At 69.7% G+C, this 47,580-nt stretch carries 42 protein-coding genes; 14 read left to right on the top strand and 28 right to left on the bottom strand.

From position 1 onward, the window contains the following. Positions 1-1,177, bottom strand: a 1,177-nt coding sequence (locus RS85_RS18850; protein WP_052703266.1) for a DUF222 domain-containing protein, incomplete at its 3' end; no start/stop codon positions are given. A 153-nt stretch (positions 1,178-1,330) separates the two neighbouring features. On the opposite strand from RS85_RS18850, the gene RS85_RS01170 reads away from it, so the two are divergent. Both RS85_RS01170 and RS85_RS01165 read left to right on the top strand, forming a co-directional pair. Continuing rightward, positions 1,331-1,858 carry a GNAT family N-acetyltransferase gene (locus RS85_RS01170; RefSeq protein WP_046011587.1) on the top strand — a complete coding sequence of 176 codons (528 nt, stop codon included), beginning with the start codon at positions 1,331-1,333 and terminating at the stop codon, positions 1,856-1,858. A 171-nt stretch (positions 1,859-2,029) separates the two neighbouring features. Further along, positions 2,030-2,617 (top strand): DUF7010 family protein, encoded by a 588-nt coding sequence (locus tag RS85_RS01165; RefSeq protein ID WP_052703264.1) that lies wholly within the window; start codon positions 2,030-2,032, stop codon positions 2,615-2,617. A gap of 96 nt (positions 2,618-2,713) precedes the next feature. Here the strand turns inward: RS85_RS01165 and RS85_RS01160 are convergent, their stop codons facing one another. Continuing rightward, positions 2,714-4,165: a gamma-aminobutyraldehyde dehydrogenase gene (locus RS85_RS01160; RefSeq protein ID WP_046011586.1), complete on the bottom strand. Its 1,452-nt coding sequence runs from the start codon at positions 4,163-4,165 to the stop codon at positions 2,714-2,716. 100 nt (positions 4,166-4,265) lie between these two features. Between RS85_RS01160 and RS85_RS01155 the strand changes: the two genes are divergently transcribed. From RS85_RS01155 to RS85_RS01145, 3 genes are all read left to right on the top strand, one after another. Further along, on the top strand, positions 4,266-4,733 hold the full coding sequence (locus tag RS85_RS01155) for an Lrp/AsnC family transcriptional regulator (RefSeq protein ID WP_046011585.1): 468 nt from the start codon (positions 4,266-4,268) through the stop codon (positions 4,731-4,733). A gap of 68 nt (positions 4,734-4,801) precedes the next feature. Next, positions 4,802-6,205, top strand: a complete 1,404-nt coding sequence (locus RS85_RS01150; protein ID WP_046011584.1) for an NAD(P)/FAD-dependent oxidoreductase — start codon at positions 4,802-4,804, stop codon at positions 6,203-6,205. Further along, positions 6,202-6,549 (top strand): cupin domain-containing protein, encoded by a 348-nt coding sequence (locus tag RS85_RS01145; protein ID WP_046011583.1) that lies wholly within the window; start codon positions 6,202-6,204, stop codon positions 6,547-6,549. The genes RS85_RS01150 and RS85_RS01145 overlap by 4 nt, the downstream gene beginning before the upstream one ends. A 122-nt stretch (positions 6,550-6,671) precedes the next feature. On the opposite strand, the gene RS85_RS01140 is transcribed toward RS85_RS01145, so the two are convergent. The 15 genes from RS85_RS01140 to RS85_RS01070 form a co-directional block, all read right to left on the bottom strand. Beyond that, on the bottom strand, positions 6,672-7,652 hold the full coding sequence (locus RS85_RS01140; RefSeq protein ID WP_046011582.1) for a DNA-methyltransferase: 981 nt from the start codon (positions 7,650-7,652) through the stop codon (positions 6,672-6,674). Next, positions 7,649-8,698, bottom strand: a complete 1,050-nt coding sequence (locus RS85_RS01135; RefSeq protein WP_046011581.1) for a lipoate--protein ligase family protein — start codon at positions 8,696-8,698, stop codon at positions 7,649-7,651. Before RS85_RS01135 ends, RS85_RS01140 begins: the two co-directional genes overlap by 4 nt. Before the next feature lie 56 nt (positions 8,699-8,754). Further along, positions 8,755-9,492 (bottom strand): DUF1684 domain-containing protein, encoded by a 738-nt coding sequence (locus RS85_RS01130; protein ID WP_046011580.1) that lies wholly within the window; start codon positions 9,490-9,492, stop codon positions 8,755-8,757. 196 nt (positions 9,493-9,688) lie between these two features. Beyond that, entirely contained in the window at positions 9,689-10,561 is an 873-nt protein-coding gene (locus tag RS85_RS01125; protein WP_046011579.1) for an alpha/beta fold hydrolase, read from the bottom strand. Beyond that, entirely contained in the window at positions 10,558-11,319 is a 762-nt protein-coding gene (locus RS85_RS01120) for a copper homeostasis protein CutC (protein WP_046011578.1), read from the bottom strand. Before RS85_RS01120 ends, RS85_RS01125 begins: the two co-directional genes overlap by 4 nt. Positions 11,320-11,406: 87 nt before the next feature. Continuing rightward, positions 11,407-13,065, bottom strand: a complete 1,659-nt coding sequence (locus tag RS85_RS01115; protein ID WP_046011577.1) for a PucR family transcriptional regulator — start codon at positions 13,063-13,065, stop codon at positions 11,407-11,409. Between the two features lie 61 nt (positions 13,066-13,126). Then, positions 13,127-14,233, bottom strand: coding sequence for an o-succinylbenzoate synthase (gene menC / locus RS85_RS01110; protein ID WP_046011576.1), 1,107 nt, complete (start codon positions 14,231-14,233; stop codon positions 13,127-13,129). Next, complete coding sequence (locus RS85_RS01105) at positions 14,230-15,051, bottom strand: hypothetical protein (protein WP_046011575.1); 822 nt, start codon at positions 15,049-15,051, stop codon at positions 14,230-14,232. The genes menC and RS85_RS01105 overlap by 4 nt, the downstream gene beginning before the upstream one ends. After that, positions 15,039-16,181 carry a M20 family metallopeptidase gene (locus RS85_RS01100; RefSeq protein WP_046011574.1) on the bottom strand — a complete coding sequence of 381 codons (1,143 nt, stop codon included), beginning with the start codon at positions 16,179-16,181 and terminating at the stop codon, positions 15,039-15,041. The genes RS85_RS01105 and RS85_RS01100 overlap by 13 nt, the downstream gene beginning before the upstream one ends. Then, on the bottom strand, positions 16,178-19,558 hold the full coding sequence (locus RS85_RS01095; RefSeq protein WP_046011573.1) for a serine hydrolase: 3,381 nt from the start codon (positions 19,556-19,558) through the stop codon (positions 16,178-16,180). The genes RS85_RS01100 and RS85_RS01095 overlap by 4 nt, the downstream gene beginning before the upstream one ends. An 84-nt stretch (positions 19,559-19,642) precedes the next feature. Continuing rightward, positions 19,643-20,392 (bottom strand): ABC transporter ATP-binding protein, encoded by a 750-nt coding sequence (locus RS85_RS01090; protein ID WP_046011572.1) that lies wholly within the window; start codon positions 20,390-20,392, stop codon positions 19,643-19,645. Beyond that, entirely contained in the window at positions 20,389-22,188 is a 1,800-nt protein-coding gene (locus RS85_RS01085) for a dipeptide/oligopeptide/nickel ABC transporter permease/ATP-binding protein (protein ID WP_052703262.1), read from the bottom strand. The genes RS85_RS01090 and RS85_RS01085 overlap by 4 nt, the downstream gene beginning before the upstream one ends. Next, on the bottom strand, positions 22,185-23,180 hold the full coding sequence (locus tag RS85_RS01080; protein WP_046011571.1) for an ABC transporter permease: 996 nt from the start codon (positions 23,178-23,180) through the stop codon (positions 22,185-22,187). Before RS85_RS01080 ends, RS85_RS01085 begins: the two co-directional genes overlap by 4 nt. 38 nt (positions 23,181-23,218) lie before the next feature. Then, positions 23,219-24,802, bottom strand: coding sequence for an ABC transporter substrate-binding protein (locus tag RS85_RS01075; RefSeq protein WP_046011570.1), 1,584 nt, complete (start codon positions 24,800-24,802; stop codon positions 23,219-23,221). Positions 24,803-24,867: 65 nt separating this feature from the next. Then, a complete protein-coding gene (locus tag RS85_RS01070; protein ID WP_046011569.1) occupies positions 24,868-26,310 on the bottom strand; it encodes a serine hydrolase domain-containing protein in 1,443 nt (480 codons plus the stop codon). Between the two features lie 120 nt (positions 26,311-26,430). Between RS85_RS01070 and RS85_RS01065 the strand changes: the two genes are divergently transcribed. From RS85_RS01065 to RS85_RS01055, 3 genes are all read left to right on the top strand, one after another. Next, positions 26,431-26,871: a MarR family transcriptional regulator gene (locus tag RS85_RS01065; protein ID WP_046011568.1), complete on the top strand. Its 441-nt coding sequence runs from the start codon at positions 26,431-26,433 to the stop codon at positions 26,869-26,871. Between the two features lie 5 nt (positions 26,872-26,876). Next, positions 26,877-28,217: an MFS transporter gene (locus tag RS85_RS01060; protein WP_046011590.1), complete on the top strand. Its 1,341-nt coding sequence runs from the start codon at positions 26,877-26,879 to the stop codon at positions 28,215-28,217. 83 nt (positions 28,218-28,300) lie between these two features. Beyond that, positions 28,301-28,687 carry a hypothetical protein gene (locus RS85_RS01055; RefSeq protein WP_046011567.1) on the top strand — a complete coding sequence of 129 codons (387 nt, stop codon included), beginning with the start codon at positions 28,301-28,303 and terminating at the stop codon, positions 28,685-28,687. A gap of 108 nt (positions 28,688-28,795) precedes the next feature. On the opposite strand, the gene rocD is transcribed toward RS85_RS01055, so the two are convergent. The 7 genes from rocD to RS85_RS01020 form a co-directional block, all read right to left on the bottom strand. Continuing rightward, positions 28,796-29,989: an ornithine--oxo-acid transaminase gene (rocD, locus tag RS85_RS01050; protein ID WP_442921920.1), complete on the bottom strand. Its 1,194-nt coding sequence runs from the start codon at positions 29,987-29,989 to the stop codon at positions 28,796-28,798. Further along, on the bottom strand, positions 29,986-30,864 hold the full coding sequence (gene ddaH / locus RS85_RS01045; protein ID WP_046011589.1) for a dimethylargininase: 879 nt from the start codon (positions 30,862-30,864) through the stop codon (positions 29,986-29,988). Before ddaH ends, rocD begins: the two co-directional genes overlap by 4 nt. A gap of 179 nt (positions 30,865-31,043) precedes the next feature. Further along, complete coding sequence (locus RS85_RS01040; RefSeq protein WP_052703258.1) at positions 31,044-32,054, bottom strand: NAD(P)-dependent alcohol dehydrogenase; 1,011 nt, start codon at positions 32,052-32,054, stop codon at positions 31,044-31,046. A 1-nt stretch (position 32,055) separates the two neighbouring features. Further along, complete coding sequence (locus RS85_RS01035; RefSeq protein ID WP_046011564.1) at positions 32,056-32,271, bottom strand: helix-turn-helix transcriptional regulator; 216 nt, start codon at positions 32,269-32,271, stop codon at positions 32,056-32,058. After that, positions 32,271-32,717 (bottom strand): hypothetical protein, encoded by a 447-nt coding sequence (locus RS85_RS01030; protein WP_235282295.1) that lies wholly within the window; start codon positions 32,715-32,717, stop codon positions 32,271-32,273. Before RS85_RS01030 ends, RS85_RS01035 begins: the two co-directional genes overlap by 1 nt. A 209-nt stretch (positions 32,718-32,926) precedes the next feature. Then, positions 32,927-33,235 carry a putative quinol monooxygenase gene (locus RS85_RS01025; protein ID WP_046011563.1) on the bottom strand — a complete coding sequence of 103 codons (309 nt, stop codon included), beginning with the start codon at positions 33,233-33,235 and terminating at the stop codon, positions 32,927-32,929. Then, positions 33,232-33,663, bottom strand: a complete 432-nt coding sequence (locus tag RS85_RS01020) for a heme-binding protein (protein WP_046011562.1) — start codon at positions 33,661-33,663, stop codon at positions 33,232-33,234. Before RS85_RS01020 ends, RS85_RS01025 begins: the two co-directional genes overlap by 4 nt. Before the next feature lie 118 nt (positions 33,664-33,781). Between RS85_RS01020 and RS85_RS01015 the strand changes: the two genes are divergently transcribed. Beyond that, positions 33,782-34,642 (top strand): LysR family transcriptional regulator, encoded by an 861-nt coding sequence (locus RS85_RS01015; protein ID WP_046011561.1) that lies wholly within the window; start codon positions 33,782-33,784, stop codon positions 34,640-34,642. A 26-nt stretch (positions 34,643-34,668) separates the two neighbouring features. Here the strand turns inward: RS85_RS01015 and RS85_RS01010 are convergent, their stop codons facing one another. Continuing rightward, positions 34,669-38,334 carry a proline dehydrogenase family protein gene (locus RS85_RS01010; protein ID WP_046011560.1) on the bottom strand — a complete coding sequence of 1,222 codons (3,666 nt, stop codon included), beginning with the start codon at positions 38,332-38,334 and terminating at the stop codon, positions 34,669-34,671. Positions 38,335-38,541: 207 nt separating this feature from the next. Between RS85_RS01010 and RS85_RS01005 the strand changes: the two genes are divergently transcribed. From RS85_RS01005 to RS85_RS00995, 3 genes are read left to right on the top strand one after another with little or no spacing between them, the layout of a single operon-like run. Further along, the gene (locus tag RS85_RS01005; protein WP_046011559.1) at positions 38,542-39,405 is read left to right on the top strand and encodes a S8 family peptidase; all 864 of its coding nucleotides are present in this window, start codon (positions 38,542-38,544) and stop codon (positions 39,403-39,405) included. A 36-nt stretch (positions 39,406-39,441) separates the two neighbouring features. Then, positions 39,442-40,113, top strand: coding sequence for a hypothetical protein (locus RS85_RS01000; RefSeq protein WP_160298602.1), 672 nt, complete (start codon positions 39,442-39,444; stop codon positions 40,111-40,113). Continuing rightward, a complete protein-coding gene (locus RS85_RS00995) occupies positions 40,110-40,613 on the top strand; it encodes a hypothetical protein (RefSeq protein ID WP_046011557.1) in 504 nt (167 codons plus the stop codon). Before RS85_RS01000 ends, RS85_RS00995 begins: the two co-directional genes overlap by 4 nt. A 713-nt stretch (positions 40,614-41,326) precedes the next feature. On the opposite strand, the gene RS85_RS00985 is transcribed toward RS85_RS00995, so the two are convergent. The 3 genes from RS85_RS00985 to RS85_RS00975 form a co-directional block, all read right to left on the bottom strand. Continuing rightward, entirely contained in the window at positions 41,327-42,922 is a 1,596-nt protein-coding gene (locus RS85_RS00985; protein ID WP_046011555.1) for an HNH endonuclease signature motif containing protein, read from the bottom strand. Positions 42,923-43,074: 152 nt separating this feature from the next. Beyond that, a complete protein-coding gene (gene pntB / locus RS85_RS00980) occupies positions 43,075-44,472 on the bottom strand; it encodes a Re/Si-specific NAD(P)(+) transhydrogenase subunit beta (protein ID WP_046011554.1) in 1,398 nt (465 codons plus the stop codon). After that, entirely contained in the window at positions 44,469-46,019 is a 1,551-nt protein-coding gene (locus RS85_RS00975) for a Re/Si-specific NAD(P)(+) transhydrogenase subunit alpha (protein ID WP_046011553.1), read from the bottom strand. The genes pntB and RS85_RS00975 overlap by 4 nt, the downstream gene beginning before the upstream one ends. 208 nt (positions 46,020-46,227) lie before the next feature. Here RS85_RS00975 and RS85_RS00970 point away from each other — a divergent pair, with 208 nt between their 5' ends. Continuing rightward, the gene (locus tag RS85_RS00970; protein WP_046011552.1) at positions 46,228-47,007 is read left to right on the top strand and encodes a hypothetical protein; all 780 of its coding nucleotides are present in this window, start codon (positions 46,228-46,230) and stop codon (positions 47,005-47,007) included. Next, the gene (locus RS85_RS00965) at positions 47,004-47,564 is read left to right on the top strand and encodes a hypothetical protein (RefSeq protein WP_046011551.1); all 561 of its coding nucleotides are present in this window, start codon (positions 47,004-47,006) and stop codon (positions 47,562-47,564) included. The genes RS85_RS00970 and RS85_RS00965 overlap by 4 nt, the downstream gene beginning before the upstream one ends. The last annotated feature ends 16 nt before the right edge of the window (positions 47,565-47,580 follow it).

The raw sequence follows: 47,580 nt of genomic DNA, 5'->3' as shown, positions 1-47,580 counted from the left end.
ACAGCACCCGTTGAATGTTCCCTCCGCAGGCGATGTGTCGGGCGACGCCGACCGAGACCGGGGTGTCGATGCCCTGCACGTGCGCCCACCCGCGGCCGGTGGCGTACTCCTCCGCCGTGACGGACACGACCAGCGTCGGGGACGCTCCGCCGAGGCGGGGCATGTCGTCGTGGCGTGCGGCGATGCCCAGCATCGCCGCGAGCGCGTCGTGCTGCTTCTGCGCCCTCGTGCGGGTGTCGACCATGCCATCCGGATCACCAGCGGGCAGAGAATCATCGTCGGCGAGCGTGTCACTCGCCGAGCGGGCGGCGCCTCCAGCGAAGGCGTCCTCATCATCGCTGCCCGATCCGTCGGAGGGGCAGAAGCTCACGCCCGGCTCGGGTGGCCCGTCACCCTTCGGATTCAGGTACGCGTCCCACCCGCGCTGCAGCTGCCCGGCGAGCTCCGGGAGCAGATCCCCGTGCAGCGGGATGAGGCCGTTCTTCTCTCGCCCCAACCGCACGCCGCGACCGCGTTGCGCGATGTCTTCCGCCGGCTCCGCCCCATCCGGATCCAGATACGCCAGGATCACCTGCGCCCGCAGCCGCAGATCCTCGGGCGTCGCCGCCGACCCCGCATCCGCCCCAGCATCAGCATCAGCATCAGCATCAGCATCAGCATCCACATCCACATCCACGTCGCTATCGTCCGCCGCGAGCCCGCGCGCGAACGCCGCCAACAAGCCGTCCGCCTGCAACCGGTCCTCGGGACTGACTCGCCGACCGGCTCCGTCCAGCGGCCCCGTCGCCGCCAGCAACCCCGCCACCCCGACGGCACCGTCGAGCAGCGCCTCCCGCATCTGCGGCCACAACGCCGGCAACGCCTCCCCCGACGTCAACGCCGTCCCCCGATGAACGACCATCGCCGCCCGCACCAGCCGCCCCGCGCCCGCCGCGTCCGTGCGCAGCACCCGCTGCACCACCTCGTTCATCGACACGCACCCGAACGACCGACAGAACTCCGTATCCGCCGACGCGACCGTCTCCACGACCAACGCATCCGCCTGCCGCTGCAACTCCCCGGCGACCCGCAGCACCTCCATCCGCTCCGCAGCCGGCGCCACCCGCACCGCATCGGAGCGCACCACACCACGCATGTCGGCGATGGCCCGCCCCATGGAATCCGTGATGCCCTTCATACCCCTCAGTCAACTCGGGGCCACCGACATTCGGACCCCGAAAACAGCCGATCAGAGCAATATTCCGGAACACAGGAGTCGGACACTCTCCCTCCACAGACACGCACGAATCCCGACTCGCTCACACTCCCGCACCCTCACTAGGGTGGACGGATGACAGCGCCCCTGGAAGTTCGCGACGCCCGCGTCGAAGACGCCGATGCGGTCGCCTCCATCCACGTGCGCTCCTGGCGCGCGGCCTATCGCGGACTCATCGACCAGGAGGTCCTGGACTCCCTCTCGATCCCGGAGCGCGCCGCGAACTGGAGACGCTTCATCGCCGAGCCGCTGCCCACCAGTCTCGGCATCCTGGTCGCGGTTCGCGACGGCGCCGTCCTCGGCTGGGCATCCCTCGGCTCAGGACGCGACGTCGACGGCGTGGATGACGGCGAGGTCTACGGCATCTACGCCGACCCCGACGCCTGGTCGACGGGCGTCGGGCGCGCGCTCCTCACCGCCGCAGAAGAGCGCATCGTGGATGCCGGGCACACCCGCGCCTACCTGTGGGTGCTGGACGGCAACGATCGCGCCGATGCCTTCTACGCCCGCCAGAGCTGGGAGCTCGACGGCGCGACGAAGATCGATGAGCGCGCGGGGTTCACCCTACGGGAGCACCGCCGGATGAAGATGCTCGCACGTTGAGGCGTTTCGTCTCGCTGCGCTCGCTCAACGACCGAGGTGTACGGATCAGCGGGCGTTTCGTCACTTCGACTCGCTGCGCTCGCTCATAACAGCGCTCCCTCGCTCAACGACCTGCGACGGGTCTGACAGTGGTGCGGTAAAGATGTTGCGCGTCCTGAGAGGATGAGCCCCATGGATGTGGAAACTGCCCAACGAGATGTCCGACGCGTCTATCGTGGTGGGTTTTCGGGCCCGCTTGTCTCCGCGGTGATCTGGGCAGCGGCTTCGGCGGTCTACCAGTGGGGGTCGGCCGAAGCGGCTATGGCTGTGCTGTTCATCGGGGGAATGCTGATCTTTCCCTTGTCTTCACTCGTCTTGAAGGCTATGAACGGGCCGGCCTTCCTGCCCAGGGGCCACCCTTCCATCGCCCTCGCCATGCAGAGCGCGTTCACCGTGCCGCTCGGTTTGCTCGTGGCCATCGCACTGGGCACTCTCGCGCCGTCGTTGTTCCTGCCGGGCTCGCTCATCATCGTGGGCGCTCACTACCTCACGTTCATCTCGCTCTACGGGATGCGCCTCTACGGCGTCCTGGCCGGAGTTCTTTCAGCCGTCGGCGCGGCCGCGATCTTCGTAGTCCCGGCGTTACGAGGAGCCAGTGGTTGGATCGGTGCTGCGGTGCTGCTCGTCTCAGCCATTCCTCTCTTCGTCAGCCAACGAGGCGACGCCCAGCATCCTGATTCACCGCGAATCGCAGGCGATTCCGGTCATCTGCGTGTGTGACCGTTCACGGATCGGCGGGACCTAGGGTGCCGACCGGTGACGCGGGCGTTTCGTCACTTCGACTCGCTGCGCTCGCTCGACGACCGGGGACCCGGCTCAGTCGAGCGCGGTCATCACGTGCTTGATGCGCGTGTAGTCGTCGAAGCCGTACTGGGAGAGGTCCTTGCCGTAGCCGGAATGCTTGAAGCCGCCGTGCGGCATGTCCGACACGAACGGGATGTGCGTGTTGATCCACACGCACCCGAAGTCGAGGTCGCGCGAGAACCGCATCGCGCGCGCGTGATCCGTGGTCCACACCGACGAGGCCAGCGCGAAGGGCACGTCGTTCGCCATCGCGAGCGCTTCCTCTTCGGTCTCGAAGGCCTGCACGGTCAGCACGGGTCCGAAGATCTCGCCCTGCACGGCCTCGTCCTCCTGGCGCAGGCCCGACACGATCGTGGCCTCGAAGAAGTATCCGCGGTCGCCCTGCCGTCGGCCACCCGTCTCGATGGTCGCGTGCGCCGGGAGCCGCTCGACGAACCCCGACACCTGCTCGAGCTGCGCCGCACTGCTCAGCGGCCCGTACAGCACGCCCTCCTCATCAGGCGCTCCCGTGCGCGCCGACGACCGCGTGTGCTCGACGAGCGCGGCGACCACCTCGTCATGGATCGACGAGTGCACGAGCACCCGGGTCGCGGCGGTGCAGTCCTGCCCGGCATTGAAGAAGGCGGCGTTCACGATGCCCGCCGCTGCCTTCTCGATCGAGGCGTCGGGGAACACGATCGCCGGAGCCTTGCCGCCGAGCTCGAGGTGCACGCGCTTGACGTCGTTCGCCGCCGACCGTGCCACCGCCATGCCCGCCCGCACCGATCCCGTGATCGCGACCATCTGCGGGGTCGGATGCTCCACCAGCAGAACTCCCGTGTCACGCGCGCCGAGTACGACGTTGAGGACGCCGGCCGGCGTGTGCAGCGCGACGATCTCGGCCAGCAGCAGCGTGGTGAGCGGCGTGGACTCCGCAGGCTTCAGCACCACGGTGTTGCCGGCGGCGAGCGCGGGAGCGATCTTCCACACCGCCATGTTGAGCGGGTAGTTCCAGGGCGTCACCTGACCGATCACGCCCACGGGCTCGCGCCGCACGAACGAGGTGTGACCGGCGAGGTACTCCCCTGCGGCACGGCCCTCGAGGCTGCGGGCAGCACCGGCGAAGAAGCGCAGCTGATCGATCGACTGCATGATCTCGTCGGCCACGAGGCTGGCGCGCGGCTTGCCGGTGTCCTGCGATTCCAGGTCGGCGAACTGCTCCGCCCGCGCCTCCATCTCGTCGGCGATGCGGAAGAGCGCCAGCTGCCGGTCGGCGGGAGTCGTCTCGCGCCAGATCGGGAAGGCAGCGGATGCCGCGGCAAAGGCCGCGTCCACATCGGAGGCGTCCGACAGCGGGATCTCGCCGTAGGCCTCTTCGGTGACCGGGTCGAGCAGCGGCATCCGTTCTGCGCCCGTCGGGGGCACGAAGCGACCGCCGATGAAGTTCTGCAGCGGCGCGGCGTTCTCGAGAAGATCAGTGAGCATGGCGCCAGCGTAGCGGCTCGGCCACGAAATCGGAAGGTATGGCCGCACGTAAACGACTGAATCAGTTGCTATCGGTGCCCGAGCCTGACAATATCGTCCCATGAGCACGAAGCCGAGGCAGCCCGCGCTGGACGACATCTCGAAGCGGATCGTCGAACTCCTCCAGGAGGACGGCCGTCGCCCCTACGCCGAGATCGGCCGTGAGGTCGGGCTCAGCGAGGCCGCCGCCCGCCAGCGCGTGCAGCGCATGACCGAGGCCGGCATCATCCAGATCGTCGCGGTCACCGATCCGATGCAGCTCGGCTTCCGACGCATGTCGATGATCGGCATCCGCGTGTCCGGCGATCCCCGCGAGATCGCGGAAGAGCTGACGAAGATCCGCGAGCTGGCCTACGTCGTCGTCACCCTCGGCACCTTCGACATCCTCGTCGAGGCCGTCTGCGAAGACGACGAGCACCTCATCGACCTCATCGCGACCCGCATCCGCACCATCCCGGGCATCGCGCACACCGAGAGCCTGCTCTATGCCGGCCTTTATAAAGACCTCTACAACTGGGGCACGCGCTGACGCGCGCCGCACATCACCCACACCGCACATCACCGACACCACACACCACGGACACCACGGAGAACACCATGGGAACCACCGTCTTCGAACGCCGCCTGCCGGCTCCCGTCGCGATCGACACGTCGCTGCGCGACACCGCCTTCGGCGTCTTCTGGCTCGATGATGTGGAGCGCCCCGCGCATCCGACGCTCACCGGGCACGTCACCGCCGATCTCGTGATCGTCGGCGGCGGCTACACGGGGCTATGGACGGCGGTTCGTGCCAAGGAGCGCGACCCCGAGCGCCGGGTCGTACTGCTCGAGGCTTCCCGCATCTCGTGGGCGGCGTCCGGACGCAACGGCGGATTCTGCGAGGCGAGCCTCACGCACGGCCACGAGAACGGACTGACCCGCTGGCCCGAAGAGATCGACCGCCTCGAAGAGCTGGGGTTAGAGAACCTCGACGGCATCGAGCAGACCATCGCCCGGTACGACATGAAGGCCGACTTCGAACGCACCGGCCAGCTCGCCGTCGCCGTCGAGCCGCATCAGGTCGAGTGGTACCGCGACGAGCCCGGCTTCCTCGATCAGGATGCCGTGCGCGCCGAGGTGCACTCCGACACCTTCCTCGCAGGCGCCTGGGAGCGCGAGGGCTGCGCGATGGTGCATCCGGCGAAGCTCGGTCTGGAGCTCGCGCGCGTCGCGGCGGGCCTGGGCGTCGAGATCTACGAGCACAGCCTGGTCAAGCGCATCGACGGCGACGGATCGGGACCCATCACGCTGGTGACGGCGAACGGACGCGTGACAGCGGATGCCGTGGCCCTCGGCACGAACGTCTTCCCTTCGCTCCTCAAGCGCAACAGACTTATGACCGTCCCGGTCTACGACTACGTGCTGATGACGGAGCCGCTCACGACCGAGCAGCTCGCGTTGATCGGCTGGTCGAACCGGCAGGGGCTCGCCGACAGCGCCAACCAGTTCCACTACTACCGCCTCTCCGCCGACAACCGCATCCTGTTCGGCGGCTACGACGCGATCTACCACTACGGCGGCAAGGTGCGCCCGGAGTACGAGGATCGGATGGAGAGCCACCGCAAGCTCGCCTCGCACTTCTTCACGACCTTCCCGCAGCTCGAGGGCCTGAGATTCACGCACCGCTGGGCGGGGGCGATCGACTCGTCGAGCCGGTTCTGCGCGTTCTTCGGCACGGCGCGTCGCGGGCGAGTGGCCTACGCGACCGGGTTCACCGGCCTCGGCGTCGGAGCCGCCCGTTTCGCCGCAGACGTCATGCTCGACAAGCTGTCGGGCGAGGAGACCGAGCGCACGCAGCTGCGCATGGTGCGAGAGAAGCCCATCCCGTTCCCGCCTGAGCCCGCGGCATCCGTCGGTGTCAACCTCGTCCGCGCGGCGATGAACCAGGCCGACCACAACGAGGGCAAGCGCAACCTCTTCCTCAAGACGCTCGACGCCGTCGGCATGGGCTTCGACTCATGAGCGGGCTCGCCGCCGGCGTCGCCGTGGATGCAGCGGCGCTGGCTCTCACGCACGAGCTACTGCCTGCGGAGGAGGTCGTCGCCGGCACCCCGACGACCGCCACCCGCCCGCTGACCACGCTGAACGGGGTGGAGATCGGCATCTGGGAGATGACGCCGGGCACCGCGACCGACATCGAGATCGACGAGGTCTTCATCGTGCTCGCCGGCCGCGCCACGATTTCTTTCGCGTCCTCCGGGCTGCCGGACCTGGAGGTCGGCCCCGGCTCGGTCGTGCGCCTCGCCGAGGGGATGCGCACCACCTGGACCGTCACCGAGACGCTGCGCAAGGTGTACGTCGCCTGAGAGTTCGGCGGGCTGCCCCGGCACACCTGTCGGTTCATTTCACACCTGCAGGTCGAAACCGCCGATCTCGACCTGCAATCGTGCTTTCGACCGACGGATGCCGGTGACGAATCGGCGCGCGTCTAGTTCGAGAGCCGCGTCACCTCGGCGTGCGGCATCCGCTCGCTCATGACCCGGACCGCCTCGGGGTTGTCGTCGACGAGCACGGCGTCGCGGCCCAGTGCGGAGGCGACGGCTCCGGTCGTGCCGCTGCCGGCGAAGAGGTCGAGCACGCGGTCACCCGGCCGGCTGGATGCCGTCACGATGCGGCGCAGAATCCCCTCGGGCTTCTGCGTCGGATAGCCGGTCTTCTCGCGTCCGGTGGTCGGCACGATCGTGTGCCACCAGACATCGGTCGGGAGCTTGCCCCGCGCGGCCTTCTCGGCCGTGACGAGGCCCGGCGCCATGTACGGCTCGCGGTCGACCTCGTCGGAGTTGAAGAGGTACTCTCGCGGATTCTTCACGTAGACGAGGATCGTGTCGTGCTTGGTCGGCCAGCGACGGCGTGACTTCGCGCCGTAGTCGTACGCCCAGATCAGCTCGTTCAGGAAGCAGTCGCGTCCGAAGACCGCGTCGAGCATGACCTTCGCGTAGTGCGCCTCGCGGTAGTCGAGGTGCAGGTAGAGGGTGCCGTCGTCGGCGAGCAGCCGCCATGCCTCCTCGAGCCGCGGCATGAGGAACGCGCCGTAGTCGTCGAAGCTGTCGTCATAGGTGCGCAGCATCCCGCGCACGCGCTCGTACGCGTGGCCGTGGAAGCCGTGCCGGACCTCGGTCGCGGCGACCGGCTGTTCAGTATTCAGCAAGATCGGTGCGGCACCCGGGTCGCTATCGCGGGATTCCGCGGCGTCGTTCGCGGGTGCCGCAGATTCTGACTGAATTGTGAACGCCCGCCGCGCGGTCACGACCTGACGTTCCTGCGCCCGCCCGGTGTTGAACGGCGGATCGAGGTAGACGAGCGTGAAGGATGCCGTCGGCAGACTCGCGGCCACGACGAGGTTGTCGCCCTCGATGATCGAGACGGATCCGCCCGGATGGCTCTCTGAGCCGGTCGCGGGGTCCGTCACGGAACCCGGTGCAGCCACGCCTCGGTGGCGAACTTCGACTCCACGAGGGCTTCGGCTGCGGCGTACTCGTCGGGCGTGACGGTGCCGGTCTCGGCATCCGTCAGCGAACGGAACGTCGCGATGAAGCGCTCGATGATCTCCTCGCGCGTGAGGCCCGTCTGGCTGCGCAGCGGATCGACGCGCTTCGCCGCCGACGTCGTGCCCTTGTCGCTCAGCTTCTCGCGGCCGATGCGCAGCACCTCGGTCATGACCTGGCCGTCGAGGTCGTACGAGAGCGATGCGTGGTGCAGGACTCCGCCGTTCGCGAGACGCTTCTGGGCCGCGCCGCCGATCTTGCCCGAGGGACTCGCGATGTCGTTGAGCGGCCGGTAGACCGCGTCGATGCCGACCGAGCGCAGCGCCTGCAGCACCCAGTCGTCGAGGAACGCGTACGAGTCGGCGAACGTCATGCCCGCGACCAGGGATGCCGGAACATACAGCGAATACGTGATGATCTGTCCCGCGGGGATGAGCATCGCACCGCCGCCGGAGATGCGCCGCACGACGTCGAAACCGTGCCGGGCCGCGCCCTCGGGGTCGACTTCGTTGCGGTACGACTGGAAGGAGCCGATCACGACGGCCGATCCGTCCCACTCCCAGATGCGCAGGGTCGGGCGGCGGCGCCCTTCGCCGACCCGCGAGGTGAGCACCTCGTCGAGCGCGAGGTTCATCTGCGGCGAGACCGCTTTGTCGTGCACGATCTCCCAGTCGAAGTCGCGCCAGCCCGGGGCCGTCACGAGCGCGCGGCGCACGGCCGTGCCGACGGACTCGGGCGTGAAGCCGAGCAGCTGCGCCCCCTCGGGGAGAGCCGCGCGCACGGCGGTCGCGATGGCCGTGGAATCCGACTCCACCGGCATCCCGTTCACGGCGGCGTTGATGTCGTCGAGCGCCGTGTCGGGCTCGAGGAAGAAGTCGCCGGCGAGGCGGAAGCGGGCGATCTTGTTGTCTTCGACGTCGAGGTCGACCACGACGAGCTTTCCGCCTGGGACCTTGTATTCTCCGTGCACGATCCCAGCTTAAGGCGCAGAGCGCCCGCGAGGGCGGGTCAGCCGCAGCGGGCGGGTCAGCCGCCGAGCACCACGACGCGCTCGCCGGCGCGGATCGGGGTGGAGTACCGGTTGCCGGGCGGCGGGAGCGGGCAGATGAACTGATCCGAGAACGCGCAGGGCGGCAGATACGCCCGGTTGAAGTCGATGATCGCGGAGCCGTCGTCGGCAGGCTCCTCGAGCGGCAGGAACCGGAACCGATAGGTCTCCAGCCCGTTGGTCCCGTCGGCGAAGACGGCGCGCAGCGCTCCCTGCGAGCTCCGGGTCACGGTCATCGCGTGCGACGACCCGGCGAGTTCGAAGTGCAGGCGTCCCGCGACCGGGGTCTCCCGCGCCTCCCCGTCGACGGCCGTGATGACGACCCGCTCGTCGGGGGTCGCCTCGAATCGCGCGGGGAGCCGCCAGCGCTCGTCCGGGGCGTAGGCGTCGATCGCGGTGAACCACTCGCGCTGCGGCCGGGCCGGGTTCAGCACGCGGAGCGCGAGCGTGCCGTGACGATCGAACACGCGCAGCTCGCGCCGCCCGAGGCGCACGGTCTCCGCGCCCCGCAGCGTGACACTGGAGCCGGACTGTCCGAGCTCGCTGCCGCGGATGCCGCCGTCGCCGGTCAGCGCCCAGAGACCGGGGATGCCGTCGACCGCGGCGGGCATGGTGATGAGCCAGTTCGTCGACTCGAGCGCGGACGGGCCGTACTCCGAGCCCGCAAGGCGCTCGCGCGCTGCGTGCCACTCGCGCCATTCGCTGACGAAGCTCATCCGACCGCCCTCTCGCGTTCCCGCGGACTACTGGTCCGAATGTAGAACGCGGGCGGAGGTGGCTGCCCATGTGACGTCACGCGCCTTCACGGTGCGTAACGTCGCGACTCCGGGATCGTCACCCCGGATGCTTTCGAATCGCGCAACTGGTCGGTGTTTCGCCCCAGAAAGCGCCAGTCGCGCGATTCGAAAACGGTCAGGCGCGGGCGGGGATGTGCCGCTCGAGCCACGACAGCAGGTCGGCGCGCACCTCATCCTGCTGCAGTTCGTTGAAGATCTCGTGCCGCGCGTCGGCGTAGACCAGCGTCGTGACATCGGTGAAGCCGGAACGCGAACGATACTCGTCGGCGAGCTTGTGCACGCTGCGTGGTCCGCCCACCGGGTCGTCGCGGCCGACGAGCAGCAGCATCGGGATGTCAGTGCCGCCCTTCGTCACCAGGTCCTTGCCCGGCCGGCCGTAGAGACGCGCGGCCTCGATCGGCCCGAACAGCTTCAGCAACGGCACATCCGTCGTGAGCGGGTCGTCGCCGAACGCCGCCCAGATCTCGGGATCACGGCTGAGCCACTCGAAGCCGGTGACGCCCTCCGCCTTCGCCCAGCGCGCGTTGAGCGGGGCGGCATTGAGCGAGCGCGGAGTCAGCAGCGCCGATCCGGAGAGGATCACGGCGTCCCAGGCCTCCGGGTGATGGTTCACGAGCTTCTGCGCCAGGAACGACCCCCACGAGTGCCCGAGGAGCACGAGCGGCAGGTCGGGATTCTCGTCGCGGATGATACCGGTCAGCTGCCAGATGGCGTCTTCCGCGGCGCGCAGCCCGCCCTTGCCGAGTCGTCCGAGTCGCGCGGGTCCGTCGTGCTGCCGGATGCCGGTGCGGCCGTGTCCGCGGTGATCGTCGGCGTAGACCGTGAAACCCGCCCCGGTGAGGGCAGAGATCAGCCTCGGGTAGCGGCCGGCGTGCTCGCCGACGCCGTGCAGGAGCTGCACGACTCCCCGCGGTGTCGTGGCGGCCGGATGGACGTCGTAGACGATGGCGATGCCATGGGCGTCGGTGAACTCGCGGGTATCCGTCACGGGGAGAGCCTACCGAGAGCGGCGCAGATCGCGAGCGCGATGTCGCGGTCGGTGATCTCGTATCCGCCGACCCCATCGGATGCCGATCCCATTCGCACCCCGCCGGTCTCGCTCACGGCGCGCTTGGCGGAGAAGTGGATCGCATCGACCCCGGCCGCCGCGAGCACGGGGGCGCTCGCGGCATCGACGCCGCTGCCCGCCATGATCTCGATCTCTCCCTCGGCCGCGGCCACGAGCGCGCGCAGGGTGTCGATGCCGTCGGCGGCGACGGATGCTCCGCCCGAGGTCAGCACGCGGCGAAGGCCCAGCTCGCGCGCCGTGCGCAGGGTCGCCACCGGATCCGCCGTCACGTCGATCGCGCGGTGGAGGGTGACGGATGCTCCGCCCGCGGCATCCCGCAGACGCGTCATGGCGTCGATGTCGAGACGCCCCTGATCATCGAGGGCGCCGATCACGACGCCGGCGGCACCGGCCGCGACGGCCAGGCGCACATCTCGCTCCGAGACGGCGATCTCGTCGGCGGTGTAGTGGAACCCGCCGGCCCGCGGCCGGATCAGCACGTGCACCTCGGGCCCGGCGTTCTCGCCGCCGCTCTCTGCGGCCGCCTCGAGGGCGAGCTCCAGCGTCGCGGGTGAGGGCGTCAGGCCGCCGAGGGCGAGGGCGCTCGCGAGCTCGACGCGCGCGGCACCGACCTCTGCGGCGATGCGCACTCCGGCGGCGTCCTGCACGGCGATCTCGAGGGCGAGGGTTCGGGTCATCCGACCATTCTGCCGGAGGGCCGTCGGCACGCCGGGACCGGGCCGGCGCCGATCCCCGCCGCGCCGCGCCGCGCCGTCAGCCTGCCGTCAGCGCGCCGGGAGCGTGCGGATCTCGAGCATCACGGCGAACCGCACATCCGGGTCGTCGAGATCGACGCCCCCGACCTCGGCGACGCGGCGCAGCCGGTACCGGAACGTGTTCGTGTGCACGAAGCATGCCGCGGCGGCCGCCGTGACGTCGCCGAACCGGTCGAGCCAGGCGGTGAGAGTGTCGACGAGGTGCGCGTCGTTGCGGGCGTCGTACTCGATGAGGCGCGCGAGCACGCCCGAAGCGACGTCACCCCGCGAGCTGCGGAGGTCGCGGAGGTCGAGCAGCAGCGACTCGGTCTCGACGTCGCTGATGCGGGCGACGCTGCGCCGGCCGGCATCCGCTCGTTCGTGCGCGTCACCGGCCTCGGCCGACACGCGTTCCAGCACGACGCGGAGAGCGCGGTGCGCCTCGGCACGGGAGCGGGCGATCTCGGCGACGGTCGCGGCCGGGCGCCCGACGCCGATGACGGCGGGGATGCGGTCGCCGACCCGGTGCAGGAAGTCCTCGGCGAGGCCGACGGAACGCTCCTCCGCCGCCGCGTCGGCGACCGGGAGGATGCCGTAGACCGTGTCGCCGACGAGCGCCACGGCCGCTCCCTGCTGCACAGCTGAGAGGTGCAGCGCCAGGGCGTCGGTCAGGCGCTCGCGCTCGGCGATCGAGTCGTGCTCGGTGCCGTCTCCGCCGCGCGGCGCGAGGGCCGCGGCCGTGACCCACACGCGGCGGCCGGAGAGACCGAGTCGGCCCAGCGCATCCTGCGCATCCGCGCCCCCGTTCACGGCTCGGCTGACGAGCTCGGCGCGCAGGCGGCGCTGGGCGTCGGCACCGGCGCGGATGCGCAGCAGGTGCAGGGCGACGAGCTTGGTGGCGTCGCGGAGCGTGGCTGCGCGCTCCTCGGTGAGGGGTCCGTCCATCGCCGCCCAGATCGAGCCCAGCACCTCGTCGCCGGCGCGCACCGCGATCGCGACGCGCTGCGTCGACACGCCCTCGCCGAGCGCCACCGGGTCGACGACGACCGGGGCGTCGTCGCGGTACAGCGCGCGGAAGACGCCCATCTCGGTGAGCACGCGGGAGTAGCGGTCGGGCACCTGCCGACCGATGATGGTCTCGACGCGTGAGGGGTCGGCGCGCTCCTGACCGCCCGAGAACGCCAGCACCCGCGAGGAGCGGTCCTCGATCGTCACCGGTGCGTCGAGCAGAGCCGCGATCGCGTTGGCGACCGCGAACAGATCGCCGGATGACACTCCGCCCAGCGACTCTGCCGGGGTCTGCCCCACATCGTCTTCGGCGAGCAGAGAGCGCAGCAGGGCCGCGAGCTGGGTCCAGGTCGCCCCGCGGGCGAGGTTCAGGATCGCGACCCCGGCACGGTCGGCCGCGTCGCGCACGGCATCCGGCAGCTCGGTGGAGGCGCGCACCACCACGGCGACGGCGTCGCGGCCGCCGGCCTCGGTCACCAGGGCGGCGAGCGCATCGGCATCCTGCAGGGCGACAGCGAGCACGACGGCGTTCTGCGGATACACGGGCTCGTCCACGGGGTCGTGGATCACGACCCCGCCGATCTGCTGGTCCACGTCGATGCGGCCGTAGGCCACTTCGAGCAGCGTCACGCCGAGATCGTCGAAGACGCGTCCCCAGCTCGATCGCGACAGCGTGCTCATATCGGCGAGCCTAATGTCCCGGGACCCGTCGATATATCGGATGCCGACGCGCAGGCATCCGTCACATCGGCAGCCACTCGGTCCAGGTGGTGAGGTCGTCGAGAATCTCGGGGATCGGGGCCACGCCGAGCCCCGGCCCCTGCGGAACCGCGAGCGCGCCCTCGTGCATCACGAACGGCTCGGTCAGGTCGACGCGGTAGAAGCGGTCGCTGGCCGAGACGTCTCCGGGCAGCACGAATCCCGGCAGCGCGGCGAGCGCGACATTGGCCGCACGACCGAGACCCGACTCGACCATGCCGCCGCACCACACGGGCACGCCCTGAGCGACCGCGAGGTCATGGATGCGGCGGGCCTCGAGGTAGCCGCCGACGCGCCCCGGCTTGATGTTGATGACGCTCGTGGCGCCGAGGCGGATGGCGGCCGCGGCGGTCTGCGCCGATGTGATCGACTCGTCGAGGCAGATCGGCGTCGTCAGCATCCGCGCGAGGTCGGCGTGGCCGAGGATGTCCTCCTCCTCGAGCGGCTGCTCGATCAGCAGCAGGTCGAACGCGTCGAGACGAGCCAGATGCTGCGCATCGCGGAGCGTGTAGGCGGTGTTCGCGTCGACCTGCAGCAGCACGTCGTCGCCGAACCGCTCGCGCACGGCGCGCACGACATCGATGTCCCAGCCGGGCTCGATCTTCAGCTTGATGCGCACGTACCCCTCGGAGAGGTAGCCGTCGACGGCGTCGAGCAGCCGCGGGATCTCGTCCATGATCCCGACCGAGACACCGCACGGCACGGTGTCGTGCACGGCGCCGAGCTCGCGCGCGAACGACCGGCCCTCGACGCGCAGCTCGGCGTCGAGCACGGCCATCTCGACCGCCGCCTTCGCCATCCGATGGCCCTTGAACTTCGCGAGCACCTCGCCGATCATGTGCGAACCGGCGAGCTCGACCCCCGTCAGCGCCGGGATGATGAAGCGCCGCAGCATGTCGACCGCGCCGTCGGTGTACTCGGGCGAGTAGACCGGATCCGGCAGCGTCACGCACTCCCCCCACCCCTCGACGCCGTCTATCACGGCGCGCACGAGCAGGATGTCCTTGGCTGTCTGGGTGCCGAACGATGTGCGGAACGGCGACACGAGCGGCATGGCCACCCGTCGCAGTTCGATCCCGTCGATTCTCACGGCGTCCTCTCCTGTGTCTTCTCCTCGGGTCGGATGATGTACCCCTCGCTCCGGTCGAAGCCGACGATGCGCCCGCCGGCGTCGAGAGCCCGGGTGAGCTCCTCGCGCACCTGGAAGCGCCAGCGCTGTGCCTCGCCTCGGTCCTCCCGGCGGATCCGTTCGATGTCGGAGGGCACGGCGACGGTGAGATCGCCGGGCATCCTCCCCGCGGGCGGAAGCGGTGTGCCGCCGGCGCGGAGCGACACCTCGTCGTCGCGGAGCTCCCATCGGATCAGCAGGCGGTCGGTCTCGTCGTCGGTGTTCACGCCGTCGGCCATCGGCCCGTAGAAGTCCGACAGGTACTCGTGCGGCCGTGCTCCGAGCTTCGTGATGTTGAAGTGCGCGTTGCGCGCGACTAGAGGATCGAAGGTCCACTCGATCGCATCGATCCCGCGACGGAGCGCCCAGGCGCGCTGGTGCTGCTTGAGCGCGAAGCCGATGGAGTGCCCGGCGTGCGCCGCCGAGATCCCGGCGATGTGACTGTAGAGCGCGTGACGCCCGGGGTCGGCGTGGAACGCGATCGCGACACCGACCAGCCCGTCCTCTGCGAAGGCACCGCCGATGTAGTTGCCCGCCTTGCTGAGCGCGCGCAGCAGCTCGGGCGGGACCACGGGGTTCTCGGGCGAGCGCTGCCAGATGCCGGACAGCAGCTCGATGGCCGCCGCATGCTCGCCGACCGTCGTGAGCTCGCGGATGCTCACCCCGGATGCCGCCGCCGCCTGCTCGGCGTCGTGCAGCGCCGTCGTGACGATCGCGTCGTCGCGCGTCAGTTCTGCCATGGCTCGTCCGTTCTCGATATCTCCGCCGCTAGGTCGGCCAGCAGCCGTGTGCGCGGAAGGATCTCCGCCACGATCGCATGTTCGTCGTCGGCATGCGCCCCGCCCCCGACGGCCCCCAGTCCGTCGAGGGTGGGCACCCCGGAACCTGCGGTGAAGTTGCCGTCGCTGGCCCCGCCGACGGCCACCGCCTGGACGTCCCCCAGACCGTGTCGTGCGCCGAGCTCTCCCGCGAGGGCGACCAGCGCCTGCGACATGTGGCGCTCGAGTGGCGGACGGTTGATCCCGCCGCCCACCGTGATCTCTGCCCCGGCGACCGGTGACACGTGCGCGCGGAGCGCGGCATCCACGCGCTCGAGCTCGGCGACCGACCAGGCCCGCACGTCGATGCGCAGTCGTGCCGCGGCGGGCACGGTGTTCGCGCTGGTCCCGGATTCCGCGAGCGTGGGAGTGACGCTGGTCCCCGCTGCGAGGTCGGCGAGACCCGTGGCCAGGAGCACCAGGTGGGCCAGCGCGACGGTGGCATTCACGCCCTTCTCCGGTTCGAGCCCCGCGTGCGCGGCCCGTCCCTGCACCGCGATGTCGTACATCGAGGCGCCCTTGCGGGCCGCCTTCCACGCGCCGCCGTCGGCCGAGGCCTCGGGCACGAGAGCCGCGGATGCTCCACGCGCCGTCTCTTCGATCAGGGCGCGCGAGCGGGCCGAACCCGTCTCCTCGTCACCGGTCACGAGCAGCGTGATGCCGTCGCGGTCGTCGAGTGCGGCGACCGCATGCAGCGCCATCGCGAGACCGGTCTTCATGTCGAACGACCCCGGCCCGCGCAGTACGCCGTCGACGATCCCGAGCGGCAGCCGCGCGAGCGTGCCGTGCGGCCACACCGTGTCGTGATGAGCGAGCAGCAGCACCCGGGTCTCCTCGCCGAACCGCCACCGCAGATGCGTGCATCCGTCGACGACGATCCGCTCCGGGGCGACGCCGAGCAGGCCGGTGCCGATCTCGGCGAAGAGGTCGGCCGAGCGCGCGACCGCCTCGTCGTCGTCCGAGGGGGACTCGCACGCGATCAACCGGCGGATGCTGGCGAGGATCGCCGCCTCCGTCAGCTGATCGACACGGGTCTGCACCGAGGCGCTCATGCGCTGGTCGACACCTTCGGCGTGGCCCGTGCGCCGAAGTGCAGGTACTCCTCGCCCGTCGGCAGCGTGTAGAACGTCGCCGTCATCCACGTCTGCGTGCCGGGGGCGCGCAGCGCGAAGACGCCGTCGCTGTACGGGGTGAGCGGGTACTCGTCGACCGGGTCGGGCTCGAGCTCGGCGAGCGGTCCGAGCAGAGTCGTGCGCAGCACCGGTCCGTCGGGGCCTGCGAACACCTCGGAGCGCACGGATGCCCGCTCGTACGTGCCGACGTAGGGCGTGATGTCGACGTCGGCGGGCTCCGCTGGAGGCTGCACCGAATCCTGCATCCGCACGTCCGCCAGCTCGGCGAAGATCTCGCGGTAGAGGTCCTCGTACAGATCCCGGGTGTGACCGCCGTTCGTGAGCAGCGTGACCGCGATCCCGGATGCGGCGTGGACCCGGAGGAACGCCGCTTGTCCGATCGTGTTGCCGTCGTGCCCGTACAGGCGCTCGCCGTTCCAGTCGAAACGGATCCAGCCGAGTCCCCACGAGTCGCCGAGCACGTGCTTGTCGGGCACCTCGGCCTGGAAGGCCTGCATCTCGTCGACCGTCTCCTCGCTGAGCAGACGCGTGCCGTCGGCCGCGACCCCGCCGGCGAGGTGCAGCCGGGCGAACGCGAGCACGTCGGCCGCGCGCGCCGTGATGAGGCCCGCGGGACCGAGCGAGCGTGGCAGCGCCCAGACCGGCGCGATCACGGATTCCTCGCCCATGTCGACATGACCGACCGCCGCGGAGTGCAGGATCGCCTCCTCGGGGAGGGTCACGGTGTGCGTGAGACCGAGAGGCGTGAACACGAGATCGCGCATGGCCTCGTCCCAGACCTTGCCGGTCGCCTGCTCGATGATGCGCCCCAGCAGCGAGAAGCCCGAGTTGCAGTACGACCAGGTCGCGCCGATGGGGTGGTTCTGTCCGATCTCGGCGAAGAGCTCGGTGTACTTCTCCAGGGTGTCGTCGCCGCGGCCGGTGTCGGTGAACACGTCGCCGTCGATGCCGCTCGTGTGCGTGAGCAGGTGCCGCACGGTGACGCCCGCGGTGATCTGGTCGTTCACGAGGCGCACACCGGGGAGGATCTCGTGCACCGGCGTCTCGAGGCTGAAGGCGCCCTGTTCCACGAGCCGCATGACCGCGGTCGCGGTCCAGACCTTCGAGATCGAGCCGATCTGGAAGACCGAGTCGGTCAGGACCGTGCCGGAGGCCTCGGGCAGATTGCGGTTCAGCGTGCCGGTCGCGACCGTCACGACGTCGTCGCGACCGCCTGCACCGACCTTCGGGTCGTAGCGGAGGATGCCGAGCTGCGCGCCCGGAACACCGTGCAGGCTCGCGAGTGCGTCCAGGCGGTGCTGCCAGTGCGCGGTGTCGATCGCTGCGGGCCGCGCGCCGCGGGTGCTGCCGGCGAAGCGCTCGACCCACTCGACGATGCGACGGGCGTAGTCGATCCGGTGGCTCGGGGCACCGAGCAGCGGAAAGACATGGCTGCCGCCCGGGTAGATCACGAGCTCGGTGGGAACTTCGCGCTCCCGCAGCGCGTAGTGCCACTGCTGCGCCTGGTGCACGGGGCAGCGCAGGTCCTTCTCGCCGTGAAGCACAAGCGTCGGGGTCTGCACGTTCTCGACGTGCGTGTAGGGCGACATCGCGGCGAGGCGCTCGCGCCCCTCGGCCTGCCACGGCAGGATACCGATCTCGAAGAGGCTCAGCAGGTGCGCGTCGTCGCTCGTGCCGCCCATGCTGAACAGGTCGGCGACGATGCCCCCGGTGACGGCGGCGGCGAAGCGGTCGTCGTGACCGGTGAGGTAGGCGGCCATGTACCCGCCGTAGCTGTAGCCCGCGACCGCGAGGCGCGCGGCATCCGCCGTTCCCTCCGCGACCAGCTCGTCGACCGGCTCGAGGAAGTCCTTCGCGTCGTCGACGCCCCAGGCGCCGTTCACGCCCTTCCAGAAGTCCTCGCCGTAGCCGTCGCTGCCGCGCGGGTTGATCATGACGATCGTCCAGCCGTCGGCGGCGAGCTGCTGGTGGTACACGTGCATCTCGTCGACCGCGCCGTTCCAGGCGTTGTGCGGCCCGCCGTGCACGTCGACGAGCAGCGGTGTCGGCCCTTCGACCGCTGGGTCGCGCACGATCCAGCCCTGCACGACCGTGCCGTCGCTGATCGTGAACTCGCGGCTCTCCCGCACGAACAGTTCGACATCGTCGGGGGCGCCGCCGTGCGCGGTGAGCGTGGTGGCAACCCCCGAGGTCAGATCGAGCCGGAGGATCTCGCCGAACGACGTCGGCGTCGACATCGCGATCGCCGCGGTGTCACCCGCGACCGAGAGTCCGCTCACGACCTCGTCGGTGCCGCCGTGGAGGTGGCGGGGCGTGCCACCGCCGAGCGGAACGGCATACAGGTGGGTGGCGCCGCGGTCGCGGATCGCGAAGAGCACGTCGCCGGATGCCGTCACCTGCGGCAGCGCACCGGGATAGGCCGGGGCGCCCGGCATCACGTTGCGGTCGAGCTCGCCCGCAAGGTCCGTCACATCGCCCGAGCCGAGGTCGACGCGGAACAGTCCGGCGTGCCCGTCGGGGGCGCCGTTCCACCCGACCACGAGCAGGCTCTCGCCGTCCGGAGCGAACGCGACGGTGCCGGCGTATCCCTCGGCGAACGCGAGCACGCGTGCCCGTGCGGCGGGGTCGGCCGGGTCCAGGGCATGCACCGCCGAGCGGAAGCCGAGGTCGTCGGCGCCACGAGGGCGGGCGACATACGCGAGGGTCGATCCGTCGGGCGACCAGGCGGGGCTCCCGACGGCCGCGACGCCGTCGGTGAGGCGACGCACCCGCCCGTCGGCGAGGTCGAGCACGTGCAGCTGGCCGCTCACGCCGCGCGTGAACCAGGCGCCGTCGACCAGGTAGTCGATGCCGGCGGTGACGATCGGGGCCTGTTCGCGCTCCGCGCGCTGCTCGTCGGACTCGACGGCATCCGAGGGAGCCGACAGCGGGACGACGGATGCCGTGAACGCGATCTTCGTGCCATCCGGGCTCCAGACCGGAGCGCCGGCGCCGAGGGGCAGGGTCGTCCGCTGCTGCGGCTCGCCGCCGGCGAGCGGAAGCGTCCAGAGCTGACCTTCGCGGAGGAACGCCACGTGGGCGCCGTCCGGCGAGAACACCGGGCTCGCATCGGCCGTACCGTGCGTGAGCCGGCGGGTCTCGCCGCGTTCGGCGATCCACAGGGCGCTCGTGCTCTTGTCGGCGTCGGCATCCGTCCCGCCGAGCACGTAGACCACGCGGTCTCCGGCCGGCGACAGCGCGGGCTGACTCGGCACGGTCAGAGCGAGGGCATCGTCGATACTCATTCTGCGGGTCACGGGGACTCCTTCGGTTGCGGCGCTCGTGGCGCCTGGTCAGGTCGTGTGGTGAGTGCTGGTGGTGAGTGCGGTGAGTGCGTGCGGTCAGGGGACGTACTCGATGGGTCGCGGGATCGCTGCGAGCAGCTCCTGCGTGTAGGCGTCCTGCGGGTCGTCGAGCAGCGCACCGGTCGGTCCCTGCTCGACGACCTTGCCGTCGCGCATCACCGCCATGTGCGATGCCACGTACCGGACGACGGCGAGGTTGTGCGAGATGAAGAGCATCGAGAAGCCGAGTTCGGTCTGCAGCTCGCGCAGCAGGTTGAGGATCGCGCCCTGGATGAGCACGTCGAGCGCGGAGGTGATCTCGTCGGCGATGAGCACCCTGGGCTGCCCGGCGAGTGCGCGGGCGATCGCTATCCGCTGCCGCTGGCCGCCCGAGAAGCGCGAGGGGCGCGAGCCCGCCTGCGCCGGATCGAGATGCACGAGCTCCAGCAGGCGTGCGGCCTCGGCGTCACGGGCGCGCCGGGTCATGCCCGAGGGCATCATCTCGGCGATGCTCGCGCCCACCGGCATCCGCGGGTCGAGCGACGAATACGGATCCTGGAACACCATCTGCAGCGGGCGGGGCCCGCGACGCGGGATCGGCGATCCGTCGAGCAGGATGCGTCCGGCGTGCAGCGGCACGAGTCCGACCGCGGCGCGTGCGAGCGTCGACTTGCCGGAGCCCGACTCGCCGACCACCCCGGTCACCCCGCCGTCCGGCACGACGAGCGACACCCGGTCGACCGCCGTCATGGCGCCCCGGCCGACGCCGTAGCGCACCGAGACCTCTTCGAAACGGAGTTCGCTCATCGCTTCGCCACCTCCTGGGCCTCGTGGTCGGTTTCGAGCCGCGCCTCCTCCGTCGCGACGGTCGCGAGCGTCGCCAGCGGGCGGTCGAGATCCGTGCCCATGTGCGGGACGGCCGCGAGCAGCGCCCGCGTGTACGGATGCCGCGCCGACGACAGGTCGGTGGCCTTCAGCTCCTCGACGATCTCGCCCGAGCGCATCACCAGCACCCGGTCGCAGAGCTCGGCCACGACGGAGATGTCGTGACTGATGAACAGGATCGACGTCCCCTCCTCGTCGCGGATTGCGCGCAGCAGATCGAGCACCTGCGCCTGCACCGTGACGTCGAGCGCGGTCGTGGGTTCGTCGGCGATGATCAGCTTCGGCGACACCATGAGTCCCATCCCGATCATGGCGCGCTGGCGCATGCCCCCGGAGAACTCGTACGGGTATTGGCGGATCCGGCGCTTCGGCGCACTGATCCGCACGGCGGCGAGGCGATCGGTGGCACGCGCCAGGGCCTCGCGCCGGCTCAGGCCGGCGTGCTCGGTGGCGACCTCGGCGAGCTGTGCGCCCATGCGCATCGTCGGGTTGAACGACGACATCGGGTCCTGGAAGACCATCGCCATCGAGGTGCCGAGCAGGCGCCGCAGTCGCGCCTTGGGTGCCGTCTGCAGGTCGACGCCCAGGAAGCGGAGGACGGATGCCTCGACTCGGCCGGGCGAGGACACCAGCTGTGCGACGGCGAGAGCGGTCATCGACTTTCCCGAGCCGGACTCGCCGACGATCCCGACGATCTCGCCTTCGCCGACCGTGAGGTCGATGCCCCGCACAGCATGCACGACCGAGCCGTTCGCGCTCTCGAAATCGACCCGCAGATCCTCGACCTCGAGCACCGGACCGTCGGTCACGGCCGGGGTGGCGGCGGCCGCTGCGGCATGCCGCGCCCGCGTCCGCCGCTGCCGGCGCGGACCGACAGGGGCGCTCAGCAGCATGTCGTCCGAGATGCCGAGGCTGCGCGCCGCGGACTCGCCGGTGAGGTTGAAGGCCAGGCCCGCGATCACGACCGCGAGTCCCGGAGCGAGGGCGGCCAGGGGGTTCGCGTAGATCCCACGGAGACCGTCCATCATCAACCGGCCCCAGTCGTACTCGGGCGGCTGCACGCCGAGTCCGAGGAACGAGAGCCCCGCGAAGGCGAGCAGCGCGCCGCCGGCGCCGATCGTCGCGTTCACGATGAGCGGCTCGCCGATATTCGGGAGCACGTGACGGAACAGCACGCGGAACCGTCCGATGCCGCCCACACGGGCGGCGGACACGAAGTCGCGCGCCTCGATGCCGGCGATGAGGTTCTGGCACAGCCGGGCGAACGACGGCGCACCCGCGAGGCCGAGCGCGAAGACCGCTGCCGTGGCGGTGCTGCCGAAGATCGCCGCGAAGAAGAGCGCGAGGAGGAGCCCCGGGAAGGCGACGGCGATGCCCGTGAACCAGGTCATCGCCCGACCGAGGACGCGGCCGAGGAGCAGGGGTGCGACGCCGAGGATGAGTCCGGCGGCCACCGAGACGAGCGTCGCCAGCAGCGCGAGCACGATCGACAGACGCGTGGCCACGATCGTGCGCAGCAGCAGGTCTCTGCCGAGGTTGTCGGTGCCGACCCAGTGCTCGGCCGACGGGCCGGCCAGCAGGTCGCTCGTGTCTGTGGTATCCGCCTGCTCGCCCCAGATCATCGGCGCGAAGATCGCGGTGATCGCGACGAGCGCGAGCAGGGCGAGTGCCGTCGCGCCCAGCGGGGTGCGCAGCATCGCGACGAGTGTGCGCCTCATGCGGAGGCCGCCGTCGACTGCGGGTCGAGTACGGCCAGCGCCGCATCGACCAGGGTGTTCACCAAAAGCACTCCGACGCCGTAGACGAGGACGGTTCCCTGCACCAACGGATAGTCCTTCGACTGGATCGAGCTCACGATCGTGCTGCCGAGTCCCGGCCAGGCGAACACGGTTTCGACCAGCACGGTTCCTGCGACGAGGCCGCTCAGCAGCAGACCGCCGAGGGTGAGCGTGGCCGTGACGGCGTTGGGCAGCACATGGCGCAGGTTGATCCGCGGCGTGCGGAGCCGTTTGGCCTGCGCCGTCCGCACGAAGTCCGTCTCCAGCACCGAGAGCGCCTCGATGCGGAGGATGCGGGCGAGGATGGCCGCCGGTCCCAGCGCCAGCGCGAGCACCGGCAGGATGTACGACAGCGGACCCTCGCGGCCGGCGACCGGGAGCCACCCCAGCTGCACGCCGAACACGGCCACGAGGGCGACGGCGAGCAGGAAGTCCGGGATCGAGCCGATGACGACGCTGGTCGAGCTGAAGCCGACCTCCAGCCCCCGCGCCCGGCCGCGCTGCGTGGCGACGGCGACCGCCATGCCCACCGGCAGCGCGATGAGCACAGCGACGACGAACGCCAGCACGGCGAGGGTGAGGGTCGCCGGCAACCGCTGCGCGATGATGTCGGCGACCGGCAGCTGCGACCCGATCGAGACCCCCAGATCACCCGTGAACACCCCGCGGATGTAGTCGAGGTACTGCTGCCACAGCGGGTTGTTGAGCCCGAGCGACTCGCGCCGCGCCTCGACCACGGCGGCCGGAGCCGTCGGGCCGAGGGCGGAGCGGATCGGATCGCCCGGGACCAGGTGGATCATCAGGAAGGATGCCGTGATCAGGATCCACAGGGAGACGAGCAGTCGTCCGGTGCGGCGGATCGCGAAGCGCAGCCAGCGGTGGTCGCTGAGGCGCTCGTCATCCTCCGCGATCCGCGTCGTCAGCGTCGTCATGTCGTCGATCCGATCCGTGGCTCCTGCCGCGCCGGCGTTCAGCCGACCAGCCGCACGCTCGTGGGCTCGATCACTCCGAGCCACTCGAACTCGGCGCCGTTGCCGAACATGTAGATGGTCGCGTTCGCGAAGGGCACCATGTCGGCGGCTGCGAAGAGCGCGCTCTCGGCCTCCTGCCACTTGTCGCAGCCCTCGCTGCCGTCCAGCTGCGAGGCCTCGGCGACCGCCGCGGTGTACTCCTCGTTCTGGATGGCCGAGAAGTTCGAGCCCTCGGGCGGGACGGTGCCGCTGACGAAGCCGATCGCCTGGTCGGGGCTGTTGACGCTGAGCGTGAGCCAGCCGATGTCCCAGGCACCGGTGCCGAACGTCGCCTCGAGCAGCGCGGTCTCGTCCTGCTGCTTGCCCTCGACCTCGGCGCCGATCTCCTGCCATGCCCCGAGTGCGAGCTCGGCGGCCGCGGCGGCCGCAGCTCCGAGGCTGTTCTCGTAGAGGAATGTCAGGCTGAGCCGGGTGCCGTTCTTCTCGCGCACGCCGTCGGCGCCGCGGACCCAGCCGGCCTCGTCGAGCGTGGCGTTGGCGGCATCCACGTCGAACTCCGGGAGGGAATCCGAGATCGCGTCGTAGGAGCAGACGGTCGGCTCCACGACGGCGAGGGCCGTGGCCCGTCCGCCCTTGCCGGCGGTGAGGACGTTCGCGAGCTCATCCAGGTCGACGGCCTGGGTGAGCGCCAGGCGGACGGCCGGGTCGCTGGTCGGGTGGCCTTCGGCGTGGTTGTACCACTGCTCGCCCGCGATGGCCGTGGCTTCGCGCTGGAACAGGCCGGCGCCGATCGCGCGGTCGGCATCCGGGCCGGTGAGCTGGGCCGCGTTGGCCTCGCCGGAGAGCAGGAGGTTGGCTGCCGTCGTCCCGTCCGAGACGATGCGCACGTTGACCTTCGCCGGGATGCCCGCTTCGTCGACGGTGGCTCCGCCGGGGCCCCAGGTGTAGCCCTCGCGGAGTTCATACGTGTAGTGGTCGCTCGGCACGGCCTCGGTCAGCACGTACGGGCCGGTGCCGTCGGTCCCGTCGGCGAGTCCGTCGCGGTCGGTCAGAGAGCTGCCGCAGACCATCGGCAGACCGCCGAGCCCGAGCATCAGGAACGGCGCGGGGCTCGCGAGCGTCATGGTGACCGTGTCGCCCTCGGCGACGCTGGTCACGCCGACCGGCAGGAAGGCACCGAGGAAGCCGCTCTCGTTCGCGGGGTCCGAGATCCAGTTCAGGTTGTCGGCCGCGGTCTGCGCCGTGAACTCGCTGCCGTCGGCGCAGGTGATGCCCTCCTGGATGGTCAGGGTGGCGGTGGTGCCGTCGACGCTCCACTCGGACGCGAGCTGGCTGCGCACCTCGCCCTCGGGGTCGATGCTGACGAGCGTGTCGTAGGCGAGCTTGCTGATGTCGAACAGCGCGCTGCCCGCGGAGAGCTGCGGGTCGAGGCTCCCCGGATCGGAGCCGAGGATCGTCGTGAAGGTTCCGCCCTCGGCTGGATCACCGCCCTCTCCCCCTCCGCCGGCCGAGCAGCCGGCGAGGGCTGCGATGAGAGCGGTCACGGCGACGACGGCGGTGACGGCGGTGCGTTTCGGTGTCATGACGTTCCTCCAGGCTGGTTCGGGTCTCTCGGGGTGAGCGGTCGCGGCGAGCCGCGTCCGGAAGATCAGCGCGTTCGCGGAACGGCGCGACCGAAGTGGATGTACGAAGCGCGGCCGTCAGCGGCCGGATCGAGGAACGCGAGCACGAGGTGCATCCCGTCCTTTCGTTCGCGGAGGATCAGCGACCCCTCGTCGAAACGGACCAGCTCGTCGGTCGAGGGCTCGGCTCCGAGGGCGAGCAGCTCCGGCGTCGGGCGCTGCTCGAGCCACAGGCGACCGGTGTCGTCCTGCGACACCACCATCTCGACGGTCGAGTTGGCGTAGACGCCCAGGAAGCCGGCGACGTCGGCGGCGGCGGCTGCGCCGGCGGGCGCCTCGGAGGATGCCTCGGATGCCGCGGGCGGGGCGGGCGGCGTCGGCAGGGTGATGCCCGCCATCTCGCGCAGGAGCTCATCCGCGATGTCGTGGAACAGCCCCGCGCCGTCGCCGCCGTTGGTGAGCAGCACAACGGCGACTCCGGCCTCGGGAGCCAGGCGCAGGAAGGAGGACTGTCCGATGGTGTTGCCGTCGTGGCCGAACAGCATCCCTTCGCCCTCGCGGTCGATCTCCCAGCCGAGACCCCAGGCCGCACCCATTCCGGTCAGCCGCGGCAGATGCACCTCGGTGGAGCGCATGGCGAGCGCGGAGTCGCGCGAGAGCAGTGAGGGGTCGTCGCCCTCCGAATTCGTCGCGACGGTTTCACCCGCCGCGATCTGCAGGTGCGCCCGCGCGAACGCGGCGAGGTCGCGGGCCGACATCGCGAGCATCGAACCCGCCGGCTCGTTCGACCGCGCCATCGCCCAGAAGGGCGCCGGCTGCTGCACGCCCTCGGCATCCGGACCGACATGGCCGACGGCGACGCGATGCAGGATCGCCTCGTACGGGCTCGGCGAGACGGTCTGGAGTCCCAGCGGCGTCGCGATGTGCTCGATCAGCGCCTGTTCCCAGGTCGTCTCGCGCAGGACTTCGATGAGGCGACCGAGCACCACGTATCCGGCGTTGCTGTACGAGAAGAACGAGCCGGGAGGGAAGATCTGCGCGGCATCCCCGAGCAGCGTGAGGTAGCTCGACACCGCGTCATCGCCGCGCCCGGTGTCGGTGAAGATGTCTCCCTCGATGCCGGACCGGTGGCTGAGGAGCTGGCGCACCGTGATGGTGGAGGCGGCCGCTTCGTCGGCGAGCGCGAACTCCGGCAGGTACTGCCGAATCGGGGCATCGAGTTCGACCAGCCCTTCGTCGACCAGCTGCATCACGAGGGTGGCCGTCCACACCTTGGTGATCGAGCCGATCTGGAAGACCGAGTCGGTCGTGGCCTCGATCTTCGTGGCCGTGCTGAGCAGTCCGACCGCATGCTCGACGATCTCTCCGTCGATGACCACGGCGACCGCTGCGGCGGGCACCCCGTGGGCCTCGGCGCGTGTTCCGAGAGTGGACTGCAGCATTCGACCGACCTCTGAGGGGCTGTACATGCCCTCACTCTAGGCAGGGGCTTCGCCGCGACTCTGGTCGGATCGGACGGATGCAGGATGCCCTGCTGGTGCGATCGGACGAATGACTCTGGACGAAAGATTAGATAGACTATCTAAGTAATGTCTGCGACCGATGAAGCCCTCCACCTCACCGCGACAGACCTGCGCATGGCCACCTTCCGTCTGGCCCGCCGCCTGCGGAGTGCCCGCGCCACCGACACGATCAGCGACACCCAGCTCGCCGTGCTCGCCGACCTGCGCATGAACGGACGACGGACGATCTCGACCCTCGCCGAGCGCGAGCGGGTCACCGCCCCGTCGATGACCAGCATCGTCAACGGTCTCGAGGAGCAGGGTTTCGTCGCGCGCACACAGGATGCCGACGACCGCCGCCGCGTGCAGGTCGACATCACGGATGCCGGCATCGCGATCGTCGTGGAGACGATTCGACGCCGCGACGAACTGCTGGCGGACATGCTCCGCGAGGTCGACTACACCGAGGCGGAACTGGCCACGCTGCGTGACGCCAGTGCGCTGATGCGACGGGCGGTCGAGCGATGAGCGCCATGTTCCGCTCGTTCGCGAACATCAACTACCGGATCTGGTTCGCGGGCGCCCTGGTCTCCAACATCGGCGGCTGGATGCAGGCCACGGCGCAGGATTGGGTCGTGCTGACCGAGCTCACCGACAACGACGCGACCGCGATGGGCGTGACGATGGCGCTGCAGTTCGGCCCTCCCCTGCTGCTGGTCAGTCAGACGGGCTGGGTGGCCGACCGCTTCGACCGCCGTCACATCTTGCTCGTCACCCAGACCGCGTTGCTCGGGCTGGCCGTCGCCGTCGGCATCCTCCTGCTCAACGGCGTCATGACCCTGCCGATGATGTTCTGCTTCGCGCTCGGCTTCGGCGTCGTGAACGCGTTCGACGCCCCGGCGCGGCAGGCGTTCGTCTCCGACATGGTCTCGGCGGGCGACACGTCGAACGCGGTCGCGCTGAACTCGGCATCCTTCAACCTGGCGCGCATGATCGGACCGGCCGTCGGCGGTCTGCTGATCGTGGCGATCGGCTCCGGATGGGTCTTCATCGTCAACGCGGCCACATTCCTCGCGATGATCCTCGCCCTGCTGATGCTGCGGAAGAGTCTGCTGGCCGCGCGTCCGAAGACCCGCAACCGGGGCGGTCTTCTCGCCGGCTTCCGGTACGTGTGGGGGCGCAGCGACCTGCGCGTCGTGTTCGTCACCGTGTTCCTCATCGGGGCGTTCGGCATGAACTTCCCGATCTTCGCCTCGACCATGGCGATCGAGTTCGGCTCCGGTGCCGACGGCTACGGGGTCCTCAGCTCCATCCTCGCCATCGGCTCCCTCGCCGGAGCGCTGCTCGCGGCCCGGCGCGACAGGGCGCGCGTGCGCGTCGTGATCCTCGCCGCCGGCGGTTTCGGTGTGGCGGCACTCGTCTCCTCCGCGATGCCGACCTACGCGTCCTACGCGGTCACACTGATGTTCACCGGCTTCATGATCGTGACTCTGCTGACCACCGCCAACGGCTACGTGCAGATGACGACCGATCCCTCGCTGCGCGGACGCGTCCTCGCGCTCTACATGGCCGTGATCATGGGCTCGACCCCGGTCGGCGCCCCCATCGCGGGCTGGGTCGCCGACGCGTTCGGTCCGCGCGTCGCGATCATGCTCGGCGGCACCGCGGGCCTGGTCGCCTGCGCGATCGGAGCGATCTGGGTCTTCACGTCCGGGCGCCTGCACCGCGACGAGAACCGCCGGTTCCTGCTGACCCTCGACGAGACGCGGCCGCTCAGCATCATCGACGAGGCGGATCCGATCGAATTCAGCGACGCGGCGGCCTCGACCACGCCGATCCGCACGGCGTCGAAGGACGTGTCGAAGCACGACTGAGCGGCGGCATCCGCGGGCGGCGCGCCTCGCCGTCATTTGTCAACGCCCTCTTCCGACCGGTATGCCGGTCTTACCTTGGGCTCATGGACGAGAACATGGAAAGCACCCCGCACCCGCAGGATCCCGCCGAGGGCGCCACCGGCGTCGACGGCTCGACCGAGAACGAAGGCCACGAGGGCGGCGACGACGGCGCCATCCAGGGCGACGCCGACCGGGGCGAATCCACCGGAGGAGCCATTCAGGGCGATGCCGGGTCGGACCGCGCTGACTCCGGCGACGGCGAAGGCGGAGCCATCCAGGGCGACAGCTCCCGCGGCGAGTCGACCGGCGGCGCCATCCAGGGCGACGCCGGACCGGGTCACGACGCCCCGCTCGGCGGCGACGAGACGACGGCCGACCAGCTCGACGCCGACAACCCCGCCGAAGAGGACATGCTCAAGACGCTCGACCCGGACTCTCCTCCGGCCTGAGCCTCCCCGCCCCGCCCCGCCCGAAGCCCCCGCTCGGGAACATGTCGGCGCCAAGAAGGCCGCCCCTCCGTTCATTCGGAGAGGGCGGCCTTCTTCTTCGGATGCGAGCTACGCGCCGAGCACGAGCTTGAGCTGCTCCACCGCCCAGTCGAGTTCGGTCGCGCGGATCACCAGCGGCGGCGCGATGCGGATGGTCTGACCGTGCGTGTCCTTCACGAGAACCCCGCGTGCGAGCAGCTTCTCGGCGATCTCGCGGCCGGTGCCCCTCGTGGGGTCGATGTCGACGCCCGCCCAGAGTCCCGCGATGCGGACCTCGGTGACGCCGTGCCCGATGAGCGGCTGCAGCGCCCGGTCGAGGTGCGCACCGAGCGCACGCGCGCGCTCCTGGAACTCCCCCGACTCGAGCATCTCGACCACGCGCAGGCCGACCGCTGCCGCGAGCGGGTTGCCGCCAAAGGTCGAGCCATGCTCGCCGGGACGGATGACCCCGAGCACGTCCTCGTTCCCCACGACGGCGGAGACGGGAAGAATGCCGCCGCCGAGCGCCTTGCCCAGCAGGTACAGGTCAGGCACGACGTCTTCGCGATCGCACGCGAAGGTCTCGCCGACGCGGCCGAGTCCCGACTGGATCTCGTCGGCGATGAACAGGACGTTCTTCTCGTCGCAGATCTCGCGGATGCGGCGCAGGTACCCCTCGCGCGGGATCACCACGCCGGCCTCGCCCTGAATCGGTTCGACGAGCACCGCAGCGGTGTCGTCGGTGATCGCCGCGGCGATGGCATCCGCATCCCCGTAAGGGACGACGTCGAAGCCGGGAGCGAACGGGCCGAAGCCGTCGCGCGCCGACTCGTCGTCGCTGAAGCCGACGATCGTGGTCGTGCGGCCGTGGAAGTTGCCGGCCGCGACGATGATGCGCGCGCGACCCTCGGCGATGCCCTTGACCCGGTATCCCCAGGCGCGCGCGACCTTGATGCCGGTCTCGACGGCCTCGGCGCCCGTGTTCATCGGCAGGACCATGTCCTTGCCTGCGAGCGCAGCGAGTGCGGCGGCGAACGGCTCGAGCTTGTCGCTCTGGAACGCGCGGCTGATGAGCGTGACCCGTCCGAGCTGCTCGGTGAGGGCGGCGACGAGAGCCGGATGCCGGTGGCCGAAGTTCACGGCCGAGTACGCGGCGAGCAGGTCGAGGTACCGCTTGCCCTCGACATCCGTCAGCCAGGCGCCCTCGCCGCGGGCGATGTTCACCGGCAGCGGGTGGTAGTTGTGCGCGACATGGGGCTCGGTCGCGACCTCGGTCGTCGTCACTTCGCGCCGCGCAGTTCGAGCGTGCAGCATTTGATGCCGCCGCCGCCGAGCAGGAGCTCGGACAGGTCGACCATGATCGGGTTGTAACCGCGGTCGCGCAGCTGCTGATCGAAGCCCTTGGCCCGCGGCGAGATGACGACGTTGTAGCCGTCGCTCGCGGAGTTCAGTCCGAAGACCGAGCCGTCCTCGTCCGACACGAGGATCGCGTCGGGGAAGCGCTCCTCGAGGATCGCGCGGCTGGCATCGTCGAAGGCGCCGGGCAGATAGGCGATGTTCGCGCGCTCGGGGCCGCCGTTCTCGGTGCCCTGCACCGGGTCGAGCACGGCGATCGCGGTGTCGAGGTGGTAGAAACGCGGGTCGACGAGGTTGAGCGAGACGACCTCGCGGCCGAAGACCTCACCGACCTCGCGGTGGCTGTCGCCGGTGGAGCGGAATCCGGTGCCCGCGAGGATGATGTCGCCGACGAGCAGGAAGTCGCCCTCGCCCTCGTTGACCTCTTCCGGGATGACGGTGTCGTAGCCGGCTGCGCGGAACCAGTCGGCGAACGCGGGCGACTCGCCCTGGCGCTCGACGAAGCGGAACTTCGGCACGTAGGCGCGGCCGTCGATGAGGAAGCCGCCGTTGGCCGTGTAGACCATGTCGGGGAAGCCCGCGAGCGGCTCGATCAGCTCGACGTCGTGCCCGAGTTCGAGGTAGAGGTCGTGCAGCTTCTGCCACTGCGCGACGGCGTTCGCCGTGTCGGTCGGCTTCGACGGTTCCATCCACGGGTTGATCGAGTAGTTGACCGTGAAGTGCGAAGGCTTGCACATCAGGTAGCGGCGGTGGTGCGCGGTGCGGGTGGGCACCGTGGTCGTGGTGGTCTCAGGCGTCGACAGCGTGTTTTCGAAAGACAAGATGCTCCTCGGAACGTAACGCGGCGGACTCTGTCCAGGGGCCCGGCGGTCCTTCGACCCGCCTCTCGTCAGAGAGGTCGCGGGGAAGATGCGACTCGAGCACGCCAGCATCCATTCTGTCATCCGCCCCCTGTGCGTGGCCAGAGCGGCTCACGACCAGCTCATGACCCGTGCACGACCACCTTGCCGACCGCGTGCCCGGCCTCGACGTGAGCCAGAGCGGCAGATGCCTCGGCGAAGGGGTATTCGCGCTCGATCACGGGCGCGACGCGCCCTTCGGCGACGAGCTCGAGGAGCTTCGCGAGCACCTCAGGACGCGGGGAGGCCGCGAGTGGGCGGATGCGGCGGGAGCCGATCGAGAGGAACATCCCACTGAGGAGGCGCGGTATCGGGCCCAGCACGTGGCCGCCGTTGCCTGCCACGAGCACCACTGTCCCGCCGGGTGCGACGAGTCGCTGCAGCTCGCGCAGCGGCATCCCGCCGGCGATGTCGATGACCGCGTCGAAACGCTCGGCCGGGAGGTCGCTCAGCGGCGTGGTGCGGTGGTCGAGCGTGCGAACGGCACCGAGGTACTCGACCAGGGGCGCGTTGCGCGCGCCGCAGGTGGCCCAGACCTCGGCGCCGCGCAAGGCGGCGAGCTGCACGGCGAACGTGCCGACGCCTCCGGACGCACCGATGATCAGCACTCGGGGCGCGCCCCCGCCGCGCAGCCCGACCTCGGCGAGGTCGAGAGCCTGCCACGCGGTTCCTCCGGCGATCGGCAGGCAGGCGGCGACGCCGGGCGCCACGTCGGGTGGGATCGGCACCAGGCGGGAGGCGGGGACCCGGACGTATTCGCCGAGCTCGCCGCCGCCGAGGAGCTCGCCGACGACGTCCTCTCCGAGTTCGGCGCCGACGACATCGGGTCCGACGGAGACCACGGTGCCGGCGACCTCCATGCCGCGCACCGGGTGCTTCGGCCTGGTGAGGCCGAACACCGGCCGCACAAGCAGCGGGTCTCCGAGCAGCAGGCGAACGTCGCCGGCGTTGAGCCCGGTGGCGAGGACTCGCAGCACGACCTCGCCGCGGCCGGGGACGGGAACGGGGATCTGCTGCAGGGTCGTTCCGGATGCCGGCCCGTAGGTCTCGCGGCGCCAGGCGGTCATCGTCGGGGTTTCCGCGTTTTCAGTCATGTCACTGCTCCGGGTACTGGAAGAGGTCGTCGAGTCCCACGCCGAAGGCGCGGGCGATCTGGAAGGCGAGCTCGAGCGAGGGAGAGTACTTCTCCTGCTCGATCGCGATGAGCGTCTGCCGGGTCACGCCGACAGCGCGGGCGAGATCGGCCTGGGTCATGCCCGCCGATTCGCGATGAGCGCGGATGCGATTGGAGACGCGCGTGGGCTTGACCATCAGACGAGTCCCCGCCGGTAGGCGATGACACGGGCGACCCCGCCGACGAGGGCGGAGACGGCGAAGCCGGCGTACATGGTGTTCGCGATCCAGAACACGTCGGCGCCGACCGCGCAGAGCACGATCACGCCGAGTCCTGCGATCACGACGAACGCCTGCTCGACGCGGCTGCCCATCCGGCTGATGTCGCGGTCGCGGATGTCAGAGCGGCCGACACCGTCAGGATCCTTCGCGCCGGCGACCATGCCCCAGAGGATGCTGAGGATGATCACGGCGACGATGCTGCCGCCGATCACCCAGAGCATGAGCGGGAACCAGTCGACGCTCGTGAGCGGACCGCCGCCCGCCTGCTGGAGGATCAGCACGATGTAGACGACCATCGAGATCGGACTCACGATCAGCCCCGCCCAGGCGTTGCGTTCTTCGTAGACCATGATGCCTCCCATGTAAAAGATTCTTGACACAAACGTACGTCGCGCAGACGGCGCGTGTCAAGAATCTTTTACATTTGCCCGCCACTTGCAGGTCGAGAAGTCAGATGCAGGTCCGGATGCTCGGATCCGGACCTGCACGTGTGCCCCAGACCTGCACGTGTGCCCCAGACCTGCGCCTATCTGCCAGCGGTCACGATCGGGCGGCGTCGCGGCCGGAGCTCTCAGTCGGAGACCTGCGCGAGGAAGGTGAGCTCCAGCGGCGCGGCGAGGAGCGCATCGGCCTGCGCGGCGAAAGCCAGGTAGTGCGCCGTCGCCTGGTGCTCGCGCAGCGCCGCCATCGATACGAACGCCTCACGCATGAGGAAGGTACCGGGAGAGTCGGTGTGCTCGAACAGGACATAGTCGAGGTTGCCCTGCTCGGCGCGCGTCGGCTCGATCAGCTTCAACAGTTCGCGCCGCGCATCCTCGCGACGCCCCTCCCGCGCGACGAGCGTCGCCAGCGAGATGACGATGTCCGTGGAGGCGCTCATGCGGATGCCCCGATCGCCGTGGCGGCTGCGGCGGCAGCAGCAGCAGCGATCGCGTGGTCCTGCTCGGCCGTTCCCCCGCCGACCCCGACCGCGCCGATGACCTCACCGTGGGCGTCACGGACCGGGACCGCCCCTCCGAGGAAGGCGAGCGGCACCGTGACGGCATGCTCGAACCCGAACAGCGGGCCACCGGGAGCCGTGGCGCCCGCGAGATCCGCCGTAGCGGTGCCGCCGAAGAAGAGCGTCGTGCGCGCCTTGCTCAGGCTGGCGTCGACCGCAGCGATCAGTGCTCCGTCCTGCCGCGCGATGAGCACGGGCTGCACCCCGGCGTCGACGACCGTGACGACGACGGCAAGGCCCTGTTGGGATGCTGCGCCCTGGGCCGCCGCGATGGCGTGCTCTGCGACGGCGAGCGTGAGTGAGGTCATGATTGTTCCTGTCTCTCCGGACGCCCGTGGTGGCGTCTGGGGGATGCAACACCGCGGACTCGAGCGCCCTTACCCTGCGATGGATGCAACAACCGCGGATTATCCATACACTCATCGCATGGACGTCACCGAGCGGCAGCTGCGTGCCTTCCTCGCCGTGTGCGATGAAGGTTCGATCACGCGGGCGGCCGCTCGCCTCTTCATCAGCCAGCCGACCCTGTCGCGGCAGCTCGGGGCGTTGGAGCAGACCCTGGGCACCGTCCTGGTCGAGCGGCTCCCCCGCGCGACCCATCCGACGAGCGCGGGACGCAGCCTGATCGGCACTGCGCGCGCCGTCGTCGCCGCGCACGCAGACCTCGAGCAAGCCGCGAAGAACGTGACGTCCGGACACGTCGGCGAGCTTCGTATCGGCACGCTGTACTCGCTCAGCCTGGGGATGCTGCCGTCGATCCTCGCGGACTGGCGGTCACGGCATCCGCGGGTCCAGGCAGAGCTGCACGAATTCCGGCACCAGGAGGACCTCGTCGCCGCCCTGCTCGGCGGCTCATTCGATGTCGCGATCGGCCCCGTGCCTGAGGGCTGGCCGGCTGGGCGCAGCCGCCTGACGACGGAGGAGTTCGTCGTCGTGCTGTCGGGCGGTGAGGAACGAGACGAGCCGCTCGACCTCGCCGCTCTGCGCGCCGACGACTGGGTGCACTTCGCAGCCGGCAACGGGCTGGGCGAGGTGCTCGACGCGGCGTGCGCACGCGCAGGATTCACCCCGCGGGTGGCGCTTCGCACAGAGCAGGCGCGCGCTGCCGTCGAGTACGCGGTGAACGGACTCGGACATGCTCTCGTGCCCGACAACGTGGTGCCGTCGGGGGTGGCTTCGCACGCGCTGGCCGAGCCGGTGCGCCGGGAGATCTCGGTCTTCTGGCGGGGAGGGGCCGATCCTCTCGCTCGTTCCCTGCTCGCCAGCGTGACGACCCAGGGTCGCTGACCCTCACGATCGCGCCGACGGACCGCTCAGATCACTTCGCTGAAACGCCCCTCGATGTTCCCGTAGCGGTGCGCCGTGATGCTGATGGACTGCTCATGCAGGAACGGCAGGAGCTCGATGCGTGCGGCCGCGGTGACCTCGCCGTCGAACACGGCGATGTCCGGATCCCCGTCGGATGCCGCAGCGAGGGCCGCGTGCGCCGTCGCGACCGCCTCACGTCCGCCGACCAGGCGGATCCGGTCCTTGCCCGGAGCCGGGCGATGGTCGCCCTCTGCGGGTTCCTCGTGGCGCAGCATCCGCTCGGTCCACTCGTCGGGGATCTCGAGGAACACGACGGCATCCAGGTCGCCCAGAGCATGCCTCACCTCGGCTGGCAGCCCTGCGGGAGCGGAGAGCACGAAGCGGGCACCCGAACGCACACCGGCGATCACGACGCGCAGCAGGTCCTGCAGGGCGGCATCCTCCGTCGCGCGGATCTGCACGGGCACCGGGCGGTAGCGGAAGAGGTTGCGCTCGACGCCCAGACGCGACACGTCGCGCACCTGTCCGAACTCGCGATCCCAGGCGAGCGCGTCCGACAGGGCGGAGCGGCGCAGCCACTCGAACTCCTCGTAGGCGAGGGAGGGCTGGGCCGACTCGATGAGCGCCGTGATGCGGGAGTCGAGACCCCGCAGGTGCAGGGTGCTGGATGCCGGGCCGCCGGGCAGCGAGCGCCAGGAACCGAGCCCGATCAGGTAGTTCGGCCCGCCCGCCTTGGCGCCTGGTCCGACCGAGGAGCGCTTCCAGCCGCCGAAGGGCTGGCGCTGCACGATCGCGCCGGTGATCCCCCGGTTGACGTAGAGGTTGCCCGCCTGCACGCGGTCGAGCCACTGAGCGAGATCGTCCGGGTCCTGCGTGTGCAAGCCGGCCGTGAGCCCATAGGCGACGGCGTTCTGCAGCTCGATCGCCCTCTCGAGCGTCGGCGCGTGCATCACGCCGAGCACGGGGCCGAAGAACTCCTCGGTGTGGAAGCGCGATCCCGCCTGCACCCCGACCCGGATGCCGGGGCGCCAGAGCCGTCCGCTGCCGTCGTCGTCCGGGGAGAGGGCGGGCTCGATGAGCCACTGCTCGTCGCGTTCGAGCTCGGTCAGCGCCCAGGCGAGCTTGCCCTGCGGCTTCTCGATCACGGGTCCGACCTCGGCGAGCGGGTCCGTCGGCCAGCCGACATGCAGTGAGCGGACGGCATCCGCCAACTGGCGGGCGAACCGCGGGGAGCGGCCGACCGGACCGACGAGAATCGCGAGCGACGCCGCCGAGCACTTCTGACCCGCATGCCCGAAGGCGCTTTTGACGAGGTCGGCGACGGCCAGGTCGAGGTCGGCGGACGGCGTGATGATCATCGCGTTCTTGCCGCTGGTCTCGGCGAGGAGCGGCAGGTCGGGGCGCCACGAGCGGAACAGAGCCGCGGTGTCCCACGCCCCGGTGAGGATCACGCGGTCGACAGCGTCGTGCGTGATCAGCTGCCGACCGAGGTCGCCCTCCTCGATGTCGACGAAGGCGAGCACATCGCGCGGGATGCCGGCCTGCCACAGCGCCTCGGCCACCACGGCCGCGCACCGGCGGGCCTGCGGCGCGGGCTTGAACACGACGCCGGAGCCGGCGGCGAGAGCGGCGAGCACTCCCCCGGCCGGGATCGCGATCGGGAAGTTCCAGGGCGGAGTCACGACGGTGACCCGGGCGGGCACGAACGATGCTCCGGCGATGGTGTCGAGCTCGCGCGCCTTCGCGGCGTAGTAGCGGGCGAAGTCGACGGCCTCGCTGACTTCGACGTCGGCCTCGGCGAAGACCTTTCCCGTCTCGGATGCCGCGACCTCGATCAGCTCGCCGCGACGGGACTCGAGCGCGGCAGCGGCCCGCAGCAGCACCTCGGCGCGTTCCGCAGCCGGACGAGCGCCCCACGCGGCAGCGGCGTCATGCACGCGCCGCACGGTCTGATCGAGCATCGCGGGGTCGTCGATCCGCGCGGCGTCGAGCGTGACGTTGCCGGCGGCCGACTCGCGGATGCCGTCGCGCACGGCGCGGGCCCAGTCGCGGTTCACGGGAAGAGCGGGGTCGGTGTCTGCCGTGTTCTCGAAGCCGGGTGCGCCGCCGGAGTCATCCGCCACCTGGCGAGCGGAGTAGACCGCGGTCTCTAGGAACGCCTCGCCGTCGGAGTCGTCCGAACCGCGGGAGATGCCGAGCACGGCCTTGGTCAATTCGGTCTCGGCCGCGGGCATCACCGGGGTCGGGCGCAACGACTCGTGTACAGGCTCCAGACGGTTCTGAGTGCGGCGGGGGCCGATCCAGAAGGTCGGATCGGTCGAGCGTTCGAGGGCGCCGAGGAAGCGATCCTGCTCGCGGACGAACAGGGCCTCGTCCTGGTCGAGCCGGAAGGCTGCGGAGAGGAAGTTGTCGGAGGAGGCGTTCTCCTCGAGCCGGCGCACGAGATAGCTGATCGCGACGTCGAATTCGGCGGGCGCCACGACCGGCACGTAGAGCAGGACGGGGCCGACTTCGCGGGAGACCGCCTGCACCTGCCCCTGGGCCATCCCGAGCAGCATCTCGAACTCGATGCGCTCGCGCACTTCGCGCTCGCCGGCGAGCAGCCAGGCGTAGGCGATGCCGAACAGGTTGTGCCCGGCGATGCCGAGCTTCACCGCGGCGGTGTGCTCGGGGCGCAGCGCCCAGTCCAGGCAGCGCAGGTAGTTCGCGTCGGTGTCGAGCTTGGTGTCGTAGGTCGCCGGGGTCCAGCCGTGCAGCTTCGCCTCGACGTTCTCCATCGCGAGGTTCGCGCCCTTCACGAGTCGCACCTTGATCGGCGCTCCGCCGTGCGCGACGCGGTCCTGCGCCCAGGCCGTGAGCTCCTGCAGCGCGGGGAGCGCGTCGGGCAGGTATGCCTGCAGCACGATGCCGGCCTCGAGTCCGTGCAGTCGCGGGTCCTCGAGGATCCGGGTGAACACCGCGATCGTGAGGTCGAGGTCGCGGTACTCCTCCATGTCGAGGTTGATGAAGGTGCTGTCGGGGGAGGCCGTCAGGTAGAGCGGCAGCAATCGCTCCACGACCTCATCGACGATCTCGTCGAACGCCCACATCGAGATGCGGCTGATGATCGCCGACACCTTGACCGAGACGTAGTCGACGTCGGGGCGCCGGATCAGCTCGTGGATGCCGTCGAGCCGGCGCTGCGCCTCGGCTTCACCCAGTACGGCCTCGCCGAGCAGGTTGAGGTTGATGCGGGCGCCGGACTCCCTGATCCTCTCGAGCGCGGGGCCGAGCTTGGCGGGGCGGGCATCGACGACCAGGTGCCCGACCATGTCGCGGAGCACGCGCCGGGCGATCGGAACGACCGGCGAGGGAAGAATCTGCGCCATGCCTCCGCCGAGCCGCACCGCGGAGCGCAGATACCACGGCAGGAACTCCGGCACGATCGGGGCGATGCGGTGCAGCTGGGATGCCGCGGCGGACAGGCTCTCCGGACGCATCACGCCGTCGACGAAGCCGAGTGTGAACGGGAGGCCGTTCGCGTCCTGCAGCACTCCGGCGAGGCGCGCAGCAGCAGGGTCGACCTCGGCCGCCGCGGCCTCGATCACCCAGCGGCGCGCGAGTTCGACGGCACGATCCGCAATGGGTGCGGATGCCACGGCATCCGACGGGGATGACGACGACTCTGCCATGGTGTCCACATTAGGTCGCGATGGTCGCCGTTCCGCGGACGCCACCCGGGTAGAAGATTCGTCGAGTACGGGACGAGGACCGCGAGACCAGGAGCCGGACGCGGCTCACGTCTGGCGTCTCTGACGAAATCGGACGCAACCTAGAATATTGCACTGCGTTCAACAATCTCGATAGGAAGGAAGCACCCACCTCGAGAAACCAGGGATATGCGCCGCACGCTCTTGCCGATCCTCGTCGCGATCGGTATTACCGCCCTCGCGGGCTGCGCACCGACGGCGACTTCCCTACGATCCGATGACGCCTGGGCGGACCGATGGCTCCAGATTCCGGACTCGACAGAATCAACGCTGAGAGTCGCCGTCGTCGACGGCGGGATGCTCGAGCACCCCGTTCTCGACGGGCGGGTCTTCGAGCGCTGGGAAGCGGAGCCTGTCGCGGACACCCCCCGAAATGCGCATGCCACCGAGATGGCAGGGCTGCTCCTCGGCGCCAACCGGGCAGGCGACACCTCCCTCACCGCCGGGATCGAACTCCTCGACGTTCGAGTTCTTAATGAAGACGGGCTCGGCCGACCGGCTGACGTCGCGGCAGGAGTCCGATGGGCGCTGGAGAGGGACGCAGAGGTGATCCTGATGAGCCTCAGCATCTCGACTGACGATCACGATCTACGCACAGCGATAGAGGAGGCTCATGCGTCCGAGGTGGTCGTCGTCGCCAGCACGGCGAATGGACTTGCCGAGGTCCCCTCCTACCCTGCGGAGTATCCCGGGGTGATCGGCGTGACGAGCATGGATTCGGAACGCACCCTTGCCCCTCTCGCGGGGGTGCGAGGAGCCGATATCGCCGCCCCGGGGCAGAACGTGTGGGCGCCCTCGAGCAACCAGGGTTTCCAACTCGCAGCGGGAACGAGCGTTGCTGCCGCGACCGCAACCTCTGTGCTCGTTGCCTGCCCGGGCATGCTCGATCTCACCGAGCCTGAGATCGTCGCGTACGCGAAGAACTCGGATGTGACGGTCACATCCGATCAGCGCAGCATTCCCGTGCTGCGCTGTATACCGAAGGAGAAGTAAATGAGACAATCACGCATCGCCTCATCCCTCGGGATCGTGGTCGCCGCCGCCGTGGTGATCACCAGCACGACGGGGTTCGCCGCTCCACACTCTGCTCCGGATTCACCCGAGGTGGAGATCACGACGGAGCTGGTCGATGAATCCACGGACATCGTCACCATCGATGTGCCCGCGGAGATGGGCATCGAGTCGACCACCGAGATGCGTGTCGTCGACGCAGTACCCGAGAGCATCGCGGTCACTGCTGTCGACGACCGGGGAGAAGCGCTCTCCGATTCGTTCGTCGTCGAATCGTTCGAGCAGGTCACCACGGAGTCCTTTATTGCGGTCATGCGCTCAGAGGTCACCGGTGAGTCGTCGGTCATCGACACGACGCAGGTTCAGCAGCAAGCACTGCCGGCGATTCTCATCGCCGTGATCGTGCACGGCGTGCGAATCTTCGCCGTAGCGGCCGCCAAGGAAGCCGCGAAGAGGTTCATCCTCGGTTTCTCAACTCAAAAATGGGCGCACATCATGGTTTCCAAGCACAATTGGAGCAGACTCGCGAAGACGAAGGATGAGATCGCGGATCTGATGGCCGGCGCGGTGGCAAACGGAACTCGCACGCAAGCGACCAACCACATTGAATTCACGTGGGCACATCGGGGACAAACCATCGTCGTCCGCACCGGTCTCGACGGACAGATCAGTAATGGATGGATCAAATGACCAGTGAGCGAAGTCTCGCAGATCTCGTCTATCGGGGCGAGTTCGGTGAAGCCCTGAAAGCAGCCGGAGATCTCACCCCGAAGAAGATCCATTCCCTGTTGTTCTTGGAAGACGGAAGACATCGCGAGGACGAGGGGCCGTGCGATGAGTTCCTCCGTCTGTGGTACGCCAGCATCGAAGATCCCTACCTGCGAGCTCTCGCAGCTTCGTGGTTCGCGGACACGTATCTGACGGAACTCGCTCCTGTGCCGAACGCAGAGTACATCGGCGCGAATTGGCGCACGGAATCACTTCGCGACCTCCTAAAGGCCGTGTCCGATGCCCTGCTCGGCTGGGAAGTCAATGAGTGGACGGAGACTCCGGAGCGCCCGCTCCCGCAAGAATCTGCAGGGAAGTGGCGCGCCGCCGGCAAGATTCTCGCCGAGCTCGATCTGCCGCCCGCAGTCCCGCTCATCAATCCCGACCCGCCGGAACACCAGCGCATGAACGCTGCGGACTGAAGCACCCAGTAGAGCGCGGGTCCGCGAGCACCGCCCAGGCGCTCGCGGACCCGTCGCCTTCCTGCCGATCACCAATGTCCTCGGTCATGGTTCGCACCAGCCCCGGTGGCGAGATCAGCAACGGATGGAGCAAATGACGGAATCACGACTCGCTGACCTCGTCTATGACAGACAGTTCGAGCGAGCCATCGAAGTTGCGGCAGAGCCCACGCCTGATGGCATACGTCGTCGCTTGTTCACCGACGACAAGCGCTGGCGCCAAGATGAGGGGCCGTGCGACGAGTTCCTTCGCCGCTGGTACGCCACGCTGAAGAGTCCGTGACGAGTTCCTAGCCGCTGGTACGCCACGCTGAAAAGTCCGTACCTGCGGGCTGAGGCCGCTGACTGCTTCGTGAGCGCGTACACGACAGAACTCGCTAGCGTCCCGAATCGCGAGTACACAGGTGCGAACTGGAGAACGGAGTCGCTGCGCTCGCTCCTCGCGGAGATCAGTGATGCCCTCCTCGGTGAGAGGCGTCGCGATCTGGAGGAGACCCCGGAGCACCCGCTTCCCGCCGAATACGCGGAGAAGTGGCGGGCCGCCGGCAAGATCCTCGCAGAGCTCGATCTGCCCCCGTGGTCCCGCTCATCGATCCCGACCCGCCGGAACACCTGCGGCCGACGGCTGCTGACTGAACTCCCGGGTGTGAAGCGTCTGCAGCGTCTGCAGCGGTTCATGCGGTGGCCAGGTGTCGGGGGATGCTCGGTCGTGGTGTGCGCCAGTGTCCGTGGGGGTCCCACCAGGCGGGTCCGCGAACCTCGGGGACCCCGGAGTTCATGCGGATCTCCCACCCGGACGTTTCGAGCGACCGATGGTGCCACCAGCACAGCGGGACCCCGTTGTCGGTATGGGTCGGTCCGCCGCGGGCGTGCTCGGTCACGTGGTGTATCTCGCACCACGACGCGGAGACGTGACAGCCAGGGATCAGGCATTCCTTATCGCGCGCGATGATCGCCCGGCGCTGGTGGACGGTGAACACCCGGTCGGTGACACTGATCCCCACGATGCGTCCTTCGTCGAACAGCACCCGTTGAATAGATCCGCTGCACGCGGCGTGCGCGGCAACATGCAACGGGACCGGTGACTGGGACCCGGCAAGGGTCGCCCATCCCCTGCCTGCCGCGAGGTCTTTCGCATCCACGTGCACGACCAGCGTCGGCGACGCCCCACCCAGCGACGGCATATCCCGGTGCCGAGCCGCGATACTGAACGCGGCGGCCAGGGCATCGTGCCGTTTCTGTCCGGCGGAGCGCCTGTCGGGCGGTTCCGGCTCGGGCTCCTCGGAGCAGAAGTCCCTGTTGGACGGGGAGCCCCGGCCGGAGGGGAAGGTTCCGTCGCCGTCGGCTTCGCTGCCACCGGCGCTGAAGCCGGCAGCCGCAGCTGCATCCCACCCCGCGTCGCCGCGAGTGGCCTCGTTGCCGTCGGCTGACCACGCACCCGGGCCCGTCTCATCGCTGTCTTCGAACCGCACTCCGGGTTGCGGGGGCCCGTCGGTCTTCGGGTTGCCGTACGCGTCGAACACGGCCTGTATCTGTGCCGCGACATCGGGGAGCACGTTGCCCCGCACCGCGTGCAGCCCGTTGCGGAGCCGCCCGATCGTGAAGAACCGTTGATCCTGCGCACCTCGATCTGACGGCTCGGGCCCGTCGGGGTCCATCGCCAACGCGATCGCCTGCGCGTACTGCCGGATATCCTCCGGCGTCGCCGGCGGACCCGGAGGATCGTCAGAGTTGCTCGCATCCGTATCGGCGTCTGCTTCCGCATCCGGGAGATCGAACACGGACGGGTACCCGCGGGCATAGTCCGCCAGCACAGCATCCGCACCCAGCATCGTCTCCCGCCCGACCTTGTGCGCCGCCTTGTCGATCGGGGTGACCGCGGCCAGCAGACCGGCGACACCGATCGCGCCGTCGAGCATCGCGTCCCGGAGCGCCGGATACCGAGCCTGGAGCCGCTCCCCCGAACTGACGCTGATCTGACGGCGCACCGCATCCGCGGCCTTCCCCACCCGCGTCGCCCCGGCAACATCGGTCAACAGCACCCGCTGGAGCAGTTCGTTCTGCCCCCGACACCCGAACGAGTGCGCGAAATCCGGGCCCGCACACGCGACGCCCTCGACAACTACGGCCTCGATGCGCCGGAACGCCGCCCCCGCCACCCGGAGCACGTCCATCCGCTCCGCATCAGCCAGGCCTGCCAGCACGTCACCGGACAGCACCGCATCGAGGTCGGTCACGACCCGATCCAGGAGTTCCGTGGTGCTGTTCATACCCCCAGTCAACCCGGGACCACCGACATTCCGACCCCGAAAACCACCAGATCAGGCTGCCCTTTCCGATATACCGGCATACGATCCGGGCGGCCAGGTTTTGTCTCGCTCCGCTCGCTCAACGACCGAGACGCCTGGACGCCGCAACCGCCTCACAGCGCCGCGATGATGTCCTCCACCTTCTGCTTCGCGTCGCCGAAAAGCATCGACGCGTTGTCACGGAAGAACAGCGGATTCTGCACGCCCGCATACCCTGCCGCCATCGAGCGCTTGAAGACGATGACGTTCTCGGCCTCCCACACCTTCAGCACCGGCATCCCGGCGATCGGGCTCGAGGGGTCTTCCGCGGCAGCGGGGTTCACGGTGTCGTTCGCGCCGATCACCAATACGACCGACGTCGCCGCCAGGTCGTCGTTGATCTCGTCCATGCTCAGCACGATGTCGTACGGCACCTTCGCCTCGGCGAGCAGCACGTTCATGTGCCCCGGCAGGCGCCCCGCGACGGGATGGATGCCGAAACGCACGTCCACTCCCCTCTCACGCAGCCGGCGCACCAGGTCGGCGACCGGATACTGCGCCTGCGCCACCGCCATGCCGTATCCGGGCGTGATCACCACGGTCTTCGCCGCCGTCAGCATCTCGGCGGCACCCTCGGCCGTGATCTCGCGATGCTCGCCGTACTCCTCGTCCGACCCGGACGGCGCGACGATCCCGAAGCCTCCGGCGATCACCGACAGGAACGACCGGTTCATCGCCGTGCACATGACGTAGGAGAGGTACGCACCCGACGACCCGACGAGCGCACCCGTCACGATAAGCAGGTCGTTGTTCAGCAGGAAGCCGGCCGCAGCCGCCGCCCACCCGGAGTAGCTGTTCAGCATCGACACGACCACGGGCATGTCGCCGCCGCCGATCGAGGCGACGAGGTGCCAGCCCAACGCGAACGCCAGCACGGTCACACCGACCAGCAGCCCGAGCTGCTGATCGTTCACGAACCACACGGTCAGCACCACGAACGCGACCAGCGCGCCGATGTTCAGCACGTTCTTGCCCGGCAGCATCAGCGGCTTCGACGACATCTTCGCCGAGAGCTTCAGGTACGCGACGATCGAGCCGGTGAACGTGACCCCGCCGATGAAGACACCGATGAACACTTCCGCATTATGAATCCCGAAGAGCGCCGGAGCGATCTCCGGATGCGCGAGATACCCATTCCAGCCGACGAGCACAGCGGCGAGGCCGACGAAGCTGTGCAGCAGCGCGATGAGTTCCGGCATCCCCGTCATCTCGACGGAGCGCGCCCGCCACAGACCGATCGCCGCGCCGATGACGACGGCGGCGACGAGCAGTCCGAGACCGAGGAAGGCACCCGTCGTCCAGGCATCCGCCACCGTCAGAGCGACGGTCGCGACCAGCGCGATCGCCATACCGGAGATGCCGTAGACCACGCCCGCACGGGCGGACTCGTGCCGGCTGAGCCCGGCGAGACTCAGGATGAACAGCAGCGCAGCGACGATGTATGCCGCGCCCGCGAGCGCGTCGACGGTCACTTCCGGCCGCCCTTCGCTGAGTTCCCGAGTGTGAACATCGCGAGCATCCGGCGGGTGACCGCGAACCCTCCGAAGATGTTGATGGATGCCAGCAGCACGGCGACCGCCGCGAGAACCTGCACGACGGGGATCGGCGAGGTCACCTGCAGCATCGCGCCGACGACGATCACGCCCGAGATCGCGTTGGTCACCGACATGAGCGGCGTGTGCAGCGCATGATGCACCTTGCCGATCACGTAGAAACCGATCACGACAGACAGCACGAGCACGGTGAAGTGCTGCGGCAGCGGAGCGGGCGCGAACGCGTTCACGGCGAACAGCGCAGCGATTCCCGCGACGATGAGAGCGACGCGACGCCCGGTCGACATCGCCGCCGGCTTCGCGATCTCGGCCACCGCGTCGGGAGATGCGGCAGTCGCCGCCGCGACCTGCACCGCCGGCGGCGGCCAGGTCACCTCCCCGTCCCGGACGACCGTGACCGACCGCTGCACGACATCCTCGAAGTCGATGACCAGCTGCCCGTCCTTCGCAGGAGTCAGCAGAGCCACGAGGTTGGCAAGATTCGTGCCGTACAGCTGCGACGCCTGCGCCGCGAGACGCGAGGCGAGGTCGGTGTACCCGAGGATGATCACGCCGTTGTCGGTGACGACCCGCTCGCCGGCTACCGAGCCCTCGACGTTGCCCCCCTGGCCCGCGGCCATGTCTACGATGACGCTGCCCGGCTTCATCCGTGCGACGTCGGATGCCGTGATCAGACGCGGCGCTGCGCGCCCCGGGATGAGAGCGGTCGTGATGATGATGTCGACGTCGGCCGCCTGCTCGGTGTAGATCTCGGCGGCGCGGCGGTTGTAGTCCTCGCTCGTCGCCTTCGCATAGCCGTCGGCGGATGCCGCGACCGCGACGTCGACCGCGAGATAGGTCCCGCCGATCGAGGAGACCTGGTCCGCGACCTCGGGACGCGGGTCGGTGGCGCGGACGATCGCGCCGAGGCTCGACGCCGCACCGATCGCGGCGAGACCGGCGACTCCGGCTCCGGCGACCAGCACCTTCGCCGGCGGCACCTTGCCCGCGGCCGTCACCTGTCCGGTGAAGAAGCGGCCGAACTCGTGCGCGGCTTCGACGACCGCACGGTACCCGGCGATGTTCGCCATCGAGCTGAGCACGTCCATCGACTGCGCGCGCGAGATGCGCGGCACCGCGTCGAGGGCGAGCGCCGTGATCCCCCGCTGCGCGAGCGACTCGACGAGCTCGGGGCGGAGCGCCGGCGAGAGCAGCGCGATGAGCGTGGCCCCGTCAGCGAGGAGCGCGATCTCCTCGGCATCCGGGGCGGTGATCGCGAGAACGACCTCGCTCCCCCACGCCCCTTCTCGGTCGACGAGCGTCGCGCCCGCCGCCTCGTACTCCGAGTCCGGGTACGACGCTGCTGCGCCCGCTTCCCGCTCCACGCTGACCGTGTGGCCCAGCTTCCGCAGCGACGCGATCGTCGCCGGGGTGGCCGAGACCCGCGCTTCGCCCGCAGGCTCTCGCACGATGCCGATGACTGCCACTTGCTCCTCCTCCGCCCGTCTGCATCGACGGGGTTCTGCGGGCTGCCGTGCCCGTATGTTCCGCCCAGAGTACTGAGCGAGAGAGCCTCAGAACCCGCCTTTCGGCCAGATGACATCGAAAGAACCGTGGTTCTTGATGAATACGCATGCACGAGCCGGGGAACTGCTGCCCTCTCGGCGGCGGCATCCGCCGTTCTATGCTGATCCCGTGACGACGACAGCGCCGCGCGATCCCGGATCAGGGCGCGACCCCCGCATCGCCGCGGCAGCAGATGCCGCCGCAACAGCGGATGTCGACAAGTCGAAGGCCGAGGTGGCGCAGGCAGAGGCGGCCCGCACGAGCGCACGCGCGAAGCTGCTCGGCTGGGCGCGACGGAGCATCGACCTCATCCCGACCTCCTGGCTGCTCACCGGCGCCGGAGCTATTCTGTTGGCGGCCACCGCGATCTTCGGCGGACTGGAGGCCGCAGCCGTCGATCCGACCCCCGAGGTCGCGGTCGGCGAGATGTTCGCCGGGTCGGACCTGGAGATGACGGTGGTCGGCGTCGAACTGCGCGAGGAGCGCGGCAATGCGGGCCTGTCCCCCGACGAGGAGAAGGACGAGCGCCTCCTCGTGGTCGTCGTCGACGTCGTCAACACCTTCCCCATTCCCCGACCTGCCGCCAGCGGCAAGACGGTGTCCCCGGTGATCGATGGAATCCTCATCGACGGGCTCGACGCAAAGGCCACGGTCTCGCTCGCCGAGGACGGCGAAGGCAGTCCGATGCTGCAGCCCGACGTGCCCGCACGCCTCCTCCTCACCTGGATCGTCGCTCCGGACGACTATGAGGAGGGCGACGAGATCCTGCTCACCCTGCCCGATTCCATCCACTACGTCGGCAAGAACGTGACGAGGGGCGACTACTGGGCCGACGTCGTCGTCGGAGCCACGGTGACAACCGACCTCGTCGAGGTGCCGGCCGCGGTCGACGAGGTGGTGATGCCGTGAAGAAGAAGATCCTGGTGTGGTCGCTCACGTTCGTCCTGCTGGCGGGCGCGTGGGGACTCTCGAAGGCGACCCTTCCCGACGACGCTGCGCTCGCTGCGTTCCCCGTCGTCGCAGAACTCGACGAGCCGGCCACCTCCCGCAACCTCGCAGTGACCATCACCGACGTGCACGCCGCCCGCCGCGTCGCCGATGCCGACGGCTGGTCGGCTGAGGGCACCTGGCTCGTGGTCGATCTGGAGGCCGCCACCGTCGAGGCCCAGGACGGCGACATCCTGAGTTTCGCCGAGCTGACCATCGGCGACCGCAGATTCACGGCGACAGATCGGGGCACGTCCTTCTACCGGCAGCGCCTGATCACAGGTGTCCCGCGCGCAGGCAGCCTCGCGTTCGAGCTCCCCGACGGTGCTCTCACCGGCACCGGGGTCCTCAGGCTGGGGCTGCCGACGGGCCCACCGGGCGAGATCCTGATCGACGACGTGATCGAACTGCGGATCGATCTCGACGAGCTGCCCCTCGAGGCGGAGGTCACCCTCGACGAGAACGGCTGGGCGCGATGACCATCCCGATCCCACC

This window comes from Microbacterium sp. SA39 (assembly GCF_000967865.1).
In the GTDB taxonomy this organism is placed as follows: domain Bacteria; phylum Actinomycetota; class Actinomycetes; order Actinomycetales; family Microbacteriaceae; genus Microbacterium.
Note: the sequence above shows the minus strand (reverse complement) of the source record. Positions and strands in the feature narration are given on the sequence as shown.

Coding starts and splice junctions, on each gene's coding strand:
- RS85_RS01170 (WP_046011587.1), top strand. CDS start 1,331: ATGACAGCGCCCCTGGAAGTTCGCGACGCCCGCGTCGAAGACGCCGAT.
- RS85_RS01165 (WP_052703264.1), top strand. CDS start 2,030: ATGGATGTGGAAACTGCCCAACGAGATGTCCGACGCGTCTATCGTGGT.
- RS85_RS01160 (WP_046011586.1), bottom strand. CDS start 4,165: ATGCTCACTGATCTTCTCGAGAACGCCGCGCCGCTGCAGAACTTCATC.
- RS85_RS01155 (WP_046011585.1), top strand. CDS start 4,266: ATGAGCACGAAGCCGAGGCAGCCCGCGCTGGACGACATCTCGAAGCGG.
- RS85_RS01150 (WP_046011584.1), top strand. CDS start 4,802: ATGGGAACCACCGTCTTCGAACGCCGCCTGCCGGCTCCCGTCGCGATC.
- RS85_RS01145 (WP_046011583.1), top strand. CDS start 6,202: ATGAGCGGGCTCGCCGCCGGCGTCGCCGTGGATGCAGCGGCGCTGGCT.
- RS85_RS01130 (WP_046011580.1), bottom strand. CDS start 9,492: ATGAGCTTCGTCAGCGAATGGCGCGAGTGGCACGCAGCGCGCGAGCGC.
- RS85_RS01120 (WP_046011578.1), bottom strand. CDS start 11,319: ATGACCCGAACCCTCGCCCTCGAGATCGCCGTGCAGGACGCCGCCGGA.
- RS85_RS01115 (WP_046011577.1), bottom strand. CDS start 13,065: ATGAGCACGCTGTCGCGATCGAGCTGGGGACGCGTCTTCGACGATCTC.
- RS85_RS01105 (WP_046011575.1), bottom strand. CDS start 15,051: ATGGCAGAACTGACGCGCGACGACGCGATCGTCACGACGGCGCTGCAC.
- RS85_RS01100 (WP_046011574.1), bottom strand. CDS start 16,181: ATGAGCGCCTCGGTGCAGACCCGTGTCGATCAGCTGACGGAGGCGGCG.
- RS85_RS01090 (WP_046011572.1), bottom strand. CDS start 20,392: ATGAGCGAACTCCGTTTCGAAGAGGTCTCGGTGCGCTACGGCGTCGGC.
- RS85_RS01085 (WP_052703262.1), bottom strand. CDS start 22,188: ATGAGGCGCACACTCGTCGCGATGCTGCGCACCCCGCTGGGCGCGACG.
- RS85_RS01080 (WP_046011571.1), bottom strand. CDS start 23,180: ATGACGACGCTGACGACGCGGATCGCGGAGGATGACGAGCGCCTCAGC.
- RS85_RS01075 (WP_046011570.1), bottom strand. CDS start 24,802: ATGACACCGAAACGCACCGCCGTCACCGCCGTCGTCGCCGTGACCGCT.
- RS85_RS01070 (WP_046011569.1), bottom strand. CDS start 26,310: ATGTACAGCCCCTCAGAGGTCGGTCGAATGCTGCAGTCCACTCTCGGA.
- RS85_RS01065 (WP_046011568.1), top strand. CDS start 26,431: ATGTCTGCGACCGATGAAGCCCTCCACCTCACCGCGACAGACCTGCGC.
- RS85_RS01060 (WP_046011590.1), top strand. CDS start 26,877: ATGTTCCGCTCGTTCGCGAACATCAACTACCGGATCTGGTTCGCGGGC.
- RS85_RS01055 (WP_046011567.1), top strand. CDS start 28,301: ATGGACGAGAACATGGAAAGCACCCCGCACCCGCAGGATCCCGCCGAG.
- RS85_RS01040 (WP_052703258.1), bottom strand. CDS start 32,054: ATGACTGAAAACGCGGAAACCCCGACGATGACCGCCTGGCGCCGCGAG.
- RS85_RS01035 (WP_046011564.1), bottom strand. CDS start 32,271: ATGGTCAAGCCCACGCGCGTCTCCAATCGCATCCGCGCTCATCGCGAA.
- RS85_RS01030 (WP_235282295.1), bottom strand. CDS start 32,717: ATGGGAGGCATCATGGTCTACGAAGAACGCAACGCCTGGGCGGGGCTG.
- RS85_RS01025 (WP_046011563.1), bottom strand. CDS start 33,235: ATGAGCGCCTCCACGGACATCGTCATCTCGCTGGCGACGCTCGTCGCG.
- RS85_RS01020 (WP_046011562.1), bottom strand. CDS start 33,663: ATGACCTCACTCACGCTCGCCGTCGCAGAGCACGCCATCGCGGCGGCC.
- RS85_RS01015 (WP_046011561.1), top strand. CDS start 33,782: ATGGACGTCACCGAGCGGCAGCTGCGTGCCTTCCTCGCCGTGTGCGAT.
- RS85_RS01010 (WP_046011560.1), bottom strand. CDS start 38,334: ATGGCAGAGTCGTCGTCATCCCCGTCGGATGCCGTGGCATCCGCACCC.
- RS85_RS01005 (WP_046011559.1), top strand. CDS start 38,542: ATGCGCCGCACGCTCTTGCCGATCCTCGTCGCGATCGGTATTACCGCC.
- RS85_RS00995 (WP_046011557.1), top strand. CDS start 40,110: ATGACCAGTGAGCGAAGTCTCGCAGATCTCGTCTATCGGGGCGAGTTC.
- RS85_RS00985 (WP_046011555.1), bottom strand. CDS start 42,922: ATGAACAGCACCACGGAACTCCTGGATCGGGTCGTGACCGACCTCGAT.